Origin of the sequence: Shewanella sp. GD03713 (assembly GCF_029843705.1) — a bacterium.
Classification (GTDB): domain Bacteria; phylum Pseudomonadota; class Gammaproteobacteria; order Enterobacterales; family Shewanellaceae; genus Shewanella.
The window spans coordinates 4,207,344-4,265,014 of record NZ_JAOCIW010000001.1 but is presented as its reverse complement, the minus strand read 5'-3'; the positions used below and the strand labels follow the sequence as shown (position 1 = coordinate 4,265,014).

Sequence of the window (57,671 nt, the reverse complement as noted above, 5' to 3'; positions counted from 1 at the left end):
TACGGTATTAGTGGCCATGAGCGACCCGGCGGACTTGCAGGCGCTCGACCATTTAGAAATTTTAATCGCACCGAAAAAGCTCAGTGTTGCGGTCGCCCCCGAACAGCAATTACTGCAAGCCTTCGATAACCTGTATCGTCGCACTGACCAGATCGCGCAAATTGCCGGTAAGCTCGAAGAGGAATATGCCGCAGATCAAATGTTTGATCTGGCGAGCCTGACCTCAAGCGATAGCGATAATGAAACCACAGTCGTTAAGCTGCTGCAGTCGATTTTTGAAGATGCGGTGCAAATGCGCGCCTCGGATATTCATATTGAGCCTGGCGAAAAAGCCCTGCGGATCCGCCAACGTATCGATGGCCAGTTACACGAGACCATTCTAAACGAAGTCAATATCGCGGCGGCCTTAGTCTTGCGTCTTAAGCTTATGGCTGGGCTAGATATTTCTGAAAAACGTCTGCCGCAGGACGGGCGTTTCCATATGGAAATTAAGGGCCACAAGATTGACGTGCGTATGTCGACTATGCCGATTTACCACGGCGAATCTGTGGTAATGCGTCTACTCGACCAATCCGCAGGCCTGTTGACCTTAAATGAGACAGGGATGCCGCCGCATATTTTGGCGCGTATCCGTAAGCAGATTAAACGTCCCCACGGCATGTTGCTGGTGACTGGGCCTACGGGTAGCGGTAAAACCACTACCTTGTATGGCATCCTAAGTGAGCTCAATACTGCGGATCGCAAAATCATCACGGTAGAAGATCCGGTCGAATACCAATTGCCAAGGATCAACCAAGTTCAAGTTAACCATAAGATTGGACTCGATTTTTCGAACGTGCTGCGCACCACTTTGCGTCAAGACCCGGACATTATCATGGTCGGTGAGATGCGTGACCAAGAAACGGTGGAGATTGGTCTTCGGGGCGCACTTACGGGTCACTTTGTGTTGTCCACCTTGCACACTAACGATGCGGTGACCAGCGCGCTACGTTTGCTCGATATGGGCGCGGCCAGTTACTTAGTGGCGAGTGCGCTAAGGGTGATTATTGCCCAGCGCCTAGTGCGCCGCGTGTGCCATAACTGCGGGGTTGAATATCAGCCTACGGCGCAGGAAAAAGCCTGGCTAAATAGTGTGAGTCGTCAGGACTTTTCATCGGCTAAGTTCCGCATTGGCACTGGCTGCCAAAGCTGTAACGGCAGTGGTTATCGCGGCCGTATTGGTATTTTTGAGATCCTCGAATTGGATGAAAAGATGATCGATGCGATGCGTACCGGTAACCCACAGGATTTTGCCCGTGCAGCCCTGCAAAGCCCTAACTTTACCCCGCTTGCCGAGTCGGCACTGCAATATTTGAGCGAAGGCATGACGACTATTGAAGAGGTGGCTAAGCTTGTTGAGGATGTGAGTGAGTCGCAGGTGCCACTCTCGCGGGATATAATCAGTCAGCAAGGCGTTGAGGCGTAATTATGCCGGTTTATCAATACCGTGGACGCAGTGGACAAGGTCAGGCCGTAACGGGTCAGCTCGATGCTGCCTCCGAGGGCGCCGCGGCCGATATGCTGTTAGCCCGTGGCATTATCCCGTTAGAAGTCAAAGTCGCTAAAGAAGCTAAGTCCTTTACCTTGGCGCAGTTGTTTAAGCGCAAAGTCGGCTTGGATGAACTGCAAATTTTTACCCGGCAAATGTACTCGTTAACGCGCTCGGGGATCCCTATCCTGCGCGCCATTGCAGGTTTATCCGAAACCGCCCACTCCCAACGAATGAAAGATGCGCTGAATGATATTTCAGAGCAGTTAACCGCGGGGCGCCCATTGTCATCGGCCATGAATCAACATCCAGATGTGTTTGATTCTCTGTTTGTTTCTATGGTGCACGTGGGGGAAAACACCGGTAAGTTAGAGGACGCTTTTATTCAGCTCTCGGGTTATATCGAGCGTGAGCAGGAAACTCGCCGCCGAATTAAAGCCGCGATGCGTTATCCCATATTTGTATTGATTGCTATCGCGCTGGCTATGGTGATTTTAAATATCATGGTGATCCCGAAATTCGCCGAGATGTTTGCCCGTTTCGGTGCCGACTTGCCTTGGGCGACTAAGGTGTTAATCGGCACATCAAACCTGTTTGTAAACTACTGGCCCCTGATGCTGATAATACTGCTCGGGACCATTATTGGGATCCGTTACTGGCACCATACGGAAAAAGGCGAAAAACAATGGGACCAGTGGAAGTTACACATTCCCGCCGTGGGTTCGATTATTGAGCGCTCGACCCTCTCCCGTTATTGCCGCAGTTTTTCGATGATGTTGAGCGCGGGTGTGCCGATGACGCAGGCGCTCAGTCTGGTGGCCGATGCGGTGGATAATGCATATATGCACGACAAAATTGTCGGGATGCGCCGTGGTATTGAGTCTGGCGAATCTATGCTGAGGGTGTCGAACCAGAGTAAATTGTTCACGCCACTGGTGTTGCAAATGGTCGCGGTAGGCGAAGAAACCGGACAAATTGATCAACTGTTAAACGATGCTGCCGATTTTTACGAAGGTGAGGTCGATTACGATCTTAAAAATCTCACCGCTAAGTTAGAGCCGATTTTGATCGGGATCGTAGCTGTGATTGTATTGATTTTAGCGCTGGGTATTTACCTGCCGATGTGGGACATGCTCAACGTGGTTAAAGGCGGGAAGTAATGCCGAGTCGAGAATTTAACTCAATTAGGATCAAATAGATGCAGAGCCAGCAGAAGGCCGAAAGCGATCTATTACGTGTGTATGGGCGGCTCGTTAGCTTGACCTTGATCTTGATTATTCTCGCGGTGATTGGCTTTAAATATTTTGCGACTATGCCACAACTTGCCGCCCGCAGTGTGGAGCTCGAACATACGCGCTTCTTAAATGTGTTGGCTATGGTGCGTTCCCAATGGTTATCCCTTGGCAAACCGCAACAAATGAGACTAGATTGGGAAGTATTTAACGAGCAAAGCGCAAATAATGATCAAACTTCTGTGCTCATGAGTGTGCAGGGTTGGCCACAACCGAGTCATCTTGATGACCAAAGTTGTCAGCTATTATGGCAACAATTAATGGGTCAAGAGGCTGGGGATGAATCCCTTACCGGCTCGTATTTTACTAAGGATAATAGCTGCCGTTATCGCTCAAAAAATGGGGACAGTATCGGTTATCAACTAAACTCTGGCAGGGTCATTTTTTTGACGTCTTCCTAAAATATTGTTAAGTAACGGGCTTTTTTAAACTGATTTAGCTGTTAGAATGGACTTTCATCAAGATAGGGAGAGACGAATGAAGACTAAGCAAGATGGTTTTTCATTGATTGAACTGGTCATAGTGATCGTAATTTTAGGTCTGTTGGCCGCCACCGCGATCCCTCGTTTTTTAAATGTTACCGATGATGCTGAAGATGCCAGTGTGGACGGAGTCGCGGGTGGTTTATCCACCGCAGTGAGTTTTGTGCGTTCACAATGGGAAGTCGATGGTCGCCAAAATAGCAGTGTGATCTTAGATGGTACTTCAGTGTCCCTCGATCCACGTTTTGGTTATCCTACGGGCACCTCTGGTACCGATGCGACGGCGATGACCGATGCAAGCTGTCAGCAGGTATTTAATACTGTGTTGCAAAGTGCGCCGCGTAACGTGCTTTATTCGCAAGATGCGCGTAATCAACGTTATACAGTGCGCGTTATCGATGGTGCCGGTGGCAGTTCAAATTCGATTAGCGGAACAGCCGTAACGGGTCTCGATTTATGTGTTTATCACCAAGTGGCTTCACTGGTGCTAAACCAAACCACAGGTGTACCGACTCCAGCGCCAGATTTATCGACTACGGGTGCTAAAGGGGTGGTTTATAACCCTGGTACGGGCAAAGTATTAAGTTTCACTCAAACACCATTTACGCCTTAATTAAATGTTTTAATTGGTTTATCTTTTAGGTAGTTTATTTTTAACTGACTAAGTTACTTGGTTCTCAAATAAGGGTAGTTTTATATGAAAAGACAACAAGGTTTTACCTTAATCGAATTAGTGGTTGTTATTATTATTTTAGGGATTTTGGCTGTCACAGCAGCGCCTAAGTTTATTAATCTGCAAGGCGATGCTCGATTGTCTGCTTTAAATGGAATGAAGGCAGCAATTCAAGGCGCTAATACATTGGTTTACTCTAAAGCTGCTTTGGACGGTAAAGAGAAATCATCTTCTTCAACAGTTGCAATTGGTGGCACCTCGGCTTCTCCTATCAATGTTAATATAGCATTTGGTTATCTTAAAGCGACTGAATCAGATTTTGAACTGGCACTAGAAAGTGTATTTGATGCAGGTGCTAATGGTTCTCCAACAGCTACAAATGGTACTGCAGATTGGATTATAAAAGTTACTGCGGGTACCTCCGGTAGCCCAGGTTCTGCTGAAGTTTGGCAAAAAGGTGCTCCTGCGGCTTGTAAGTTCACCTATACCGAAGCAGCTAACGCAACAGCAGCTCCAACTTTCTCTCCATTGCCAGCAGCATCTGCTTGTTAATTTGAGTTATACGAAAAGGCCTGCCTAGCAGGCCTTTTTTTTAGGTCAGCAATCTATTGGATTGTGGGCTGTAATAAAATGAATTTGCTAATTATTTCTTTTGTTTAGGCGAAATATTTGCCTTACGAATCAAGTTGGCAGAAACTGAACCTAGAACCTAGAACCTAGAACCTAGAACCTAGAACCTAGAACCTAGCATCACGGCAAAGCGGACAATGCGTAGATTTTCCAGCGGCAGACAGTTTGGGTTTACCTTAGTCGAACTCGTTACCACGATTATCCTGATTGGGATTCTATCGGTGACGGTATTGCCGCGCTTATTTAGCCAGTCATCCTATAGCGCCTTTAGCCTGCGCAATGAATTTATGGCCGAGCTGCGCCAGGTTCAGCAAAAAGCCTTAAATAATACCGATAGATGTTACCGTGTTGTCGTGTCGGCGACGGGTTATCAGGTGAGTCAGTTTGCCAGTCGCGATAGCACAGGTTGTACGGGCTCGCCATTGTCTCCTAACCCTTTATCCAGCCAAGCTTTTCAAGGTGGCGCGCAGTTAGTGCTTATCAGCAACAATGCCAAGAGCTTTTACCTTGATTTTGATATCAATGGCCGAGCGTCGCTTGCGTGTAATGGGCCATGTATCAATGTGATCGCCAATGACACTGTGGCGATCAATATCTCCAGCGAGGGTTATATTTATGCGAATTAATCCTCCGCTGTTTTCAATCAGTACCTCAATAAAAGTATCTTCAAAAGCCAAGCCACAACAGGGATTTACCTTAATCGAATTAGTGGTTGGCATGTTAGTCATTGCTATCGCTATTGTGATGCTCAGTAGCATGTTATTTCCGCAGGCGGATCGGGCCGCCAAGACCTTGCATCGAGTCAAGAGTGCCGAACTTGCCCACTCGGTGATGAATGAGATTTGGGGCAAGCGTTATGATCAAAATACCAATGCCAATGGTGGTGTGCCTGCTTGCGGGAGTCCATTAGGCAGTAGTTGCTCGGCCGTATTAGGGCCAGAGGCGGGCGAGGGCCGTAACGACTTTAACGATGTGGATGACTATCACGGCTTAACTCAAAACGCCACTATGCTCAATTCCAGCCAAACTTATGCAGAGGCTTATCCCAACTATCAATTAAGTGTCTCTGTCGCCTATGGAACAGCGCCCAATACCAAGTTAGTGACCATTAATGTCACCACCCCAGATAACGAAGTGATCACTTACAATCTGGTGAGGAGCAATTACTAATGGGCGCTTTCTCCAGCACGCGTATGCCTCGTTCAGCACTGGGTTTTACCTTAGTCGAAATGGTCACAGTGATCCTTATCTTAGGCATTCTGGTGGTGGGCGTGAGTAGCTTTATTATTTTCGGCACGCGGATTTTTGTGGAGTCGAGTTCGGTTGATCAAGTGCTAAGCCAGAGTCGTTTTGCTGTGGAGCGTATGACCCGTGACCTGCGCAGCGCCGTGCCTAATAGTGTGCGGCTCAATGGTAATGGCTTAACCTATCAGTGCGTTGAATTTGTCCCGATTGAGACGAGTACCACCTATTTAGCAATGCCGATTGCGCCGAGCACAGCAACGCTAACGGGCACTGTGATTTTAGATAATCTGACCAGTAAGATTGCAGCGAACCAATATGTGTGGATTTATCCTTTAACCGATAGCGATGTATATAACAGCGCGAGACAAAAACGCGCACAGATTAACACCGTTAGCAGCGCCGCAAACCAAGTGACCTTAACCTTTACGGCCAATACGAGGTTTGCCGAAGCCTCTCCGCGGCAGCGGATCTATTTTGCTTCAGCACCTGTGAGTTATTGCTTTGAGAAAGCCTCATCGACCAATGAGTTAACCTTAACGCGTTATACTGGCTATGGGGTGAATGCCAGCCAGCCAACACCTTCGGATATGAGTTCGGGCGTGCTAATGGCACAGAGCGTGGCTAATGTGTTGAGTAATAACGCCGATTTACCGCTGATTTTAACGCCGTCGAGCCTCGTTAATAATGCGATGGTGCATTTACAACCGCGATTTAATGTCAACGGCGAGACATTTCAATATCGACATCAAGTGCAGGTGATTAATGTCCCCTAACTTATTTAGCCTCTCGCGCTCAACATATTGTCAGTGTGCGGCCCATCGCCAAGGTGGCAGCGCCTTAGTCATCGGTATTTTTGTCATTACAGTGATGTTTTTATTGGCCGCAGCCTTAATTAATATTGTTGAAGATGCAGATAGCGGATTAACCCAAGAAGTGTGGGGAACCCGGGCTTTAGCCGCGGCGAACAGCGGTGCCGATGCCGCATTAGCGCAATTATTCCCATTGAATGCGCCTGCCAACGCTACGTCGACTTGTACAAGTGTTTCAAGCAGTTGGACGCCACCCGATGTAGTGGGCTTTCATGCCTGTAGCGTCAGTTTAAGCTGCACATCCTATGCAGTTGGCGCTGTCACTCAATATCGGATCAATAGTAAAGCGGTGTGTGAGAGTGGTGATACCCGTGTAAGCCGTCAAGTAGAGGTAGAAGCCCGTGGTTAGATTGCTAGTGATGTTTATTAGTTTGCTGTTATGCAGTTATTCGACTCAAGCGTTTGAGAGTGTTGACTATAACAAGTATTTTCCTGCGGTGGTTCAGGGACACCATGGAACTGCCAATGGATGCGCTAGCCCTGCTTCAAACTTAACTATCTATCGCGGTTTTATTGATGGAACGGGCGGGCAAAATCTCGCTTATTGCAGCAGCAATAAGGCGGGTAATAGTATGCAGAATAATGTCTGTGATGATGGTGCCGGAGGGGTTCGATATTGTGATATTACGGGTTCTGATATTGCAGGCCTTAATTTGAATTCTCCCGCTAATCAGTTTCAAACGGGTAATGGTTCTGTTGGAATTGGTTATGGTCAATGCCAACCCAGTACCACCTTTGGGGCTGATAATACAACGGAATTTGGTTCAATTATTTTAGATAAAAATGGCTGTCAGCTAGCGTTTTCTGCTAATCACTCTACTTATAAAATTAAAAATCTGATTCTCGATAAATCGACTGTGCTTAATTTATCCGCGGGAGATTATTGGGTTGAGAATTTTACCGTTACTGGTGGTTCACCCAATATTAATATCGCGGGCGATGTACGATTTTTTGTTAAAAATGCCGTTAACATTTCAGGCGCCCTAAAGTTTAATGCATCTGGCGCCGGTGAATTACTGTTTTTGGGGTACAGTAATATCGCTCTAAATACATCTAATATTGATATAAATGCTTATATCTACAGTGATGCAGAAGTCACTATTAATGGCACTAATACCATTTTTGGTCGTATAACCTCTCGTAAATTAACGGTTAATGATGATTCAAAAATTATTGGTGGTTCAAACTTACAATTGAGTTTTGGTAAGGCGACATCTACTTCAGTGGTTTTTGATGAGGCCTTTCCTGCTGGAGTGACTCCCCTCGTATTCTTGATGCCTACCATTTCGAGTTCATCCATTAATGCTGATGGACCTGCTTCGGTTTTCTTGTCGAATGTGAGCAATACAGGTTTTACTTGGTACCAAGCAGAGCCTTCGAGCCAAAACAATCGTTACATTCCATCTTCGCCCATGCCAGAAGTGCATTGGATTGCGGTAACACCGGGTAGCTACACATTATCAAACGGTAAACGTTTTACCGCAGGCACAGTGACGACCAATAGTGCTTTAAACATGTCTTCGTCGGCCTGGGTTAATCAACCTCTTGCTAGTGGATTAACAGTAAGACTCAATCAGTTGCAAACACGCAATAATAATTGCTGGCTAACCAGTATTTCTCAGCCCTATAACGGCGGCATGCAATTAAATTTAGATACTTCTGAAGTGTATTCTGGTTCAGGTAGTAATCGGCGTTGTCAGCCTAGTGGTGTGAATTCACTTAACGATGAGACAATTGCTTATCTTGCCATCGAACCGGGTGTTGGCACTATGGCGCTCGGTGGAGAAAATGTTCGCTATCAATTCGCTAACACCATCACCCATCAATCAGGCACTTCATTAACACAGCAATGTGCTTACACCACGGCGTTAACAGGGTTTGACAATGCTCCAACCTTTGTGGCGGGTAAGTCATCTCGTAATGGTAGTGATGGTGGTTGGTTAAGGCGTTGTACACTGACATCGACACTGGTCAGTGTCGTCAATGACGAAGATACTTATCAAGATACTGACCGGACGCATGTTTCGGAAGATTATGGGTTTATCGCGCTCGAAAAAGTCGCCCCTGTTGAAGAATGTTTTACTGACGATTTTTCCCGTTCTAGCCTTGGAAATGACTGGGCAATAAAAGTATTAGGGAGTTCAACGCCACCAAGTATTGTGGGTAACAGGCTTAGAATTACCCCTGCATTGGGTAACCAAGCGACATCAAGTACCTTCCAGCGGCTATTTCCTGCTGAGGATAACCTAGTCACTGTTGAGTTTGACTATTTTGCTTGGTCTCCATCGTCAGGTACCGGGGGGGATGGTATTGCGGTTATTCTCTCTGATGCATCAGTGACTCCTCAACCGGGTAGTTTTGGTGGCGCCCTAGGGTATGCTCAGCGTAATGATGGTACATCGGGTTTTGCTGGTGGTTGGCTAGGTGTTGGTTTAGATGAATATGGTAACTTTTCGAGCGGTAACGAAGGTAAAGTGGGGGGGCCTGGATTTAGGGCACAATCCATTGCCCTACGTGGTTCCGCCGCATCAAATTACAGTTATTTAGCTGGAACAGCTGCAAATTTAAACCCTGCTATTGATGTGCGAAGTACCCAAACGGCGCAACCTAACCATAAGTATCGAATCAAAATTGATTCAACGATCAATGGGCAAGCGTGGGTCTCCGTTGAACGGGATGTTCGTGATGGAAGAGGCTATCAAGCACTTGTTTCGGCTTTTGATGCAAGGGCAAAAGCTGGCCAGGGTGCGGTACCAGAAGATTTTTATTTGTCATTCACGGGTTCTACTGGGGGAGCAAATAACAACCATGAAATCGATAACTTCAAAGTGTGCGCCATAAAATCACGGCCTGTTGGTCAACAAGTGCATCATTTTGAATTTGATTATTCGAACTCGCCGTTGACCTGTAAAGCTGAAACAATGGCAGTGCGTGCTTGTGCAAATGCTGATTGTAGTCAGTTATTTACCGATCCTGTTGTTGCGCAGTTGTCGTTAAATCCCAATACCAATGGCGCTTGGTATGTAGGTGGAGTAAATACTTCGAGTCTTAGTTTTGTTAATGGCATAGCAACCGCAAGCCTACGTTATAATGTGACAGCTCCGCCAGTGACGATTGGCGTCAGTAGTTCTATTCCATCTACCATTGCTGGAAGCGATACTCTTTGCCGTAAGGGGACTGGTCCTTTAAATACGGCTTCATGTACTTTAGCTTTTGCTGATAGTGGATTTATTTTCGACGTCCCTGATAAATTGGCAAACAAGCCTACTTCCATCAATATTTCTGCAGTAAGAAAGTCAAATTCGAGTTTGGAATGCGTACCAGTATTTGAAAATACGACTAAGAATATTGGTTTTTGGAGTAGCTATATTTCCCCCTCTTCCATCCCAAGCACTTGGCAGCAACCTCTTAGTATTAAAGGGAATGTATCTGGCTCGACAACGACTGCTATCGGCAAAACTGAGGTTTCACGTACCCAAATTCCGTTACAGTTTACTAATGGCGTTGCATCCCTCGAGATAAATTATCCCGATGCCGGACGAGTACAACTTGATGCTAGGTTTGATGGCACGGGTGAAGATGCGGGTCTTTTGATGACTGGCTCAGATCAGTTTGTCAGTGTGCCTGCGGGATTATGCGTCAAACCCGTGGACGCCAGCGCCAGTTGCCCGAGTGCGGATATGAGCTGCAATACTTACCGTAAAGCGGGGCAGAATTTCGGAATGACAGTACAAGCTATGGCTTGGGAAAAGGACGGTGATACGGACTTTTGTTCGGGCAACGTATCTACGCCTAACTTTAGTGACCAAGCCATAAAGCTTGCCAGCAAAGTCGTGGCGCCTAGTATTGCCAGCGGCGGTCATGATGGGGTTTTAGGTGTGACTACCTATAACCATAGCGCGCAAACTAATAATCTTAATACCATAACAAATCAAACGATTAGCGAAGTGGGGGTATTTCAAATCGCGGCGCAGGCGAGCCCTAACTATCTCGGGTCAGCCAGCAGCTTAAATATTCCGATTGGCTATTCAGTCAATATTGGCCGCTTTGTGCCCGATAGATTTTTAGTGGGCGATATTTCCGTCTTACCCGCCTGCGGCAGTTTTAGCTATATGGATCAACCCTTCCCAATGTCGATGAGTCTCAAAGCCTTAAATATCGGCGGCGCGGTGACGCAGAACTATTTCCCACCATTCTCCCTTGCGACCGCCAAATTGGTGGGAGAGAACAATAACAATGGTATCGACTTACAGAGTCGCTTAAGTGCCTTGCCCGTCAACGCGGCGAGTTGGGTTCAAGGTGTGGCGACGGTCGATGGCGCTTACCGCGCTAACTTGAGCCGTGTAACCCCGAATGTGGCGACGAATCAGTATCAAGACGGTCCCTTCGAGCTGCTCGATATTGGTGTACAGTTGATGGATAACGATCCTCGGCCAAATGGACTTTACAGTTATGTGGCCTCGCCCGATATGGATGCAGCAACCACGGGGAATTGCACTAACTGTAATGCCAAGAAAATCACCTCGCAGATCCTGCGCCATGGTCGAGTGGTGATGGACAATACCTATGGCCCTGAGACTGAAATCCTCAAGATGCCGACCCGAGCCGAATATTGGAATGGGGCTAATTGGGTATTAAATGGCGATGATAGTTGTACCATTACCACCTATGGCCTTGCGTCGCAGGTGGATAATGCAGCCTTAGGCTATAACTTTGACCCGGATTTGACCACAGGGCAGAGCATTAATCGCTCGGGCGCTTCATCGGCTTTTCAAGCGGGGCAATTTGATTTGCTGTGGCGAGCAGTGGCCTCCAGCGGCAACTTATATCGCGGCCAAGTAACCGCACCTTTAGATGTACCAACCTGGTTAGAATGGTATTGGAACTGGAATGGGGTCTCCCCAACCAGCTTATCCGATCCCCGTGCGAGTGCATTTTTTGGTCGTTACCGTGGCCATGACAGAATCATCTACTGGCGAGAGGTCAATTAAGGCAGTTTTCAGTTTGATTTTGCTGAATTGGGTTTCTGCTTTGGTGATTGATCATGGCGTGATGGTTTTAGGTCGACGTTGCAAAGTGTGATACAGGGTAAAAATGCAAGAAACAGGTTTTGCTAATGTTGCCAGCTTGTATTTGATATGGTTTTTAACTGTTGGATTTTTCACCAATAAAGCGCTTTTTTCGATTAAATAGTGTTTTTGATCGGCACATTTGAAAAAAAATCACTCCATTAGCGATTGTTAACCTCAACGGTCTTGTGGAATCAGGGTGGCATTGATAAAGTTAGCTGATTTTTCTTTTCTTCTGACTCCACAGAATACAGGCTAGTTACATGTTCAAGAAGCTGCGTGGCATTTTTTCTAATGATCTATCGATCGATTTGGGTACAGCTAACACCTTAATTTATGTTCGTGACGAAGGCATAGTCCTCAATGAGCCTTCTGTTGTTGCTATACGTGGTGAGCGTAGTAGTTCTGGTCAGAAATCTGTTGCCGCTGTCGGTACAGAAGCCAAACAAATGTTAGGCCGTACCCCAGGCAATATCCAAGCAATCCGTCCGATGAAAGACGGGGTGATTGCCGACTTTTATGTGACAGAGAAAATGTTGCAGCACTTTATCAAACAAGTGCATAACAACAGCTTTTTTCGTCCTAGCCCACGCGTTTTAGTCTGTGTACCGGTTGGCGCAACGCAAGTTGAACGTCGCGCAATTCGTGAGTCAGCCATGGGCGCAGGTGCCCGTGAAGTCTATTTGATTGAAGAGCCAATGGCCGCAGCAATTGGTGCGGGTTTACCTGTCTCTGAAGCTACCGGCTCTATGGTTGTGGATATCGGTGGTGGTACCACTGAAGTCGCGATTATCTCCTTGAACGGTGTGGTGTATTCCTCTTCTGTACGCATTGGTGGTGACAAGTTTGATGATGCCATCATCAACTATGTACGTCGTAACTACGGCAGCTTGATTGGTGAAGCAACGGCTGAGCGCATCAAGCACACTATCGGTACTGCTTACCCAGGTGATGAAGTATTAGAGATTGAAGTCCGTGGTCGTAACTTGGCCGAAGGTGTGCCTCGTAGCTTCACGCTGAACAGCAACGAAATTTTAGAAGCACTGCAAGAGCCATTGTCAGGCATTGTGAGTGCCGTTATGGTGGCATTAGAGCAATCGCCACCGGAATTAGCGTCTGATATCTCTGAGCGCGGTATGGTATTAACCGGTGGTGGTGCCTTACTGCGTGATTTAGACCGTTTATTGATGCAAGAAACTGGAATTCCAGTCATGGTGGCGGACGATCCTCTGACCTGCGTAGCGCGTGGTGGTGGTAAAGCCCTCGAAATGATTGATATGCACGGCGGCGATCTGTTCTCCGAAGAAACCTAATCTAACTTCGGTATGGGGCGGTTAATCACCGCCTTAGCTTTCCTATGAAGCCTATTTTTGTTCGTGGTATTTCGAACCAGTTCCGTTTAACACTGGCAATTATCCTGTCGGTGATTTTGCTTGCCGCAAATCACCGTCTCGAGCCTGCCCGTGAATCCCTTTCAACTGCCTTAAGCCCCATCCAATACCTTGCGAGTGTGCCCAGTGCGATCCTCGATTGGTCATCGGAGAGTTTTGCTACCCGCAATATGTTGGCGTTGCAAAATAAAGAGCTGTTAAGGCAACAATTATTAATGAGTGAGCGTCTGCAGCGCTTCGAGCATCTTCGTCAAGAAAACGAGCGTTTACGCGCTCTATTGGGATCGCCTGCCTATCAGGACTCCCGCAAGATGGTGGCCGAAGTGATGGAGGTGGCCAGCGATCCTTCCCATCATTATGTGGTACTCAATCACGGCTCGCGAAGTGGAGTGTTTGTCGGTCAACCCGTAGTTGATGCCCAGGGCGTCGTCGGCCAGGTTGTACAGGTCAGTGAGATGACCAGCCGCGTGCTCTTGCTCTCGGATGTTTCCCACGGTTTACCCGTGCGAATTACCCGTAACGATGTGCGTTTAGTGGCTAACGGTACTGGTGAACTCGATGAGATTGAACTGCGTCATGTGGCCAAGAGTACCGATATTCGCGTTGGAGACTTATTAGTCACATCAGGCCTTGGTAATCGCTTCCCCGAAGGTTATCCAGTGGCGCGGGTCATGGAAGTCTTAACCGAAGACGGTCAGAGTTATGCGCGTGTCACGGCTCAGCCATTAGCGGCGCTGGATAGGATTCGTTATCTGCTGTTGATTTGGCCATCCCCTGATTCTGGCGTGACTTTGCCGAATCAAATCCCTGTGCCAGCTGCGGATCATCCGGCAGAAGACGCTAAGCCCGATGCGGGCAATGGCAATGCGAATCCTCAAGGCGCTGCTGCTAATGCGACCGTGCCTAGTAACGCAGCACCTAATAGCACTGTACCTAATACGACAGCGCCGAACGCCGCTGCGGCGCCAAGCAATGCCAATGGTGCTTCGAACGCTGCCACCACTCAACCGCCAGCCGAGGTGCACTAATGAGTTTACAAGCTGCAAATGGACGCATCGCGGTTTGGTTAACCCTATTTGTCGGGCTGTTAAGTCAAATTATGCCGCTGCCAACTATTGTTGAGGCTTGGCGTCCCGATTGGTTATTGATGATTCTGATCTATTGGTCGATTGCGTTGCCCCACAGATATAACATTCTGACGGCGTGGTTGATGGGGTTGGCTTTAGATATTCTGCTCGGCGCTACCCTAGGTGTGCGCTCACTTTCGATGTCGCTAGTGATTTATATCGCGATTTTGCACTGCCAGCGGTTACGCAACTTCCCTAAGTGGCAACAGTCACTGGTGGTGATGTTACTGATTGCTATCTATCACCTGATTATCTATTGGGTCGAGTTTGTGATGGACGGTGCTAAATTCCATACGGATTTGTTCTTACCCGCGTTATCGGGCCTAGCATTTTGGCCGTGGATTTTTTGGATTTTACGTCGCGTTCGACGTCATTATAAGGTTCGTTAGTCGTGAATTTAGTCTTAGCCTCAACTTCGCCACGCCGTAAAGAGTTATTGACTCATATAGGTTTAGGCCGCGCCGATTTTAGTTTTACCCAAGTGGCGCCGGATATAGATGAAACCCCTAAGAAAGGTGAGTTACCACGCGACTATGTTCAGCGCCTCGCGGCCGAAAAAGCTCAAGCAGGGCTTGCATTATGCTCAGGTATGTCACAGCCTGCTGTATTAGGTTCTGATACTATCGTGGTGCTTGAAAACGAAATATTAGGTAAGCCTGTTGATGAAGCCGATGCCAAGCGGGTACTGCGGGCACTTTCAGGTAAGGCGCACACTGTGATGACAGCTGTGGCCTTAGCAAAAGCTGACCATACCTCTGTGCGTTTGGTAGAAACCTTAGTGCGTTTTTGCGAGCTGTCGGACGCGGATATCGATGCCTACGTTGCCTCAAAAGAGCCGATGGATAAGGCGGGTAGCTATGGGATCCAAGGTTTGGGCGGTTGTTTTGTCGAATCTATTGAGGGCAGTTACTCCTGCGTTGTAGGCCTACCTTTGGTGGAAACCCGTGAGCTGTTATCCGAGGCGGGAATACGCTAATCGGAGGATTGAGCGGCTCGCTAACGGAAGTCATCCTCGGCCTTAGTTGAGTATCCGCAAGACAAACATCTGTGATATTGGTTTTCAGGCTTATAACATACTGAGATTAATTTAATTTCCCTAATGGGGTGAGTCGTGAATACCGGTCGCTTAAATCCGAATAAAGTTCAGCGCAAGATGGGTTCAGAATTACTGATTAACGTAACCCCATCTGAGGCTCGTGTCGCTCTGGTTGAGCATGGGGTGCTGCAAGAAGTCCATATTGAGAGGCGCATGAAGCGCGGTCTAGTGGGCAATATTTACAAGGGCAAAATCAGCCGTGTGTTGCCCGGCATGCAAGCCGCCTTTGTGGATATTGGCTTAGATAAAGCCGCGTTTTTACATGCCTCCGACATAGTGCCGCACACCGAATGCGTAGCCGATGTGGAAAAAGGCCATTTTGTAGTCCGTGATATCGCCGAGTTGGTTCGCCAAGGGCAAGATATTATGGTACAGGTGGTAAAAGATCCGCTCGGCACTAAAGGTGCCCGCCTGACCACAGATATCACTCTGCCTTCCCGTTATCTGGTATTTATGCCCGGCTCAAGCCATGTTGGGGTCTCCCAGCGGATTGAGCAGGAAGAAGAGCGCAGTCGTCTTAAGAAAATCACTCTGCCTTTCGTCGATGAAGACGGCGGCTTTATTATCCGCACCGCCGCCGAAGGCGTAGGTGAGGATGAACTTGCTCAGGATGCGGCCTTCCTGCGTCGGGTATGGTCTAAGGTTTCCGAGCGGCGTCAGCGCCGTGGCGTGGCACTCTTGTATCAAGATCTCGCCCTGCCAGTGCGGATTGTGCGCGACTTTGTCGGAACCGAGCTCGATAGAATTCAAGTCGATTCGCGCCGCACCTTTGCCGAGCTGCAAGCCTTCGCCCAAGAGTTTATGCCGGAAATCGCCGACAAGATTGAGCACTATTCAGGGCCTGCACCAATTTTCGATCTCTACGATGTGGAGAATGAAATCCAGCGCGCACTGGGTCGCAAGGTCGAACTCAAATCGGGTGGCTACCTGATTATCGACCAGACCGAGGCCATGACCACGGTCGATATCAACACAGGTGCCTTTGTCGGCCACCGTAATCTTGAAGAAACCATCTTCAACACTAACCTCGAAGCGACCCAAGCGATTGCGCGGCAGCTGCGGCTACGTAACCTCGGCGGCATCATCATTATCGACTTTATCGATATGCTGAGTGACGAGCATAAAACGCGGGTACTCAATAGCTTAAATAGCGCGCTCGCTAAAGACAGAGTCAAGACGAATGTCAGTGGCTTCTCGGGTCTTGGGTTAGTCGAAATGACTCGTAAGCGCACCCGAGAAAGCTTGGAGCACGTGCTGTGCGGTGAATGCCCAGCCTGTCAGAGCACGGGTAGCATGAAGACGGTTGAAACGGTTTCCTACGAAATTTTCCGCGAAATCATCCGCTTGAATCGAGCCTATGATGCCGATGAGTTTTTGCTTTACTGCTCGCCCGCTGTATATAACAGCTTAAGTGGCGATGAAAGTCATCTGGTCGCCGAGCTTGAGGTCTACATAGGTAAACGCATTCGCCTGCAAAATGAGCCCATGTATTCCCAGCACAAATACGACGTGGTGATGATGTAGTGGCAACGCTTTTTACTGCGAAAAAACTAAGCCGTTTTTGCTGGCAATTATTGGCGCTGATCTTAGTCTTGTTTGCCCTGACGGTAAGCTTGATCCGCGGCTTATTGCCCCAAGTCGACGGTGTGCGTCAGCAGTTAGTTGAGTATGTAAAAAGCGAATATCAAATTGATGTGCAGGTCGGCGAGTTATCCGCCCAGTGGCAGGCCTTTGGCCCGGCCGTGACGGTCGATAATCTGGTGATCCCGCCGCAGGAAAAACTCCCCGTCACTGTGCTGGTTAAGAACGTCCAAATTAAATTGGATTTTTGGCAATCGCTGCTGACGACCAGCCCACGCATCGAAGATGTGAATTTTGATGGTGTGCATATTGCCCTCGATATCGACAAATTATCGGGTAATAAGGCGCAGGGCTCGGCCAATCAAACTTCGCAAACCGATTGGTTATATAAATTACTCTTAAAGCAGCTCGAACGTTTCTCGCTGACGGATGCCTCGGTGCAGCTGTTGAGCTTGCAGCATGAATATCGACCCATCCACATTCGCCACCTTAACTGGCGTAATAGTGGTGAGCGCCACCGCGGCGCGGGGGAAATTTACCTCGATAATAATGCCATGGTAAATGAGTCGCTGGGTTTGCAACTCGATCTTCAGGGTGACGCAACTGCGCCTGATACGTTGAAGGGGCAAATCTATCTTGCGGCCCAGTCCTTAGATTTGGGCGAATGGGCATCGCGTCAACCTAATCCCTATGATCCAAGCAAGAAGTTACCCTTAGAAGGGGTGGTCAATCTCAAGGCGTGGTTTGATTTTGCCCATCGTAGCATCAGCGCGGGCTTAGTGCAGTTTGAACCCAGTTGGCTGCAATGGTCGATGGAAGGTGAGCCGCAAAAGTTTGAAATCCAGTCCGGCAGCATTAGCTGGCTACCTAAGGAAACAGGCTGGGAGATCCGCAGTGCGGATTTGGATTTTGTGACCAATGGCGAGCATTGGCCTGACCTTAAGCTTGCGGCCAAGCAGCAAGATGATGCCTTTTATGCCTATGTGAGCCGCTTGGATTTACCGACCTTATTTCCACTCTTACCATTATTTCCGGGTGTCGATTTAGCCGTACTTGAGCAATGGTTCCATCTCGCGCCCGAAGGCAGTGTTGGGCCGATTCGCCTCTATCAAAGCGCCAAGCAACCCTTACTCGCCAGTACGCATATCAAGCAATTGCATTGGCAGAAAGTTGAAGGCATACCTAACACCAACCCATTAGACATTAAGTTGCAGTGGCAGAATGACAGCTTAGTGTTTTCGCTACCTGAACAGACCTATACCCTCGATTTTGGCGATCAATTTTCAGCCCCTCTAGTGCTGCATGGCGCTGAGTTAACCGGTGCCTTCGATACTCAAAGGGCGACCTTATCTGTGCCTGAGGTTCTGCTCGAAAACGACGATATTGGCGTGTCTGCCGCCCTAAAACTGGATTTTAGCACCGAAGCCAGTATGTCACTCGCCGCCAATGTGGCCGTTAAAAATGCCGCTAATGCGGATAGATACTTCCCTGTCAAAGCCATGGGCGAGGCGCTGGTGGAGTATTTGGATGGCGCTATCAAGGCGGGTCAGAGCCAAAATGCCCAGGTGTTATGGCAGGGCGCCCTAGCGCATTTTCCCTTTGAGGATAATAGCGGAGTATTCCAAGCGGCCTTTACCTTAGATAACGCCGAGTACCAATTTCAACCGGATTGGCCAGCAGTCACTGAGCTTTCCCTCGACGCCTTATTTGAAAATGCCCGCATGGATATCTGGGTTAACCAAGGCAAATTGATGAATGTGGTGGCCGATGGCGCCCATGTATTTATCCCCGAATTAGGCGAGCATTCGCTGTTAAAAATTCAGGCCGATCTTGCCACCAATGGTAGCGCCGCCACCCAAGTGCTGCAGGCATCGCCGCTCGCCGATACTGTGGGCAAGACCTTAGGCGTCGTGCAAGTGCAGGGCGCGGTGACGGGGAATTTAGATATCAGTATCCCCTTGTACGAGGGTGAGGCCGAGGATATCCGTGGTCAAATAGCCTTTGATAACACCCCCGTCTTTATTGCCCAACCTGGCTTACAGCTCAAGGCCGTGACGGGCACAGTGCAGTTTGCAAATGAGATTGTTGAAGGCAAAGGCATTAAATCCCGCCTATTTGAGCAGCCCTTCGAGTTTAGTTTTGCCACTAAACCCGAGGGCAAAGACTTTGCGCTAAATGTGGATATGAAGAGCCGTTGGGATCTCAGCCGTTTGCCACAAGAGTTGCAAAATCCCTTGAGTGATTTTTACCAAGGTAAATTCGCTTGGGGCGGTAACTTGAATATGGTGTTCGACGATAAAGGTTATCAAATTCAAGCCAATGTGGGCTCGGATCTGGTTGGTGCCACCTTGAAATTACCGGGCGCCTTTGCCAAACCCGAAGATGAACCAAGGCCCTTAATGGCGGAATTTTCTGGCGATCAACAAAGGGCAACGCTAAGGGTAAAACTGGATAAACAGGCCGAGTTTATTGGCGGCTTCGAGGCCGAAAAGGGCACTCAATTTAGCTATTTTGACTTGTTATTGGGCCGACTCTTCGATGCGGCCGAGGTACCTAATACCGAGCTTGGGCATATCAAGATTGATGTGACCAGTGGCAAGCTCGCCAATTGGTTACCTGTAATTAATGCCTTTGTCGGCACAGACAACAAGCCCACTCGCACTGGTATTTTAGTCGAAGAGGCGAGCCACTCGACTTTGTTCCCCTCGGTGGTTGGGATCGATGCCAATATCGGCAAGTTTGATTTATTAGGCCAAGGACTGACAGAGCTTAGATTGAGTGCTAAGCCGAACGAACATGGCTGGCGCTTCGATGCCAAGGCCAGCGAGTTTGAAGGCTGGGTCGATTTTTATCCCAACTGGATGACCCAAGGATTAAAAGTTAACGCCAGCAAGTTTTATTTCTCCCCCGAAGTGAAACCCGAAGGGGAAGCGGATTTCGCTGCGGATCAGGTGCTCACTAATTTACCGCCGGTTGCCGTGAATGTGGATGATTTTCGCTTTTTCGACAAAGCCTTCGGGAAGCTGGTCTTGCAGGCGAGCCCGCAACCTTTGGGCTATCGCATTCAGACCCTATCGTTAACGACGCCAGAGGTGTCCTTACAGGGCAACGGCATTTGGCAGCAGCAGAATGGTCAAAACCAAACTGAATTAACGGTGAGCTTAAACGCCAGTCAGTTTAATTATTTGAGTCAGCAATTGGGCATCGACCCAGGTGTGAATGAGGCGCCTTTGAAGGTGAATGCCGAGCTTAAGTGGCAAGGTGCGCCCTATGCTTTCTCCCTCAATACCTTAAACGGCAAGGTGAAGTTTGAGCTGGGTAAGGGGCATTTATCTCAGGTGAGCGATAAGGGCGCGCGGATATTCTCCTTGTTCAGCCTCGACTCCTTAGTACGTAAGTTATCCTTAGATTTCAGTGATGTGTTCGGTCAGGGCATGTACTTCAATTCCTTTAGCGGCAATCTGCAAATCGATAATGGCGTGGTTAAAACCACGGATACTGAAATGGATGCGATTGCGGGTAATATGAAGGTGCGCGGTTATACAGATCTCACCAGCGAAAGCTTAAATTACGATATTCGTTTTGTGCCGCAATTGGCGTCGAGTGTGCCGACCGTGGTGCTGCTGAGTACCAGTGCGTGGACGTTGGGGCTTGGTGCATTTGCACTGACCAAAGTGCTCGAACCTGTGATTGAGGTGATTTCGGAAATCCGCTTCCGAGTGACTGGCACTATGTCCGATCCTGTGGTGGAAGAACTCGAGCGTAAGAGCAAAGAGATTGAAATCCCCGAGTCGATTTTGCCTATGGTGGGTGGCGAATTGCCAGTGCCGACCGAGGGCGCTGAGCCTAAGGTTGATGCGGCGCCCATCAAGAATAGCGCCCCAATTAAGACAGACGCCACGCCACCCATCGAGCCTGAAAAAAACAATGAGCAGCCTGCGCCAGATACTGATAAACCTAAAGTGGAACCAGTAAAAGCGGTCGAGGAAGATACATCGCCGCAAGCGCCAACGCTCCCCAAGGTAGAGCCTGCTGAGCCGCCCCAAGTTGAACCAGAACAGCCTAAGCCTTTGAGCACCAAGGTGGTATTGTCGATAAACACAATTCAAGGAGATAGTCATGCGCATCAGCCTGTTGCAATGTCAGAGCAGTCGCGACGTCAGCGCGAATCTGTTGTTTATCGAATCGCAGCTTGAGGAATTAACCCGTCAGCGTCTGCAATGGGATAAAGATGCTCCTCATTTAGTGGTGCTGCCAGAATGCAGCCTGCTGTTTGGTGGCCATGAGAGTCAGCAACTCGCCTATGCCGGCGACAGTCATCTTAGCCCGTTAAAATCTGCCTTAAGTGCCTTAGCCGCCCGTTACTGCGTGTATATGGTGGCGGGAACCATCCCCGCGCTGGCGGAGGATGGGCGCGTCTACAGCCGTTGTTATCTGTTTGATGATAAAGGTGATACCTTAGGGCAATACGATAAACTGCATCTGTTTGATGTGGATGTTGCCGACGGCACTAAGCAATACCGCGAGAGTGAAACCTTCTGCCCCGGCAATCATATCAGCGTCATCGACACCCCGTTTGGCAAAATTGGCTTGACCATCTGTTATGATTTACGCTTTCCGGATTTATTCAGGGCGCTGCGCCTCGCGGGAGCCGAGATTATTACCGTGCCTTCGGCCTTTACTAAGGTCACGGGAGAAGCCCATTGGCAGGTGTTATTACAGGCCAGAGCCATTGAAACCCAATGCTTTATTTTAGCCGCAGCCCAATGGGGCGCCCATAACGAAGGCAGTCGCGAGACCTGGGGGCAGAGCACGGTAATAGGTCCTTGGGGCGAGGTGATTGCCGAGCAGAAAACCGGTACAGGTTGGGTGCATGCCGATATCAATGTGGCCGAGGTGCACAGCATCCGCAGTAAAATGCCCGTGGCGCAACATAATCGCTTTACTGCACCGAACCTTAAGCCTTGAACAGATTAAGCCTTCAACAGATTTAGATGAAATAGACTCACAGCGAATTTAAGTTATTTTAAAAATGAGTGAGTTGCCAATTTTAGCCAAGCTTTCAGAGAGAACCGCGATGCCTTTTTTAGCACAAGTAGAGCAAAGTTTATTAAAGGGTGGCTTAGCCCTCGATGGGTTACAGAGTTATTTAAACACCATACATCAACATAAAGTCGATTTTTCCGATCTCTATTTCCAAGGTAGTCGCCATGAATCTTGGGTGCTCGAAGATGGCATTATTAAAGATGGTAGCTTCCATATCGAACGTGGTGTCGGTGTGCGTGCCATCAGCGGCGAGAAAACCGGTTTTGCCTATGCCGATGATATTACGCCAGCGGCATTAAGCGCTGCGGCCGAGGCGGCGCGTGGTATTGCTGGGGCGGGTGAGCAGGCCAAGGTGCAGGCTTTCAAACGTCAACAAGCCTTAGCGCTGTACGATAGTCTCGACCCTATCGCCGCCATGGAAGAAGTGAAAAAAATCAACCTACTGAAAGAGGCCGATGCCTATATTCGTAGCCTCGACAGCCGCATTATCCAAGTGGTGATTAGCCTAGCGGGTGTGCACGAAGAAATTCTGGTTGCCGCCAGTGACGGTACCTTGGCCGCCGATATTCGCCCGTTAGTGCGCTTTAATTGCAGCGTCATTTTAGAAGAAAATGGCAAGCGTGAACGTGGCAGCGCCGGTGGCGGTGGTCGTCACGATTACAGCGTGTTTATGGTGACGGATGAAACCGGTTTACCTATGTGCTTTGCCTTCGCCCGTGAAGCGGTGCGTCAGGCGCAAGTCAACCTCAATGCTATCGATGCGCCAGCCGGAGAGATGCCTGTGGTACTGGGTAATGGTTGGCCGGGCGTGTTACTGCACGAGGCCGTGGGTCATGGCCTAGAAGGTGACTTTAACCGCAAGGGCAGCAGCGCCTTTAGTGGTATGGTCGGCGAGCAAGTGGCTTCGAAGCTCGTGACTGTGGTGGACGATGGTACGCTTGCGAATCGCCGTGGCTCACTGAGCATCGACGATGAAGGCGTACAAACCCAGAGAACCGTGTTAATCGAAGACGGTATTCTTAAAGGCTATATGCAGGATAAATTAAATGCGCGCCTGATGGGCGTGGCACCGACGGGTAATGGTCGCCGTGAATCCTATGCGCATCTGCCTATGCCCCGCATGACCAACACTTATATGACGGCGGGCGAGTCTGATCCGAGCGAGATCATCAAGTCGGTGAAGAAGGGCATTTATGCGCCTAACTTTGGCGGCGGTCAGGTGGATATCACCTCGGGCAAGTTCGTGTTCTCCGCTTCTGAAGCCTATCTGATTGAAAATGGTGAAGTGACTCAAGCGATTAAGGGCGCTACCCTGATTGGTAATGGCCCAGAAGCCATGAGCCAGATTTCCATGGTGGGTAACGACATGGCGCTAGATAAGGGCGTTGGTGTGTGTGGTAAGGATGGTCAAAGCGTGCCTGTAGGCGTCGGTCAACCGACCCTCAAACTTGACCGTTTAACCGTTGGAGGCACGGCATAACCCGCTTGTTTACTGTCTAGGCAGCACTTAAGGCGGTGGGTTCTAGCCGCCTTCCATGATGGATGTTATCATTTGCAAAGGAAATTAGAGTAACTACTCTAGAGGTGTTAATGAAACTATCACGTTTGGCATGGCTGTGTTTATTGCCTTTGCCCTCGCTATTGCCGTTAGCGGCCAATGCCCAGCCCAGTAGCTTTACTGAGGCTTGGCAGCAAGTGCTTAAGGTGAGCGATAAACTCCAGGCCCAATCCCAAGAGGTGAATCGTGCCAAGGGCGAGCAAGAGGCGGGCGAGAGTTTAAATCTGCCATCCCTCAGCCTGAATGGCAGTTATACCCACCTCGAAAAACCAATCGAATTAGATTTAAGGGATCTTAATCCCTTAGCCTCGCTTGATCCTGCGACCTTGCCTCCCGCACTCGGCGGCGCCTTGGCGAGTATTCCGGGTTCATTATTTGTCACGCCCTTTACCGAGCAAGATATTTTCCGCGCCAGCTTACAGGCGATGTGGCCGATTTATACTGGCGGCCAGATCACCGCGGCTCAAGGCATTCATGCCGCCATGGTGGCCGAGAAGCAACAGGAATTACAGTTAGCGACCCGCGACTTATTCACTCAGTTGGTTGATCGTTATTATGCCGTCGATGTGACTCAATCCCTCGTCAGCACCCAAACCGAGCTGGTAGCATCCTTAACTAAGCATGTTGATCACGCGCTAGCGCTGGAGCGCGAAGGGCAAATCGCTAAGGTCGAGCGCCTGAATGCTCAAGTGGCCTTAGATAACGCTAAGGTCAATTTAGGCAGCGCCCGTCGTCAACATGAAATGGCCGTGATCGCCCTATCGCGCATGTTGCAGCAGAGCGATGTCAGCACTAACTCACCCCTATTTGTGTTGCCGCAGGCACCTTCATTGGGGGATTTGACCCAAGTGACCCTGAGCCAACATCCCGCACTTAAACTGCTCGAGGCTAAAGAAGCGCAGGCGAATGGCTTGGTTTCCTTAGAAAAAGGCAAATATCACCCGACTGTGTTCCTCTTTGGTAATTACACCTTATATGAAGATGACAGTTTGTTTTCTAAGGTGGAGCCGGACTGGATGGTGGGTGTCGGCGTAAAAGTGCCCTTGCTGAGCCGCGATGGCCGCAGCGGTAAAGTGGAAGCGGCTAAGAGTGCCTTGCTGCAAGCCCGTTACACTAAGGCGCAGACCCGCCAAGACTTAAGTTTGCTGCTCGACCAAAGTTATCGCCAGTTATTGCAGGCCGAGGAAGAGGTCAAGGCACTGAATACCTCACTCGAACTGGCGAGTGAAAACCTGCGTTTAAGGGAAATTGCCTTTAACCAAGGGCTGTCCACTTCTATCGACAGGGTCGATGCCGAATTAAAACTGAGCGCCGTTAAAACTCAGCAGCTTGGCGCCAGTTATCGCTATGTGCAAGCCTATGCCAGATTAATGGCCATCAGTGGTCAATTAGATGAATTTATCGGTCGCAGTGCCACAGGCGCTCAATCGCAGGAGACTATCAATGCGCGCTAACAGAATCCTTGCCCTAACGGCGTTGGTCGCATTAGGCCTTATCTTAGCCTATGGGCTCAAACTGGCTTACAGCCCAGCGCCGAGTCTGTTACAGGGGCAAATCGAAGCCCGTGAGTATAACGTATCATCCAAAGTGCCAGGGCGGGTTGAACAGGTCCTTGTGCGCCGTGGCGATAGCGTCAGCGAAGGCGATTTGTTATTTGCCATCCATAGTCCAGAGCTCGATGCCAAGTTGATGCAGGCCGAAGGCGGCCGAGATGCGGCCAAAGCCCTGCAACAGGAGGCGAATAACGGCGCCCGCACCCAAGAGGTAATGGCGGCTAAAGAGCAATGGCTCAAGGCGCAAGCGGCGGCAACGCTGGCGAAAACCACCTATACCCGAGTGGAAAATCTCTTCAACGAAGGGGTTGCCGCAAGACAAAAACGCGATGAAGCCTTTACTCAGTGGCAAGCGGCCAAGTACACAGAGCAAGCTGCCTTAGCCATGTATCAAATGGCCGAAGAAGGTGCGCGGGTCGAAACCAAAGCCGCGGCGGCGGGTAATGCTCGTATGGCCGAGGGCGCGGTGAAAGAAGTCAGTGCCATCATGGCTGACAGTCAAATGCGTGCGCCTAAGTCTGGGGAAATCAGCGACGTATTGTTGCAAGCGGGAGAGTTGGCTCCGAGCGGCTTCCCTGTGGTCAGCCTTATCGACATGCAGGACGCTTGGGCAGTATTCCAAGTGCGTGAAGATCAACTCAAACGCTTTAAAAAGGGTGACAAACTGCCATTAACCATTCCGGCGCTGGATAAAACCGTGGAGTTTACCGTTGCCCATATTAGTGTGATGGGCGACTTTGCGACTTGGCGTTCAACCGAAAGTGGCCACGATTTCGATATGCGCACCTTCGAGGTGGAGCTGCGCCCAACTGCGCCGATCCCCGATCTGCGTGTCGGTATGTCTGTGCTGCTCAGTGCTGAGTAACCATTGTGGCCAAGTCACCGAGCGAGCAAACGCATGTGAGCGAGCCTAAGCCGTTGAATGGGGCTCAGAATGCGGCGCATCCTGTATCTTCAGGCATCATTGCATTAGTGCGGCGCGAGCTTAGAGCGCTATGGCGCGATCCTTGGCAACTGGCCCTTATCAGTTACATCCCACTGCTGGGCATCTTGTGTCTCTGGTGGCTATTTAGTGCTGGGCTACCACGGCAATTACCAGTGGCGATTGTCGACCAAGACCATAGCCAATTGAGCCGAATGTTGACCCGTCAACTCAAAGCCAACCCTGTGACTGAGCCACGCAGTTTTACCGATCTCCCTTCGGCCGTCGAAGCTATGCAGCAGGCGCAGGTCTATGCCGTGGTGGTGTTTCCCCATGATATGAAAAAGGATTTACTCACCGGCCATAAACCGACAATCGATGTGCGTTACAACAGCCAGTTTTTGCTGGTGGGTAAGCTGTTGTCGAGTCAAATTCAGTTGAGTCTAGGCGATGGACTGTTACAGGTCGCAGGCCTTAAGCAACTGATGACGGGCACGCCAAAATCCCAAGTGGCGGTGAATTTAAGCCCAGTAAAGAGTCAAACGACCGCGCTGTTTAACCGTAATAACAACTACATAGGTTTTTTAGTGCCGCCGGTATTGGTCGCACTCTGGCAGTTATTATCTATGTTGGTGATGGCTAACAGCTTAAATCGCGAGTTACACCTTAATGCCGCGCAGTCAGAGAAGGGGATCTCCAATCGATTGACCGAGCATTTTTGGCCTAAGGTGTTGGCTAAAATCCTGTTGTTTACCCCGATATTGATGCTCCAAGGCGGGTTTATCCTCACTTGGTTGTATCTGTATTTGGCTTTGCCTTTTGCTGGCAGTTTAGCGCTGCTGCTGTTTGCTCAGTTGATTATGTTGCTGGCGGTGTGGGGCCTTGTGTTGTTTATCTTTGTGCTGATGCGCGATAGCGCGCGGGTCATCAGTTTTTGTACTGCGCTGTTTGCGCCAGCCTTTGCCTTTATGGGGATCACTTTCCCCACCCATGAAATGCCGCAACTCGCTCAGTGGTGGCGACTCATCATGCCATCGAGCCATTATATTGAGTCCCATGTCAGCGTGGTGAGCTATGGCGCGGCGTGGCCGACCTTGGCGCAACAACTTAGTAGTTATTGGGGATTCATCGGTTTATTGCCGCTAATTTATTTCTTGGCGATTAAATTACTGCCGATGACGGTAAAAGCTCAGGCGGAAGCGGCGGCATACGATGCGGCGCCACTTGCTGCGAAGGGGCAATAGCATGAATTTATGGCAGTTAGTGCTAACAGAATTAAAGGCGATTGTGAGTGACAAGGCAATTGCCGTGACCCTATTCGGCGGTGTGCTGTTTTATTCTGTGCTCTATCCCTTGCCTTACTTGCACCAAGTCCCAACAGAACAACAGCTTATCGTGGTGGATTTAGATCATTCCTCCCTAAGCCGTCAACTTATTCGTCATGCGGATGCCAGCGCAAAAATTCAGGTGATAGGTCAAGTTGGCTCCATTACTGAGGCGAAGCGTTTTATCGAAACCGGCAAGGCCCATGGCTTACTGGTGATCCCCGAAGGATTTCGTCGCGACTTGCTGCTGGGCAAGGGCGTAACCTTAAGCTACGGCGGCGATGCCAGTTACTTCTTGATTTATTCGGCAGTGGCCGAGGGGCTTGTCAGCGCGGGGATGGATGCGGGCAAACAAGTGCAATTGATTGGGATGCTCGCGCAGGGGAAAAATCCTAAAGAAGCCGAGCAGAACCTGAACTCGCTGCATTTAAACAGCGTGCCCGCCTTTAACCCTAGCCTAGGTTATACCCCCTACGTGGTGCCTGGACTCTTCTTACTTATCCTGCATCAAACCCTGTTGATTGGGACTGGGATCTTAGGCGCTGGTCAGTGGCGCAGCCGCAGCTATTGGCAGCAGGTGTCGCCGCTGCAATTGGTCTGTGGCCGCATTCTTGCCTTTATGTTGATTTATATGGTGTTTACCAGCTTTTATGTGGGGTATTGCTACCACTGGTATAAGGTGAGTATTCAGGCGAGTCTTGGTCAAGTGGCGCTCTGGTTGCTGCCATTTTTACTTTCGACGGCCGCGGCTGGGGTTGCGATGAGCACTTTGTTTAGCCGCCGCGATTTACCGACTCAAGTATTGCTGCTGATTTCTATGCCGATTCTGTTCGTATCCGGCTTTGTCTGGCCGATTGCTTTAATCCCCGAGCCTTTGGTGCTGGGCTCGCAGATTATCCCTGCGGTGCCCGCCATTATGGGGATGCTGGAGCTGAACCAAATGGGCGCCAGCTGGGCGAGTGTGCTGCCAAAATGGTTACAGCTTTGGGGCCTGTTTGTGCTGTTTTTTGGCCTTGCGATTTTAGGGATTAAACGTCGTGTGCGGGCATTAGCTGAAATTGATGCGTCTTAGGCGACGCTGTTATTCGTACCGACAAAACACTGATTTTTGCGTTTGTATTAAATTTGTTATTGGATATTAGGCAGATATAGATATAATCGTCCGGCAAAAAATTAAACAGGGGCCGTTTAATTTCGAAGCAGTTGCTTCATTTTTTTATCGCATCAAAAGGAAGATGAAATGCGTAAAATTACTTTACTCTCTTTGGCCATGGGTACTTGTCTGTTGGCCGCCTGCGCCGCTAAACCTCCCATCGTTGCACAAGAAAAAACCGTTGAAATCGATGGTATCAACCTCGTTTTTGGCGGTAGCTACGATACTGAACGCAAAAATATTTCACTGTCTGTGAATGGCGATTCAGTGATGAAAGGGACTTTCCCTCCTTACACGCCAACCCAAAACCTTAGCGGTAAATACAAGGGTTACACCATCTCTAGCCAATGCTATTTCGGTTCAGTGTTAGGCAGCCAAGGTGGCGCATTTGGTGCGATTGCTGGGGTGATCCAAGCGACGAAATCCAGCTCAGGCGATAAATGCGACATGCTGGTTAACGGTAAAATCGTCGAAAGCCTTTACTTCTAAGCATACCTCACATTGCTATCTGGCCCCTGTATCTTGAATGTTTACCCTTGTGGATGCTTGTCTATAACTTAGTAGACGGTCTAAAAAAAGGGAGTACCCAAATCAGCGAGGTACTCCAAGAAAATAATGAGGGAGAAAATACTGTTAGAACTTGTAGTCTAAGGTGAGATAAACCTGCTGACTGTTGTTAATTTCATTGCCGTTTTCTTCATAGTCTTGGGCTAAATAACGATAGCCAAGATCCGATGAGAAATGCTCGCTCCATTTGTATTGCACGCCAACTTGACCACCATACACAAAATCGGTTGCCGATTTGCCTGAGACCTTGTTGTCGTTGGCGCCAATGCTGACACCGGCGAACAGGTTAACGTCTTTATGCACGGGTAACAGGTAGTCATAGGACACTAACCAGCTGTACTGTTCCTGTTTGAACTTATCGTTGGCAAAGTTGAACTTGTCTTCCATATAGCCAAACGTACCGGTAATGCGGTGGTTTTGCTCAATCAGCATACCAACGCGGGCTTGGTAGCTTAGATCTTCGGTATCTTTATTGATCACACCTTCAATTTCATCGGCTTGATAACCTAAACCCATACCTGCGAAGTAATCGATTTCGACGGCTTGAACGCTGCTACACAGTAAGGCTGCACCTGCTGCCATCATCATGGTTTTATTTAGTTTCATCATGGACTCCTAAGACTGCTAAGTCGTTTTATCAAAATAATATCGGGTTGATGGAACATACTTTACGGCAACCCCTTGGTGTGGATAAGCCCATAACAGCGTGTCTCTTTGTCTCAAAAATCGCGACAATCAGAGCTGTCTCACAGTGATAAGTACAATATTTGCGCGCTTTATTCGGGGCAGAACCGTTTCACTCCATGCCAGCCTTTATCTGCTCAGGCCAGCTTTACCGTACAGACGACACAGATAGGCAACTTAATGCCCTTATTGGGTTGTCTTCGACGCTGTTTTGGGGGAGAATGCGCGCCGCAAAAATAACCGGGGTATTCAGTATCCCGGTTATTTTCTTTTTGAGCGTATGGGTTTTAAACCAATTGAGGCCGGTAAACATCCGGAAATGATATGAGGTTCGTTTGAACCTACTTTACTGAGGACAATTCAATGGGGCTGTTGTTTACCGGATGTTCGGTAGTTGCCGTAAATCAAGCTGTTGCGTTTGCAATTCCACCTGCTGTTAAGGGAGGTTGGATATGAGCCAACAAAATCCAGGCTTAAAGCAAAGCCTGAGTCTGTGGCAAGTGGTGGTGATGGGATTAGCCTATCTCACGCCTATGGCCGTGTTTGACACCTTTGGCATTGTCTCCGAGATCACCTCAGGCCATGTGGCCACCTCTTACCTGCTCGCGTTAGCGGGGATCCTGTTTACCGCCTTTAGCTACGGTCACTTAGTGCGTAAATATCCCTATGCGGGCTCGGCCTATACCTATGCGCAAAAAACCTTTAGCCCGAATGTGGGCTTTATGGTGGGCTGGTCATCGTTGCTCGATTATATGTTTATGCCGATGATCAATATGCTGCTGGCAAAGATTTACCTGACGGCCATGTTCCCTAACGTCGAACCGTGGATTTTTATCTTTGGTTTAGTCGCAGTGATGACGGTATTAAACCTCAGGGGTATAGATTTAGTGGCGAATTTTAATGGCGTTATCGTATTCGCCCAGATAGCCATTATCTTAGTCTTTATCGGTTTAATGGCCCACAGTCTGTCCCTTGGCGAAGGTGAAGGTGTGATTGCGAGTGTGCGTCCATTTTATTCCGAAGAGATAAGCCTTGCGCCGCTGTTTACTGGCGCGACCATTCTGTGTTTCTCCTTCTTAGGCTTCGATGGCTTAAGTTCCTTGAGTGAAGAAACTAAGGACGCTAAGCGGGTGATCCCCCGCGCTATCGTGCTGACGGCGCTGATTGGCGGCGTGATTTTTGTCAGCGTGTCCTATTTCTTGCTGCTGTTTTTCCCGGATATTTCTCGCTTCCAGCAGTTAGATGCCGTGCTGCCTGAGATTGCCCTGTATGTGGGCGGCAATTTATTCCAGTCAGTGGTGCTGGTAGCAACCACAATAGCAGTATTGGCTTCGGGCATGGCTGCCCATGCGGGCGTGGCACGTATTCTCTACGTGATGGGTCGCGACAATATGCTGCCCAACAAAGGCTTTGGGTATATTCACCCCAAATGGCGCACGCCGGCATTTAACGTGATATTGGTAGGGTTACTGGCGCTTTCGGCGGTGTCCTTCGATCTCGAAATGGCACTGGCGCTCGTTAACTTCGGCGCACTGGTGGCCTTTACCTTTGTGAACCTGTCGGTGATAGTGCAGTTTTATATCAAAGAGAAACGCAACCAATCCTTGAAAGATCACTTGCAGTACTTCGCCTTACCCTTGTGCGGCGCGGCGACTATTGGCGTGCTGTGGATTAACCTTGAGCCTCAGTCCTTAGAGCTTGGCTTAATTTGGGCGGCAGTAGGGGTCTTGTACTTGGCGCTGCGAAGCCTGCGTTTACGCAAGGCGGTAGAGTTACAGAATTAACCAATAGATTGAGCTAGAAAGTAAAAGACCCGCCTTGGCGGGTCTTTTGGTTTTACAGTGTCGGCACGGTAAAGCTGAGGGAGGTCTTAACTTGCTTGGGCGTAGTGGTCACGACACTGATTTGACTCCCTGCAGAGGCGGTGAAACTGAGCGGTGTGCCTAAGCCATTCTTGCCAGTGAGAGTGTTGGCTACCTCAATGATATCTGGCGTACCGTTACAATCGACGCAGAGCTCGATTTGAGTCTTAGCAGGCATAATTTGTTTGGCACTGTCATGCACAAACACCACAAACTTAGACTTGCTACCTGCGGCAACGGGTTTAATATCATTAACGCTTGCGAGTAACACACCGTCTTGCTGCACACTGATATAAGCTTGCGAACCAGACATGCTTAACACCAAAGCCTTACGCACATAGGTTTTGTTGGCTTGACCAGTGCCGCAGAGGCTGCCTTCACATTGAGGGCCGTTAAACTTGCCATCGGCGACGGGATAGGTCTCGCGGGCGAGGTTATCGAAATAAGGTTCACCACTGTCGCGGCTAAAGTTTTCATTATCATCACGAAACGCCGTTGGTAAGTCGCTAAAACCGCTACTGTGGAAGGTTTCAACATCCATACCATTGCCGCTGCAGTTAGTTGCTACACCATTGAATAAACAAGCGTTTGCGATAGCGCCACCATCGGCACTATCAAACTGATTGTTGCCGTTAGTGTCGAAGAAAGTTTCGTGACCCAAGGCGTAGGCCAAGATGGTAATACGGTGATCTTGAGGGCGATAATCGCTTGAAGTCCAAGTCACGCTACAGGCGCCATTTTGCGTTAAGCAGCTTGGGGTGATTTGGCCGCCTTCGGTGGTGAAGTTCACCGTAGTATCGTCGGGCGCTGGGTTACCAAAACTATCGGATAGTCTGGCGGTAATAGTCGCGGTTTCACCGTCATAATCGCCCGCTTCGGGGTTAAATATCGTCGTCGAAAGACTAAAGCCAAGTTGCTGTGGCAGGCCAGTATTAACGGTTAATTGCTCAGATTGGCTAGTGATCACTTCCTTGGTATCGGCATCCACTGCGCTAGCGACCACGCGAACTGGAGTCGGCACAGTACCTGAGAGCACACGTACACTAGCAATGCCTTGGGAGTTGGTCAGGCTCTCGGCGCTGGCGTTGCCATTGGCAAAACTTAAACCGCCGACCACAGTATCTAAACTAAAACTAACCTTTTGCTGCGCTGCTGGCTGGCCATTGGCGCTGGTGACTTTAAAGCTCACCAGTGATGATTCGCTCGACCCTGTTCCGCCCGCGCCTTTAATGCGAATTTGGTTGGGCTCGGCCGCTTCAAAACTCAGACTGGCTAAGGTTTGGCGTTGTAGCGTAAAGGGGAAGTTCGCCGTCAGCGTTTGATTACCTACCACTGTGGTCGCGACGATTTGATCGTTACGTTCGCTATTCCCGCTGCAACTGGTGTCTTGGAAGGTCGAGCTGGCATTACCCGATAGGGTCGTGACAGGCGTGTCTAAGTTCGCATTATTGCTGGCGGTACAGTCAGAGCTGAAACTGATGGATGACGGGGTCTGTACGCGAGTGATAGTGCCATCGCTGGCCTCTAACACTAAGCTTGCGGTCACACCAAAGCTGCCGCCCGCGCTGATTTTATAACTGCCATCGGCTTGCGCCGTTAACGTACTTGCGAGTTTACCTTCGGTAAAACTGCTGCCATTAAAGGAGCCTAACTTTAAGGTACCGGCTTCGTTAACGGCATCTTTGCTGAGCACTTCATATAAACTGCTGCTTTGTAGCGATTGCCCTTGATAATCCACTGTTACCGTTAAGGCATTGGCGCCTAACTCGGTGGCACTCGGGGTATAACTGACTTGAGCAATACCTTGGCTATTGGTTAGCGCACTGGCCGGGGTTAAGGTAGCCGAACCCGCGCTAAAGGTGACCTTAGCATCGGCAATGCCGTTACTCTCGGCATCGAGGAAAATGGCTTGCAGTTGTACGGCTTCATCCACTTTAAAGCGAGTCACTACATTCGCGCCGCTTTGAATACTGGCGCTCAGTTTTGGGGCTATGGATGCGCCAGTACCGTCGATAATCCCTGTAAATTCAAAGTTGCGAGTCGCCGATAGCGCTGTGCTGGAATCATTCGGAGTGGTGGTCGCTGTAATAGTGCCAGCATTGATAAGCAAATCAGGATTACTCACAATCACAACGGCTTCACCATTGTTATCCGTGAGTTTGCTTTCCGGTGTTAACGTCCCAAGGTCGCTCGTAAAGTTAACTCTCTGATTGCTGACCTTAGCCGAACCTTTGTTTAACTTGGCGACAGCACAAAAACCTGCGTCTTTAGGGAAACTTTGAAGTGAGGTAAAACTGCCACATTGACTACCCGATAGGGTTTTAAAGTCGATAGACAGTTTGTAAATACCGTCGCTGGCATCTGTGCCACCGTTATCTTCGTCAGAAGGGCCGTTACAGCCCCAAAGTCCAAATAAGCCAATAGAAAGCAAAGTAAGATTGCAAAACGTGTTGCTAAATCGCATAAGCAAACATCCTTGTTGGGCTGAATGGTTAGTCTTGGATTTCGCTGCGTAGGTATTTAAACAGCTCTTTTGATGATTTGGACTCAGGGCCTTTTGCCAACTCTTTTGTGGCTTGGCGCACTAAGGTACGCAGCTTCTGTCTGTCCAACTGTGGATAATGTTCCACTAAGGTTTGAATTTCGCTGTCGCCTTGGCTCAGTAAACGCTCGCGCATTTTCTCGAACATTTGCAGCTTAGCGGTTTCGTTGTTGTTTTTGTTCAGTACGATAGCGAGCGCAGCTTTAATCGGCTCCACATCGACGTTACGCATCAACTTACCAATATATTGCATATGGCGGCGATAGGCTTCGGTCTTCGGTTTAATCTTATGAGCTTGCTGGATGCTGTCGTATAAGTGCTCGTCCAGCTCGATTTTATCTAGCTGGGTCTTGCTGAGCGACACCAATTCCATACCGACTTTTTGAGCAGCTTCGCAGTCACGCTTGTCCTCGGTTTTGCTGACATACTCTTCGTCACTGTCATAGGGTTGTTTAAAATGCTCTGAATCACCAACAATCTTCATATAGATAAAACCTCAGTTAAATAACGGCCTAATAATAACATCTCCCGCCAAAAATCGCCTAACGAAAGCGCGTGCGCCATGACTGAGATTGACGAAATAAGCGCGCAATAAATAATGAGAATGGCATGGGTGTTTGTTATGCTAACGCCATTGCCGACAACGAAAGAGTAGCTTTGTGTCTTTGAACAGAATCGATAGTGAATTGGCCGCGCTGAAAGATGCGGTTGCCGTGGCCCTCGAATATGCCAATAAATTAGGGACAAATGCCGCCGAAGTGGCGATCAGCAAACAACAGGGATTATCGGTTTCAACCCGCTTAAAAGAAGTGGAAACAGTTGAATTTAATAAAGATGGCGCCCTAGGGATTACGGTTTATCGCGATGGTTGCAAGGGTAGTTCATCGACTTCCGATCTCAGCCCTGAAGCCATTGCTCTGGCGGTGAAAGCGGCGGACGATATCGCCCGTTATACTTCTGCTGACCCCTTTAGTGGTTTAGCCGACAAAGCCCTAATGGCGACCGAGATCCGCGATCTTAAGCTCTATTATCCTGAAGATATTTCCCCCGACGAATTAGCCCAATTGGCGATTCGCGCAGAAACCGCGGCGCTCGATGCCGACTCGCGCATCAATAACTCCGATGGCGCCAGCGCAAACGCCCACACTTCGGTCAAGGTTTACGGTAATAGCCACGGCTTCTTAAATGGTTATTGCAGCTCGCGCTACAGCTTAAGTTGCAGCGTGATCGGTGAAGACAGCGACGGCAGCATGCAGCGGGATTATGACTACACTATCGCCCGTAAATTCAGTGAGATGCTATCTCCAGAGTCCGTGGGCTTGAAAACCGCACAAAAGACAGTGAGCCGTTTAGGCGCGCGTAAGATTGCGACTTCGCGTTTACCTATTCTGCTTTCGCCTGAAATCGCCACTGGGCTTATCGGCCATTTAGTCGGCGCGATCAGCGGTGGCAGCTTGTACCGTAAATCCAGCTTTCTGTTGGATGCAATTCACACCCAAATCTTCCCCGATTGGTTCAATATTGAAGAGCAACCGCATCTGCTGGGTGCGCTGGCCAGTGCCAACTACGATAGCGAAGGTGTGGCGACGCAAGATAGACGCATCATCGACCGGGGTATGTTAGAAAGCTATCTGCTGACCAGCTATTCGGCGCGCAAATTAGGCTTAACCAACACAGGCCATGCGGGCGGCATCTACAACTGGACGCTGGCGCACACTGGCCAAAGTTTCGATGAGCTAGTCAAAGGCATGGGCACTGGCCTGATTGTCACTGAGGTGATGGGCCAAGGCGTGAATATGGTGACGGGGGATTATTCCCGCGGCGCCGCCGGTTTTTACGTCGAAAATGGTGAAGTGCAGTTCCCCGTTGAAGAGATCACTATCGCGGGCAATTTGAAGGATATGTTCCGTGGGATTCAGGCGGTCAGTAAAGACTTTGATTTACGTTCGTCTATCCGCACTGGCGGGATCTTATTATCTGAGATGAAGGTTGCGGGTAACTGATTGAGTTAACCTAATTGAGTCATTCAGTCTAACGGTTCAGCGTTAACTGAATGAGCTTTAAACTAAAGGGCAAATGCTAATGCATTTGCCCTTTTTGATTTAATTGCACCGTGCTAAATAGCGCTGCCACATTTTAGCTGCAGTGCTCATTAGAATTTGTAGCTGGCACCTAATTCAAATGAGCGACCCGAGCCTGCGACTTGGCTAAAGCCACCCGTGCTATCGGCCTTAAACTCGGCAAGGTTGACACCACCCAGTGGTAGCTCGTAGTAAGTATCAAACAGGTTGTTGATCGCAAAGGTTAAACTCAGTTCTTGCCATTTGATACTGCTACTTAGATTTAACAGCGAATAGCTGTCGGTCTCATTTTCTAAGCGGCGATCATCGACCTTATCCTTAGTCGCTACCCATTGCCATGACAGGCGGTTTTCCCAATCACCCAGTTGATGACTAAGGGTTAACTCGGTTTGTAGCGGTTTGATTTGATAAAGCGGCTCGTTACCCTCATCGCGCTCGCCACGGGTGATATCGAGCTTACCTTGCATCTGCCATTTACCGCTGTCGGTATCGGCTAATAGGTAGTTCGCACTCAACTTAGCGCCATATAAATTGGCATCTTCGTTGGTGAATTTAAGGATATTGCGTTTACCGTTGGCTAGGCCAGTACGGTTAAAACTGCCAATCACCTCGGCATCAATATAGTCGGTCACTGCGCTATACCAAGCCGTGGTCGAGAATTGCCATGCATCGCCATTAAACTTATAGGCCGCACTCAGTGTATACGCCGTTTCGGGCTTAAGATCGGGGTTGCCCACATAGCCGTTACCGTCGCCATACCAGCCGATCATTGTGGTTGCCATCACGCCTCGGCCCCAGCTGTAACGCTCATACAGGTTTGGCGCGCGGTTTTTACGGGCTAAGCCAAATTCCAATTGTTGTTTGGCCGACAATTGATAACGCGCCAACAGAGTGGCATCGATTAGGTTATCGTCTCGGCTTCTATCCATAGCATTAAAGGCTTTGGCTGCCTCGGCATCCACATTCGGCATGCCCATCATGGGCATATTGCTGTAGGCCTGCACTTCGCCCGTATCTGTGGTGACATATTCATAACGCACCCCAGCAGACAACCACCAGAGTGGCGTGAGGTTTTGCTGCCATTCGCCATAAACTGCCGCGCGGCGGCGTTCACCGTCGTTGATATTGATATAGTCATTGGGTGCCATCATAGTGCCGGGCACGGCTGGCCAAGTATCATCGAGTTGATAGTTATAATATTCCTGCCCAACGAGTAACGTGCTGTTATCGCCCATAGGTAAGCGCCAATGCAGTTGATAGCTGTAATCGCTGCCTTCAGTGTTCATCGGCATCTTGCCGGTTTTTTCCGGGGTGAAGAAGCCCATTTCATGCTTCACACTGTGCCAGTTTAACTGGGCGCTAAACTCGCCCTCGTTGTCTAAATCCCGCAGATAACGGACTAGGGCACCGTAACTCTTGTTATCCGTCATATCCATGTATTGGTTAGGGAAACCTTGGAACGGGATCGCCTGATGCGTTAGCTTAATCGCCAGTTGTTGTGTGTCATCACGCCATGCCGCTGTTAACGCATGGTTTTGGGCGCGATAGAGGGTATCGAGCACTTTATCGCCGTGACCATCCTGGTAGCTGTTGGCATCTTCATAGGCGCCTTGATAGCTGAGACTTAAGTCCTTACTGGCAATCCCAGCTTTAGCACCGAGTAAGAAGGCGTCGCTGGTGCTGCGGTATCCCGATGAGATTTCGCCGCTTTCGAAGCTGAGGTTGTCGCTGTCGTTAAACTTAGGATTGAGGCTATTAACCTTAATCACCCCGGCGATATTGTCGCCGCCCGCACTGACGGGGGACACGCCCGCGACCACTTCTATCGAGCTGATTTGATTAGCGGAAACGTAGGAAAGTGGTGGGTTCATTTGGTTAGCACAGGAAGCGGTGATATCCGCGCCATCGACTAGCACTTTAATGCGATCGCCCATCATGCCATTGAGTACGGGCAAGGCGGAAACGCCGCCCGCTTCGGAGAAATCGACGCCTTGGTCTTTTAGCAAGGCATCGGCCGAGCCTAAGGCATTACGGCCAATACTCTGTTCGCCATGGACTTGAATACGTTCAATTTGAGTTTGATTTGTCTCGTCGGCCATGGCCTGTGAGGCAACTGAAGCGCCTAATGCTAAGGTCAGCGCGCTGGCGATTGCGGAGCATTTAAAGCCGTGGGGGATAGTTGAAGCGTTTGCAGCCATCTTATTGTCTTCCATTCACTTAGATAAATTGCGCTGCATTATAAAGATCATCACAGTGTGACAGGTGCGGCATATTGTCGCAGAGCTTATAAAGACAAAGCTGAATTAGCGGCCTGAAGGCTAGCTAGCACCAATGTGAAGATAAGCTAGCGCCAAGGTGAGGATAACTGTGGCGCGGTTTAACACGCCCTAGGATTAACCGAAGTGATTGAAGTAGATACGTTGGGTTTCCCCTTCGGCATCCATGGCGGCGAGTGCCTTGGCAAACTCATAGGCCTTTGAATCTTCGGCGAGTCTGTTGGGGCTGTTATCTGCGCTGACGGGGAGGTCTGCTCGGTAATTGGGGTTATGTTGCCCGCGAAAATGGCGGCTTTTTTTCGAAAAGCCCAGATACATGGCCTGAGGCTGCTGGCAGCAATTCGGGTGCAGCTTAAATTGGTTCATGTCCCGCTGCTTAAGGTAGTAGCTGATGGTGGCCTGATCGTAGATAAAAAAATCCCCTTGGCTGGCAAGCAAGTAATCTAAGGCCTTAGGCACATCGAGTTCTGGCGGTTTACGTACCGACATGGTCTCGGGGAGGCCGTTAAAGTCGTAGCTGCCGGGGGCGATTAACAGTGTCATCCCGCTCTGAGACAACTGCTCTAACGAACGTATATCGGCCGCCCCCGCACGGCTAATGCCGATGGCGCGCTCCGACAGGCCATTAGGAATAAAAAAGGCAAATTGAGCGCGCTCTTCACTAAAACTCAGGCCTGGATAAAAGTCGATATTACCGAGTTTTAAATCCCGCAAAATCCGCATCTTAGGCGCCCGCGTGATCCTGAGTTTGCAACCAATCCGCTCGGCGGCGGCTTGATAGATATCGTGGTAAAACCCTTGGTTATTAGGTTCGTGTTGGATAAAAGGAAGGCGTTCACTGGTGCGATACCCCATGGTAATGATGCACTCAGAGCTTGAAAAAGCCTGCGCTAAGCTGGGGAAGAGGCTGACTAATAGGAAAACGAGGCTAAGTAAGGGCCGATAAATAACTGCAAATTGCAAAATGATCTCCTTATCCCGTGATTACAAAGGGTAATCTTGCCGCCAATGGGCGAGCTAAAAGTACAACTAAGGCGAAGGCTTGTTAGCCTAATGTATTATTTTTATTGAATTAATCTATCATACTTTTTGATAATAAAAAGCGTGATTCTTTGCACTACTGCACAAACTCTGTACATCCTGTCATATTGCGCTATAGTGTCGCCGCAGGTCGAGTGAGGTGTATTTGGTCTGTAAATATTAACTGAGGAGTTCCTATGGCAAAGCTTAAAGAGACTAGCGTGCTCGAACATGAAAATGGTCGCGGCACTATTACCGACAACGCACTCAAGGCAGTGGTGACTAGCTCACTGTTTAGAATGCGAACCGAAAAGCCGAAAAAGGGCAAAGGGTCTTACAACCGTAAAGCAGCAAACCGAAAGGGGTATCAGCACAGGGGCGATACCCCTTTCGACTTTATGGGAGTTTGCCTTGCTGGAGCCTAGCGTTGAAGCCTTAACTTTGCTCGCGCTGATTTGTTTATCCCTTATCTCTGCTCGATTTCTCTTTGATTCTTATCCTGTAAACCTTTAACGCGCCATTCTCGAACTTATTCCTCGACTTATCTGCTCTGCCATTTGCTGCCGATATCCTTCAATGCCTATCACTAGGTCGGTAACGTTTGCCCATAAAAAAGCGAGCCCCTTGACTATTAATATCAAGGGCTCGCTATTGATGCTTTTAATCCGGCGAATCGAATGCGAAGGGCAAGCGCTTAGCGCGAATGCCTAAGCCTAGTGTTTAAGCCGAGTGCTTAAGCCTCGATATCATCCTCTGCATCGGCGTCGACTAACTCGGCCCACAGATCGTGCTCGTCGGAGTGAGTGATCACGGCGCGAACTAACATGCCGGGTTCGAGTTCGGTTTCACCGTTGATAAAGACCATGCCGTCGATTTCTGGAGCATCGGCGAAGCTGCGGCCAATGGCGCCTTCTTCGTCAACGTCATCGATCAGAATATCCATAGTACGGCCAACGAAACGGGCTAAACGCTCGGCGCTGATCTCGGCCTGGACTTCCATAAATCTGTGGTATCTGTCTTCCTTCACGTCTTCGCTGATAAGTTCAGCGATGGTGTTGGCTACAGCACCTTCCACTTCTGAGTACTTGAAGCAGCCTACGCGGTCGAGGCGCGCTTCACGCAGGAAGTCGAGTAGCATTTCGAAGTCTTCTTCGGTTTCGCCAGGGAAGCCCACGATAAAGGTTGAGCGGATCACCAAGTCTGGGCAGATTTCGCGCCAGCGTTGGATGGCTTCTAACTGACGATCAACACGGCCTGGACGCTTCATCATCTTCAGGATGCGTGGGCTGGCGTGCTGCATTGGAATATCTAGGTATGGCAGGATTAAACCTTCGGCCATCAAGGGGATCAGATCGTCAACCCATGGGTATGGGTAGATGTAGTGTAAACGTACCCAAGCGCCCATCTTGCCCAGTTGGCGAGCAAGGCTAGTGATGTCTTGCTTTACAGGCATACCGTTCCAGAAGTCGGTGCGGCCGCCCTTGTCTTTACCGTAGGCAGAGGTATCTTGGCTTACGACTAAAATTTCTTGCACGCCCGATTCAACCAAACGCTTGGCTTCATCTAATACGCTACCCGCTGGGCGGCTGTCTAAATCGCCACGCAGTGCAGGGATAATGCAGAAGGTACAACGGTTATCACAACCCTCTGAAATCTTTAAATAAGCATAATGCTTAGGCGTTAACTTAACCCCAGTTTGTGGGATTAACGAGGTAAATGGGTTGTGCTCTGGTTTTGGCACGTACTTGTGTACATGCTTTAACACGGCTTCGTAGCTGTGTGGACCCGTGATTTCGAGCACGTCTGGGTGCACTTCACGGATTTGGTTTTCCTTGGCGCCTAAACAGCCGGTCACGATCACTTTGCCGTTTTCTTCTAGGGCTTCGCGCACCGCATCTAAGGATTCTTCAACCGCCGCATCGATAAAGCCACAGGTGTTGACGATAACCAGATCGGCATTGTCGTAGCTGTTGGTGACTTCATAGCCGTCGATGCGTAATTGGGTCAGAATGCGCTCTGAGTCCACTAGGTTTTTTGGGCAACCCAAAGACACGAAACCGATGCGATTCCCTGTAGCAGTAGAATCAGCGCTCGCTGCTTCTAATGTCTTGGCTGGGGTCTCAAGCGTGGTTGTTTGCTTAGGATTAAAAGTTTCAACTGTCATGGTGTCTCGCTGATGCTGATAAAAGAGCGCCGTAAAAAGAGCGCGGATTATACCTGAAGTGATTAAAAGGTACAGTGTCTTTGGGTGAAAAGTGTACAGCCAAGAGAGCGTTTCTACCAGTTGCGGCGCGGCAGAGTCCGTAGCTTAGTTATCCCGCCGCATTTCATCTTGAGTGAATGGCTTTACGGTTTGAATGGCGCAGTGCACAGCCGCTCGGCGCCGATTTAAAAAATTTTCAAAAAAATTAACCCTTTTTATTTTTGCCTGCGTTTATAGGGGTAGTTTGCATGATGCGTGGCTATCGCAACGGACGATAATTGGTGCTGTTACATATTGGTACTTACGCCTTGGGATAGCGAGTCGTACTTTTAACCGATAGCCGCCGCGTCAGAACCACGGCAGTCTCGCCTTAAATGATTTAGTTGGAGTTAACAATGAAGCATTCTCTTTTAGCTGTATTAGTGGCTGGTGGTCTTTTTTCAGGTGTGTTTACCGCAAAGGCGATGGCCGCCGATGTAGATTTTCCCCATATTGAAACCATGGGCGTAAGCCAAATTCAGGTTGAGCCGGATATGGCAGAGCTTAATGTCGAAGTAGCCGTTACTGAGAAAGAGGCCAAGGCCGCTAAGGATAATTCGGATGCCGCAGTGGCGAAATTTATCGCCCGTTTAACCGCCGCGGGCATTACCAAGGAGCAAATCCAAAGCGCTAACTTAAATCTGCAGCCGCAATATGTGTATGCCCAGGATAAGGCGCCAGAGCTGAGTGGTTATACCGCGAGTCGCCAAATCACAGTCACCATTAGTGATTTAGCCCGCTTAAATACGATTTTGGACTCTGCCTTAGAGGAGGGGATTAACAGGGTCAATAATATCGCCCTTAAGTCGAGCAAAGAGGCCGAGTATGTGGCCAAGGCGCGCCAAGCGGCGATTGTCGATGCTAAACAAAAAGCCGAAAGCTTAGCCAAGGGATTTGGGGAGAACCTAGGTAAGGTGTGGCAAATTCGTTATTACGATCAACGCCCTGTGCAGCCCGTAATGTTACGTATGAATGCCAAGGCCGATGCCATGGGCGCCGCCGAAAGCTATCAATATGGCCAAGTGACTATCGAAGATAGAGTCGAAGTGGTTTATAAATTCAAATAAAACCGCGATGTGAGTATAACTATCTATCACTCTGGGCTGCTCAACTGAGCAGCCCATTTTTATATGCTTGGCTGTAAAAGCATATCCCACTCAGCGAGCCTGGTTGAAGAAAACGCTTGCCCCATCTTTTATCCTAGTTCACTGTTTTATTGAATAAAATGGATTCTCGCGTTTTGCTCTCGTCTCTAGGGCGGAATTGCGTGTATCGGTTCTTAGCCAACTGATATATCATGCGCCACCCTTAATTGCCTATGGCTCCTGTTTGCCGCTATGTCTTCTAATGCGCTTTATACCGATCTCTCCGGTTATTACGATCTCATGTGCTCCGATATCAACTATCAACAACAGAGTGCGAGCATCCATCGATTGCATCAGTTCTTAGGCAATAATGGCAAGCAACACCTAGATCTAGCCTGTGGCACTGGCCCGCATGTAAGGCACTTTATCGACCTTGGCTATCAGTGTCGTGGTCTGGATATTAATCAGCCCATGCTCGATATGGCCATGCGTCGCTGCCCAGAAGCGCAGTTTAATCTACAGGATATGACTGCCTTTTATCTGGAGCAGCCAGTGGATTTAATTACCTGTTTTTTATATTCCATTCATTACAGTGCGGGCATCGAGCGCCTTAAGAGTTGTATTGCCAGCGTGCACCGCGCCCTGAATGACGGCGGGATATTTTGTTTTAACTCGGTTGATAAGCACCGCATCGATAACCGCTTATCGATTAAGCATTTTGCCGAGTTTGAGGGACACCATTTTGCCTTTGAATCTGGCTGGCATTACAGTGGTCAAGGCGAAAACCAGTCATTAAACCTGAGTATTGCAAAGAGTCACCAGCCTTTTACTCAACTCACTGATTTCGAAGGCGATACCGATACATTTGCGCATCAGACTGAGTTATGGCAAGACCAACACACTATGGTCGCGACCAGTTTCGCGGAGCTGCAAGCGTTACTCGCGCCATATTTTGAAGTACATATCTTTGAACACGATTATGAAAAAATCGTCCCATGGGATTTAAGCTCAGGTAATGCGCTGTTTGTCTGTGTGAAGATTTAACCTTGGGTTGAAGGTGTGGCAACTGGGCGGTTAGCTTTGGCTGCTCTGATTTACACCCATATCCCATCTTTGCCTGTCACAATTTTCCTGTGAGTAACTGTTTACCATTGCGGCCTAACGGCCGAGGTGAATCAAAGTCGTGGGGCTTCACCCCACACCCGACCAAAAGGGGAAAAACGCCTGTTCCCCTTTTGGAAATCCCCCGGCGTCCCTAGCGAAGTTACATGCATTGATTAGTGGCTTCGTGCTTATTCGAAAATCGCTAACGCTTCCGATGGTACATCCTGTACCCCGAAAGCTAACTCGGCATCCATGCCTCGCTCACGCGATTTTCTTCAACGCCCTTCAGCAACTTCGCAGGGGAAGGTGAACTTCTGTGACCTCGGTGTTTGTTGTTAATCCCTAAAGAGTTACGCCTGTCCAATCTTTCGCCATGCTAGCGGCTTCATTCAGACCAATCCTCGCGGATAAGCCCTTGTCATTCGCTAGTAGTTAACGTTTAATAACAGGATGTTATTGAACGGTGACCTCCCTACAGAGGACTTTCATCTCATTAGTTCATGCCCATGCTGGGCGAACACAAGCGCAAGCAGTCGGAAAAATTACTCGCTGCGCTCCCAATTTTCCGCTGTTGCGGGCGTTAAGCTTCTAGGAGACTTATGGATTATCCCGGAGAAAAATTACTCCTAAAAATGTGGGAGACACTTGCTGAAAAAGGAATTGGTTCATTGCTCGCGCCATGGCAAGAGAAACGCATGGCAGATGCTAGAGCAGAGATCCGCCGGAAAGAAATGCTTGTATTGGCTCAGGCAGAAATTGAAGTTGAATCAATAAAATCGGGCAAATCAAGCTTTCAACTGAAACCACAGGTTAAACTATTAAATGCGCCATCTGAAAATATAGATGCACAAGGTCGCATTGAGCCCACCATAGATCTCACAGGCTTAGCTACAGCCGTTAGCAATAACGACTTTTCTGAATCTGTTCGCAAGGAAACTAACGTTGCCAAATCAATACTGATCGCTGAAGACATATTAGGCCAAGATCAGCAAGAGCCTTCAGACACCCCTATTGATGATGATTGGATTTACTCATGGAGAGACTACGCAGGAAGAGTTTCCTCTGAAGAGCTACAAGATCTTTGGGGGCGAATCTTAGCTGGTGAAGTAAAACAGCCAGGGACTTACTCCATGCGCACTTTGGAGTTCTTAAAAGGCTTATCAAAATCCGAAGCTGACCTAATTAGCAAAGCTGCTCGTTTTGTCATTGATGGCAGAATCTACCGAGAAAAAGAAGAATTCCTAGAACCAGAAGGAGTTAATTTTTCAAGCCTTTTGTTTTTGCAAGATATTGGAATACTTTCAGGAGTAGAGGCTCTCGGACTTACCACAACGTATAAAACACAAGATCAGAACAAATATTTTAAAGGCTTAGTCGCAAGTAATAAGGTTATTCTCATAGAACATGAAGATAAAAACAAAACCGTAGCGGCGGAAGTATATTTATTAACGCGAGTTGGCGCTGAAGTTTTGAGACTAGCTAGCTTCGGAGTCCATACAGAGTATCTAAATTCTGTCGCAAAGGACTACGCAAAAAAAGGATTTAATGTAAAAACAGCTGATTTTATCCAGCAAACAGCAAGTTCGGGGCGCTACTTTAATCCGAAAGAAGTAAAAATCGAAGAAAATGCTTAACAAGTCAATGAATTTAACGAGCCACCCATTGTTAAATTTACTAAAGGAGATGGTAGTTTTCACTCTGGTTGTTTTGCATGGCGAGCAGACAACGCCAAAGTGACAGGAGTTCACCTTACCCTGCGAAGTTGCCGCGGGGCGTTGGAATAAATTGCGTGAGTCCGGTCATGGATGACCGGCTAGCTTTCGGGGTACAGGATGTACCATCGGAAGCGATAGCTATTTATCCATAAGACCAAGGCTAGTACCTAATGCATGTAACTTCGCTAGGGGCGGCAAGGGAGATCCAAGAGGGAATTGCTGTTGATCCCCTCTTGGTCGGGTGTGGGGTGAAGCCCCACGACTTTGACTTTGGCTTTGATTTTTCTCAGATTAACATTTCAGAATTGAGTTAAATTGGCTTATACAAATAAATCCAAACCCAGTTTGAAAAACAAAAAAGGCGCCTAAGCGCCTTTTCTACATTTAGAGGTTAAGGAAAAACTCCCTACCTCATCGAAATCTGATTAAACAATCAGATCATACTCTTCACGTAGGATCTTAATAATATCTGCCTTTGGATTGGCTGGCAGCGGAATTGCCGCGCCAGTCACCTTCTCGGCGATGCCGGTGTAAGTGCGTGACACATCCATCATGGCCTCTAATGGCAGAGCATTATCACGGGCGAGGGCTTCGCGCTCTGGCATTCTGTCCTTGTTGAGCAGAATATCTGGATCGGGGAAGTGGTTCAGCAGGAACTGACGGAAGCCTTCCTTAGAGTTTTCAAGGATTTTACCATCGCGGTAGGCGGCGCCGTCCCAAATGCGGGATGAATCGGGTGTGCCTACTTCATCCATATAGATCAGTTTTGAGTTACCGTTTTTATCGGTCACATAACCAAATTCGAACTTGGTATCCACAAACACTTGGTCAAGGTCGGCCAGAGCTTTAGCGATCACCTTAAAGCCATCTTTTAACAGCTTCTCGTACAGGTCGATATCTTCTACCTTTTCAAAACCAAAGGCTTGGTAGTTGGCTTCGATATCGCTGCGGCTGATGTTCACATCGTCCTGCGCGGGTACACCGGGAATCCCAGTTAAAATACCTTTGGTCGAAGGAGTGATCAGCAAATCTGGCAGCTTTTGATCTTTCTCTAAGCCTTCTGGCAGTGTGATACCGCAGAATACGCGCTCGCCCTTAGAGTAGGCGCGCCACATTGAGCCAGTAATATATTGGCGGCAAATGGCTTCGACTTTAATCGGACGGGCTTTTTGGACTATCCAAACGAAGGGATGCGGAATATCTAAAATGTGGCTGTCGGCTAAACCGTTTTCGGCAAATAACTTAAACCAATGATTAGAAATGGCATTTAATGCCGCGCCTTTACCTGGAATGCCTTTTAATCCGCCTTCACCGTGGAAGATGCAGTCGAAGGCTGAGATACGGTCGCTAATCACCATGATGGCAAGCGGCGTATCTTCGGGCACATTGTAGCCCTTGGTTTGAATTAAACGGCGGCTGTCGGCGTCGGTTAGCCAGTAAACGCTACGTACCTTGCCGCTATGGACTGGGCTGTCGGTGCGGATGGGTAAATCGTTGTTTACGGCTAATACGGAATCAGCAAGACTCATGACGAGTATTCCTTTGGATAGAGAGTGTAGGGACGAGTTTTTTATTCGTTGCGGTGTGCTTAAGCCGTATATGCCTAGCCACCTTTTTATTATTGACCAACAGCTTATCGCTAAGTGCGCACAAGAGATTGGTGAGGTTAAAACGTAAAGCGAATAGGATATTTTCGGGCGATAGGCAGGAGAGAGAAGGTCGGGATAAGGGGTAAAAATAGCACGCAGAGCAAGGTTGGCGCCAGAGAGAATCTGGTCTGTTCAAGCGGGGGAACCCCGTGCCATTTTGCTCGAAAAGGCTAACCATTAATCCGAGAGAACCTTGTTAGACAGCCGCGAAAAGTGGCGCCATTTTACCTTTATTCGCAAAATTTTCCACGGCTATTTATGCACATCTGTGCGGCGTGTCGGGGTAAATTGGGGAGGGGAGCAATGCGGCGGCTGAAAATACTTTCCATAAAACCCGAGCAGAGGAATCGCGAAGCTTGAGTTTATAGTGTGACTCGCTAAGCCTTAGAATGGTATTAATCCCAATATAGGCATGCAGTTAGCTCAGTAAATCGGGTTAGCATAGGTGGTCTGAATAATGGTCGTGGCTAAGCACGATATACAGCGTGGCCTTTTGCGTTAGCGCCCATTTTTTGTGAATTGAAAAACACAGTTTGCCCATCAGCCCTTAGCCTAAGGCAGAGGGCACAGTAGAGGTAGTCTATGACAGATGTAAAAACGCCGATGATGGCGCGCGCCGCATCCGAGGGGCGGTATTTTTTCTCGCAGCAATTTATCGCCTTGGCCGAAAGCCAAACCCAGTGGCAGGAGTTGGAGTTTGAAGAGTGCGAGTTCCACGATTGCCAGTTTAGCGATAGCACATTCCGTAACTGTAAGTTTATCGATTGCCGTTTTGTGGGCTGTAATTTGAGCCTGCTCAAGGTGCCCTTAAGCCAATTTAACGGTGTGCGTTTTGAAGAATGTAAGTTGGTTGGCATAGATTGGACCCGCGCCGCTTGGCCGAGATTATCCTTTGCGGCGCCTTTTAGCTTTAGAACTTGCATCTTAAACGATTGCTCTTTTATGGGGCTTCAGCTCGATGAAATGGTGCTCGAGGGTTGTAAGGCGCAGGATGTGGATTTCCGTGAGGGCAAGTTTAATCGCGCCAACTTTAGTTACAGCGATTTTCGCCACAGCTTATTCGGCCGTACCGAGTTGATGGAGGCGGATTTCTCCGAGGCGACCGATTACGATATCGATATTTTTAACAATAAAATCAAGGGCGCTAAGTTTAGTCGCGACGAAGCGATTCGTTTATTAAATGGCTTAGAGATCACCTTGGTTGACTAACTCCCTTAGGCATTGGCCTTGCTTATGCCTGACTCCCTTTCAACGATTCCCCTGTGACGACTGGGCGAAACACTTACCCATACACTGGGCGCACGCGGCCATTCTAAATATGGGAGTGGCTTTTGAGGGTTTTTGAGAACTTTTTAACTTATCAAAGCCGCGAGTCTGTGCGCTGGCTTAGTACTGGTTTAGGCCAAACAGGCTTATTGATCTTATTCACGATTTTTTAGAACAATTTTAACTTTTAGTTGCCGCAGATCACACTCAACTTGGCCATGTGGTTTACCACAATATCCGCCTCTCCCTTTCGGGATAACAATCCCCCTGAAACAGCAAAATGCCGACACGACGTAACACTAGGTCTGTTGGCACTAATAACTAAAAACCTGCGAGCAAATTTAGTCTTTAAACCGCAGTGGTAAGCCAAAGCCTAAGTTTGCGTGTGCCAAGTGGTGCATTAGGGTGGATGAGTGTGATGGAGGTAACCATGATTGAGCTTAATAGGCGAACCTTTTTAAAGGGCGCAGGGGCCAGCGGTGCAACATGTGCATTGGCTAGCCTGTTGCCGGGCAGCTTAGCGGCATTAGAGAGCAAGCAGCTAAAAGGAATGGGCAAAGACATTGCCAGTATCTGTGAGATGTGTTCGACCCGTTGCCCGATTTCGGCGCGGGTGATTGAGGGCAAGAACGTCTTTATCAGTGGTAATAAGGCGGCCAAATCCTTTGGTGGTAAAGTTTGTGCTCGGGGTGGCGCTGGCCATAGTTTACTTTACGATCCACAGCGTATCGTGAAGCCACTCAAACGGGTGGGTGAGCGCGGCGAGGGCAAGTGGGCCGAGATCTCTTGGGATGAAGCCTATCAACTGATTGCCGATAATCTTAATAAAATCAAGCAAGCTTATGGCCCTGAAGCCGTGGCGTTTTCCTCTAAGTCCGGTTCGCAAGAAAAACACTTATTCCATCTCGCCACCGCCTTTGGTAGCCCGAATACCTTTACCCATGCCTCAACTTGCCCCGGTGGTTACGAAATTGCCGCTAAGGCCATGTTTGGCACTAAGGTCAAGCGCGATTTAAGCAACTCCAAATATATCATTAACTTCGGCCATAACCTGTACGAAGGCATCAACATGTCCGAAACCCGCGGCATGATGGCGGCGCAAATGGATAAAGGCGCCAAGCTGGTGGTGTTCGAGCCAAGATTCTCCATCGTCGCCGACAAAGCCGATGAATGGTATGCGATCCGCCCCGGTACCGATGTGGCGGTGGCTTTAGCCTTATGCCATGTATTGATAGAAGATAATCTCTACGACAAGGCCTTTATCGAGCGTTATGTGGAAGGGTTTGATGCCTTCGCCGCCGAAGTCAAAGCCTATACCCCTGAGTGGGCCGAAACCATTTCCGATGTGCCCGCCAAAGATATTCGTCGTATCGCCCACGAATATGCGGCCAAGGCACCCCATGCTGTGGTGGATTTTGGTCACCGAGCCACCTTTACCACCGAAGAGTTTGAAATGCGCCGGGCCTTGTACGCTGCCAATATTTTGATTGGTAATATCGAGCGCAAGGGCGGTATCTACCTAGGTCAAAAGCCTGGCGACTATAACAAACTGGCGGGAGAAAGCGTGGCGCCCGTATTAGGTAAGCCCGGCGTAAAAGATATGCCTAAGCCTGCGGCGAAACGTATCGACCAAGTGGAAGAGCAGTACGCCATGATGTGGTCATCGGGCGGGATTTATCAAACGATTCTCGATGCGACCTTAACAGCCGTACCCTATCAATTACACGGCTGGGTGATGTCCCGCACCAACCCAATGCAAACCATGACCGACAGGGCGCGTGTGGTTGAAGCCTTGAAAAAGCTCGATTTTATTGCGGTTTGCGATGTGTATATCAGTGAAACCGCCGCCTATGCCGACGTCATTTTACCCGAGTCGACTTACCTTGAGCGCGATGAAGAAATCGCCGACAAGTCGGGTAAAAATCCAGCTTACTATGTGCGTCAACGCGTGGTGGAAACCCTAGGCGACACTAAGCCTTCATGGCAAATCTTTAAGGATATTGGCCATAAGCTTGGGCTAAGTGAATTTTACCCTTGGGACAACATGGAAACCCTGCAAATGCTGCAGGTGAATCGCGATACCGCACTGCTGCGCCGCATTAAGGATGAAGGTTTTGTTAGCTTTGGTAAGCCCATCATGCTGCGCGAACCTAAGATGGTGGCCGAGTTTACTAAGGCCTACGCCAATGCCAAACCCGTGGATGAAGACGGAACATACGGTAGTTTGCTCAGCTTTAAAACCCCAAGCGGCAAGATTGAGTTGACCTCCGCCAAGGTCGAAGCCATGGCGCCAGGACGCGGGGTGATTAAGTTCCGCGAAGTGCATTTGAAGAAAGCCGACGAGCTGTACTTTATCCAAGGCAAGGTCGCCGTGCATACCAATGGCGCGACTCACAATATCTCCATGTTAACTAACCTGATGTCGGATAACGCCATTTGGGTGCATCCCGTCACGGCGGGCAAGTTAGGGATCAGCAATGGCGACCCGATTCGGTTAACCAGCAGCGTGGGTAGCGAAGAAGGCCACGCCTTAGTCACCCCGGGCATTCGCCCCGATACCGTGTTTGCCTATATGGGCTTTGGCTCTAAAAACAAAGAGTTGGTTAGAGCGACTGGTAAAGGTATCCACTGCGGAAACTTACTGCCCCATCAAACAGCCCCTGTGTGTGGCATGAATATTCATACGACAGGCGTCACGCTGGCAAAACGCTAATTGGAGGCTCAAATGACGAAAAGATATGTGATGGTGCACGATGAGAACAAGTGCATCGGCTGCCAAGCCTGTAACGTGGCCTGCCGCAGTGAAAATGGCGTCCCCGAGGGCGTAGCCCGTTTGCAGGTGAGAGTCGAAGGTCCCTATGGCGAGATGCCACACCTGCACTTTAAGTACCACAGGGTATCGTGCCAGCAGTGTGAAGATGCGCCTTGTGTGAAGGTGTGTCCAACGGGCGCGGCCTATGTGGGTGAGGATGGGATTGTCTCCATCCATGGTGATAAGTGTGTGGGTTGTATGTACTGCGTGGCGGCGTGTCCCTACAAGGTACGTTTTATGAACCCAGAAACCAAAGTGGCTGATAAGTGTAACTTCTGTAAGGACACGCGCTTAGCCCGGGGTGAAGAACCCGCCTGTGTGACTGTGTGTCCGACCGATGCCTTAGTGTTTGGCGACGCCAACGATCCACAGAGTGAGGTCGCTATGCTACTCAACACTAAGATCACTTACCAAGATAAGACCCATTTAGGCACTCAGCCTAGGGTATATCGCGTTCCTACCAAAAGAGGGGGGATTTGATTATGAACAATACTTGGGGCGATATGGCGCAATATGATCCCGTCACTTGGCATTGGATCATCGCCGTGTATCTGTTTATGGCGGGCTTATCCGCCGGAAGTTTGCTGATTGGCATTGGCCTGCGTTGGTTTAATAAGGAGCAAGCGCAGGGTGAGACGAGTATTCTCAAGGCCGCTGCGATTATTGGCCCAGTGGCCATTTGCCTAGGCTTGGCATGTTTAGTGTTTGATTTAACGAAGCCTTTCCATTTTTGGCTGATTTTAATCAACTATAACTTCCAGTCTGTAATGGCGATTGGTGTCTTAGCACTACTGGCTTATTCACCCTTAGCATTTGCCTACGCGATTCTTGTGCTGCGCGATGAGCTGCCAAAGTGGGGCTTAGGTTTCCTCGTGCCTATCGCTAAGCTGCTGATGCCCTTTAGAAAACCGATTGAAGTGCTGCTGTTTATCCTTGCGATTGGCGTAGGTGCTTATACTGGCTTCTTAATTTCGGCCATGAATGCCTATCCGATGTTGAACACTGCGGTATTGCCAGCGCTGTTTTTAGTCTCTGGTTTATCGGCGGGCGCGGCGGCTAATGCGGTGCTGGCGCTGGTGATGTTCAAGACCGATAGCCACGACAAGGCCTTAGCCAAAATGCATGGCTTAGAGCTGCCAGTGATGGCAATCGAAATCATGTTCCTGTTTATGTTGTTCTGCGCCTTGTACTTTAAGGGCGGAGCGGCAGCTGCGGCGCTAGCATCACTCACCTCTGGCGTGTGGGCGAGCGTATTCTGGATTGGCGTGGTCGGGATTGGTTTTGGTATTCCGCTGTTGTTTATGCTGTTGCCGACCGCGACGCGCCATAGCAAGGGGGCAATGATCATGGTGGCCTGCGCCAGCTTAACCGGCGTGTTAGCACTGAGACACTTTATTGTGTATGCGGGACAAAGCTATCTAAGTTAGTGCCATTGGTTAATGGCAATATCTATGGGTAAATCACATATCCCAGCAAGCAAAAAGCACCGATTAACGGTGCTTTTTTTATGGGGCGATTAGCAGGATTTCATTGCGGTAATTATTGCGGTAATTATTGCGGCAATAGCTCAATCACTGATTTCACCGTGAGCACTAAAGCACTGATAGCGCAGAGGGCTAAGGTTGCCATCTTGGTCTTGTGTTTATCCACATTCCCCACCAGTTTGCCCGCCACTAAATAGCCTAAAAACACTGAGGGCAGTAGCATCAGTGATAACCACAAATGCTTGATTTCGAGTAGGCCCGTCACCCCAAGAATGACTAGGGCTATGGTCGAGCTGAAGATAAAGAAGGCCGACAGTGCGGCGCGAAATTTGGAGGCATCCTTACCCGCCAACAGAATCGCCATCGGTGGGCCACCAATGGCGGCAATATTGCCAAAGATCCCCGATACTACGCCCGCGCCAAACAGGGTTGCTTTGTTCACGGGAAGAGTCAATTTATACAGGCTCAGCACCACGGCGACTGCCACAATGCCAGCAATCGCCAGACCAAGAATCGGCTGCGGCGCAAACAGCAACAGGCTGGCACCGATAAAACCTCCGGGTACTCGACCGATAAGCGCATATTGCAAACCATTGAATTCTAAATGGCCGCGTTCACGCAGTAGGGTGAGTAGGGCGATGGAAAAACCCATCACAATCACGGGGGCGGGCACTAATTCGGGGTCGACAATATACAGCAACGGGCTCGCCACCACGGCAAGACCAAAGCCAATCAGACTCTGGGTGAGGGCACCTAAAAACACAATCACAGACGCAATGGCGAGCGTTTGTGGATCTATCAAGGAGAACATAGGATTCCATCAAAACAAAATAGGGATCGTTACTCTAACCCATCAGGCAAGATGAGTATTAACGATCCCTAATGATAAGTAGGATATTGGACGCTTAAGCGTTACTCCATATCTTCCCACTCGATCCCCATCTCGTCCATCAACCGTTTCGCTTCGGCGGGAATGCTGTCTGGGCTATCTTTCGACAGATCGGCATCATCAGGCAGAGGCTGGCCGGTGTAGGCATGCAAAAATGCTTCACACAAGAGTTCGCTATTGGTGGCGTGGCGCAGGTTGTTCACCTGACGACGGGTACGTTCATCCGTGAGGACTTTTAGCACTTTGAGCGGAATAGACACAGTAATTTTCTTTACTTGTTCATTCTTCTTGCCATGTTCAGCATAGGGGCTGATGTATTCCCCATTCCATTCAGTCATTGACTCACCTGTTATAACGCTAAATTCGGGGCAGATTTTAAACCCTTACAGATAACAGTCAAATTATTGCTACTATTTCTTAGTGATTGCAAACAGATTTCTTTATGTTTAGACGTCTAAACGTCTTAACGCCTATTGACGATACCACTGGGCTTAGGTACATTTAGACGTCCAGACATCTCTTTGCGAACTTAGGAGTTCCCGATGACCGCAGGCAAATTAGTGACCGAACGTCAATTAGCCACATTAGCAGTGCGTCAGGGTATCGAAAGCGATACTCAGTATGGCGCGGTGGTGCCGCCAATTTACCTGTCGACTAATTACGCCTTCGATGGTCATAAAAATCCTCGCGAATTTGATTACAGCCGTTCCGGCAATCCCACCCGCAGCATCTTAGGTGATACCTTAGCTAAGCTGGAAAAGGGCGCAACCGGTGTGGTGACTTGCACTGGCATGGCTGCCATTACTTTAGTGACTACCTTGCTCGGCCCCGATGACTTGCTGGTGGTTCCCCACGATTGTTACGGCGGTTCGTACCGTTTATTCACTAACTTGGCTAAAAAGGGCCAATTTAAACTGCTGGTGGTCGATCAAACCGACGCCCAAGCGCTCGAGCAAGCCATCGCCCAGCAACCTAAGATGGTGTGGATTGAAACTCCATCAAACCCTCTGCTGCGAGTCGTCGATATCGAAGCTATCGCGAAGGCGAGCCACGCAGTGGGTGCTTTAGTGGTGGTGGACAATACTTTCCTCTCGCCCATTTTGCAGCAACCGCTGTTACTCGGTGCCGATATCGTTATCCACTCCACCACTAAGTACATTAATGGTCACAGCGATGTGGTGGGCGGTGCGGTGATCGCCAAAGATCCTCAACTCGGTGAGACCTTACATTGGTGGTCGAACACCTTAGGTTTAACTGGGTCTGCCTTTGACAGTTATCAAACCCTGCGCGGTCTGCGTACCTTGGCCGTACGCATTCGCGAGCACCAAAGCAATGCCCAGCGAATTCTGGACGTGCTGGCGAGCAGCCCTGTGGTGAGCAAAGTGTATTACCCAGGCCTTGCGGATCACCCCGGCCATGCCATTGCCGCCAAGCAGCAAAAAGGCTTTGGCGCTATGCTGAGTTTTGAGCTTAAGGGCGGCGAGGCCGAAGTGGTCGCCTTTTTAGATGCCTTAAGTTTATTCAGCGTGGCCGAGAGCTTAGGTGGCGTTGAGAGTCTCGTGGCCGTGCCCGCGACTATGACCCACAGGGCGATGGAGCCCCAAGCGCGTTATGAAGCTGGCATTAAAGACACCCTATTACGTTTGTCGGTTGGTATTGAAGATGCCGACGACTTAGTTGCAGATATTCAAGCAGGATTGGCCGCCGTTGCGGCTTGTCAGTAGAGGAATTCGAGATGGCACGTTGTCACTTACATAAATTTGGTGGTTCCAGCTTAGCCGATGCCGATTGTTATCGCCGAGTCGCCCATATTCTGTTAACCCATGGTCATAGTGATGATCTGGTGGTGGTGTCTGCTGCGGGTAAAACCACTAACTTTTTATATAAATTATTGTCCCTGCGCGATAGCAACCAATTATGGCAAGAAGAGTTACAAGTCCTTATCAGCTATCAGCAAGGTTTGATTGAGCAGCTGTTATCTAATGAGCAAGCGCGGGATCTACGTGAGCGTTTAACCACGGATAAAGCTCAGTTAATCAGTCTATTATCTTTAGATTCCCGTAACGATTACCAAATTAGCCATGTGGTGAGCTTTGGTGAGCGTTGGTCGGCGCGCTTAATGGCTGCGCTACTGCGTGAATCGGGTGTGGCCGCAAACCATGTGGATGCCTGCTCGATTCTTGTGGCCGACGAGGCCGCCGTACCGCAAATTCGCGTGCAAGAATCCCGCGCCAAAGTGCAAGCCTTACTGGCGGCGCATCCTAACGAGCGTTTAGTGATCACAGGTTTTATCTGTGCCAACGAGCGTGGCGATACCTTGCTATTGGGTCGCAATGGCTCTGACTTTAGCGCCAGCTTAATTGCCAGCCTCGCCGACATTGAGCGCGTAACCATTTGGACCGACGTTGAAGGGGTATTTAACGCCGATCCGAACAAGATCAACGATGCGAAATTACTTAAGAGCATGTCCCTCGCCGAAGCCGATCGCTTGGCGCGTTTAGGCTCACCTGTTTTGCATTCGCGTACTTTGCAGCCGCTGTTTAACACTGAGGTGAGCCTCGCCGTACGTTCAAGCTACGCCTCCCATACCGACTTTACCCTGATTGCTCCCCACAGCTCCTCGGCGAGTGCGCCTGTGGTGACTAACCTCAATGCCGTGGTGTTATTTGGCTTTAAGATCGCGGGCGATGTGGCCAGTCTGCTCGAGCAATTAGTCGAAGCAGGATTAACGCCACTGGCCCATTGGGTATCGGCGCATCAACGGCTTGAGCTTGCTTATACCGCTGAAAACCAAAAACAAGTACAAAAGTTATTGGATGCGCAGGCCGAAGCCCTCGGCATTAAAGATCTGCAAATTAATACCGAACTCGGTTTAGTGGCGCTTGTGAGTGCCGATGCCGAGCATTATCGCCGCAGCTTTGCCCGTTTACTGAGCCGTGACGCTAAGCCCTTGTTCAGTGGTGATTTAAGTCTGGTGACCTTAGTGCCACAGTCGCAGGTTAATCTGCTGACGCAAAAAGTGCATCGCCGCTGCGCCGGTCCACGTAAACGCATTGGCGTATTGCTGCTGGGTGTTGGCAATATTGGCGAGGCGTGGGTGAAGCTGTTTAAGTCAGTTTCTCCCTCGTTAAATCAAGAGCTTGAAGCGCGTGTCGAACTCGTCGGCTTGGTGAGTTCCAGCAAAGCCCTGATCAAGTCTACGGCTGTGGATTTGGAAAACTGGCAGCAGGAATTCGATACCGAGGCAACACCTTGGCAATATGAGCACTTATTCGAACAATTAGAACAACTTAACTGCGACGAACTGATTGCATTAGACATCAGTGCCAGCGCCAGTTTGACCCTACAATACCCAGAGTTTTTCGAGCGTGGTATCCATATGGTCAGCGCGAACAAGCTAGCGGGTTCTGGCCCGCTGCCGTTCTACCGCGAGCTGAAGGAACAACTCGGTTATCGCCGTCTATTCTGGCGTTATAACGCCAGCTGCGGTGCGGGCTTACCTATTCAGCACGCCTTAAACGATTTGCGTAACAGTGGCGATAGCGTTGAAGCCGTCGGCGGGATTTTCTCTGGTACCCTGTGTTGGTTATTCGAGAAATACGATACCAGCAAACCCTTCTCGGAATTAGTGGTTGAAGCACGTGGCCTCGGCATTACTGAACCCGATCCCCGCGACGATCTTTCTGGCCGCGACATGCAGCGCAAGCTGCTGATTTTGGCCCGTGAAATCGGTCTGGAAATCGAGCTTGAGGATATTGAGCTGCGCTCCCTAGTGCCGACCCATTTAGCGGATATTCCATTGGAGCAATTCCTTGCCCGTATCGGTGAGCTGGATGATGAATTGCAGCAACAA

Annotated in this window: 44 protein-coding genes (2 of these 44 cut by a window edge); 35 read left to right on the top strand and 9 right to left on the bottom strand. The window is 49.3% G+C overall.

What is annotated here, in order from left to right:
• From N5E87_RS18640 to N5E87_RS18530, 23 genes are all read left to right on the top strand, one after another.
• Positions 1–1,465 carry the 3' portion of a GspE/PulE family protein gene (locus N5E87_RS18640; RefSeq protein WP_279775677.1) on the top strand. It extends 296 nt beyond the left edge of the window, so only the last 1,465 of its 1,761 coding nucleotides appear in the window; its start codon lies beyond the left edge, outside the window; it ends in the stop codon at positions 1,463–1,465.
• A 2-nt stretch (positions 1,466–1,467) separates the two neighbouring features.
• Complete coding sequence (locus tag N5E87_RS18635; RefSeq protein WP_220053986.1) at positions 1,468–2,688, top strand: type II secretion system F family protein; 1,221 nt, start codon at positions 1,468–1,470, stop codon at positions 2,686–2,688.
• A gap of 38 nt (positions 2,689–2,726) precedes the next feature.
• Positions 2,727–3,221 carry an MSHA biogenesis protein MshF gene (locus N5E87_RS18630; protein ID WP_279775676.1) on the top strand — a complete coding sequence of 165 codons (495 nt, stop codon included), beginning with the start codon at positions 2,727–2,729 and terminating at the stop codon, positions 3,219–3,221.
• Between the two features lie 76 nt (positions 3,222–3,297).
• Complete coding sequence (locus N5E87_RS18625) at positions 3,298–3,915, top strand: prepilin-type N-terminal cleavage/methylation domain-containing protein (RefSeq protein WP_126512030.1); 618 nt, start codon at positions 3,298–3,300, stop codon at positions 3,913–3,915.
• A gap of 84 nt (positions 3,916–3,999) precedes the next feature.
• On the top strand, positions 4,000–4,527 hold the full coding sequence (locus N5E87_RS18620; RefSeq protein ID WP_089066854.1) for a type II secretion system protein: 528 nt from the start codon (positions 4,000–4,002) through the stop codon (positions 4,525–4,527).
• A 215-nt stretch (positions 4,528–4,742) separates the two neighbouring features.
• Positions 4,743–5,231 carry a prepilin-type N-terminal cleavage/methylation domain-containing protein gene (locus N5E87_RS18615; RefSeq protein WP_088210042.1) on the top strand — a complete coding sequence of 163 codons (489 nt, stop codon included), beginning with the start codon at positions 4,743–4,745 and terminating at the stop codon, positions 5,229–5,231.
• Complete coding sequence (locus N5E87_RS18610; RefSeq protein WP_279775675.1) at positions 5,221–5,775, top strand: type II secretion system protein; 555 nt, start codon at positions 5,221–5,223, stop codon at positions 5,773–5,775. The genes N5E87_RS18615 and N5E87_RS18610 overlap by 11 nt, the downstream gene beginning before the upstream one ends.
• Positions 5,775–6,623, top strand: coding sequence for a type II secretion system protein (locus tag N5E87_RS18605; RefSeq protein ID WP_279775673.1), 849 nt, complete (start codon positions 5,775–5,777; stop codon positions 6,621–6,623). The genes N5E87_RS18610 and N5E87_RS18605 overlap by 1 nt, the downstream gene beginning before the upstream one ends.
• Positions 6,613–7,068, top strand: coding sequence for an MSHA biogenesis protein MshP (locus N5E87_RS18600; protein WP_279775672.1), 456 nt, complete (start codon positions 6,613–6,615; stop codon positions 7,066–7,068). The genes N5E87_RS18605 and N5E87_RS18600 overlap by 11 nt, the downstream gene beginning before the upstream one ends.
• 10 nt (positions 7,069–7,078) lie before the next feature.
• Positions 7,079–11,710: a DUF6701 domain-containing protein gene (locus N5E87_RS18595; protein ID WP_279775869.1), complete on the top strand. Its 4,632-nt coding sequence runs from the start codon at positions 7,079–7,081 to the stop codon at positions 11,708–11,710.
• A 341-nt stretch (positions 11,711–12,051) separates the two neighbouring features.
• On the top strand, positions 12,052–13,101 hold the full coding sequence (locus N5E87_RS18590; RefSeq protein WP_011624203.1) for a rod shape-determining protein: 1,050 nt from the start codon (positions 12,052–12,054) through the stop codon (positions 13,099–13,101).
• Positions 13,102–13,145: 44 nt separating this feature from the next.
• Positions 13,146–14,207 carry a rod shape-determining protein MreC gene (gene mreC, locus N5E87_RS18585; RefSeq protein ID WP_279775671.1) on the top strand — a complete coding sequence of 354 codons (1,062 nt, stop codon included), beginning with the start codon at positions 13,146–13,148 and terminating at the stop codon, positions 14,205–14,207.
• Positions 14,207–14,695, top strand: a complete 489-nt coding sequence (gene mreD / locus N5E87_RS18580; RefSeq protein WP_133178321.1) for a rod shape-determining protein MreD — start codon at positions 14,207–14,209, stop codon at positions 14,693–14,695. Before mreC ends, mreD begins: the two co-directional genes overlap by 1 nt.
• Before the next feature lie 2 nt (positions 14,696–14,697).
• A complete protein-coding gene (locus N5E87_RS18575; RefSeq protein WP_279775670.1) occupies positions 14,698–15,282 on the top strand; it encodes a Maf family protein in 585 nt (194 codons plus the stop codon).
• Positions 15,283–15,459: 177 nt separating this feature from the next.
• The gene (gene rng / locus N5E87_RS18570) at positions 15,460–16,926 is read left to right on the top strand and encodes a ribonuclease G (protein ID WP_049764552.1); all 1,467 of its coding nucleotides are present in this window, start codon (positions 15,460–15,462) and stop codon (positions 16,924–16,926) included.
• Entirely contained in the window at positions 16,926–21,179 is a 4,254-nt protein-coding gene (locus tag N5E87_RS18565) for a YhdP family protein (RefSeq protein WP_279775669.1), read from the top strand. The genes rng and N5E87_RS18565 overlap by 1 nt, the downstream gene beginning before the upstream one ends.
• Positions 21,103–21,951: a carbon-nitrogen hydrolase family protein gene (locus tag N5E87_RS18560; protein ID WP_126512021.1), complete on the top strand. Its 849-nt coding sequence runs from the start codon at positions 21,103–21,105 to the stop codon at positions 21,949–21,951. The genes N5E87_RS18565 and N5E87_RS18560 overlap by 77 nt, the downstream gene beginning before the upstream one ends.
• A gap of 109 nt (positions 21,952–22,060) precedes the next feature.
• The gene (gene tldD, locus N5E87_RS18555) at positions 22,061–23,509 is read left to right on the top strand and encodes a metalloprotease TldD (RefSeq protein WP_041408898.1); all 1,449 of its coding nucleotides are present in this window, start codon (positions 22,061–22,063) and stop codon (positions 23,507–23,509) included.
• Positions 23,510–23,619: 110 nt separating this feature from the next.
• Positions 23,620–25,041 (top strand): TolC family protein, encoded by a 1,422-nt coding sequence (locus tag N5E87_RS18550; RefSeq protein WP_041416706.1) that lies wholly within the window; start codon positions 23,620–23,622, stop codon positions 25,039–25,041.
• Positions 25,031–26,005: an efflux RND transporter periplasmic adaptor subunit gene (locus N5E87_RS18545; protein WP_126512020.1), complete on the top strand. Its 975-nt coding sequence runs from the start codon at positions 25,031–25,033 to the stop codon at positions 26,003–26,005. The genes N5E87_RS18550 and N5E87_RS18545 overlap by 11 nt, the downstream gene beginning before the upstream one ends.
• Positions 26,006–26,058: 53 nt before the next feature.
• Complete coding sequence (locus N5E87_RS18540; RefSeq protein WP_279775868.1) at positions 26,059–27,306, top strand: ABC transporter permease; 1,248 nt, start codon at positions 26,059–26,061, stop codon at positions 27,304–27,306.
• Position 27,307: 1 nt separating this feature from the next.
• Complete coding sequence (locus tag N5E87_RS18535; RefSeq protein ID WP_279775668.1) at positions 27,308–28,459, top strand: ABC transporter permease; 1,152 nt, start codon at positions 27,308–27,310, stop codon at positions 28,457–28,459.
• Between the two features lie 168 nt (positions 28,460–28,627).
• Positions 28,628–29,029: a hypothetical protein gene (locus N5E87_RS18530; protein ID WP_088210053.1), complete on the top strand. Its 402-nt coding sequence runs from the start codon at positions 28,628–28,630 to the stop codon at positions 29,027–29,029.
• Between the two features lie 144 nt (positions 29,030–29,173).
• Here N5E87_RS18530 and N5E87_RS18525 read toward each other — a convergent pair whose 3' ends face one another.
• Positions 29,174–29,716, bottom strand: coding sequence for a porin family protein (locus N5E87_RS18525; RefSeq protein WP_279775667.1), 543 nt, complete (start codon positions 29,714–29,716; stop codon positions 29,174–29,176).
• Between the two features lie 527 nt (positions 29,717–30,243).
• On the opposite strand from N5E87_RS18525, the gene N5E87_RS18520 reads away from it, so the two are divergent.
• Positions 30,244–31,575, top strand: a complete 1,332-nt coding sequence (locus N5E87_RS18520; protein WP_279775666.1) for an APC family permease — start codon at positions 30,244–30,246, stop codon at positions 31,573–31,575.
• Between the two features lie 52 nt (positions 31,576–31,627).
• On the opposite strand, the gene N5E87_RS18515 is transcribed toward N5E87_RS18520, so the two are convergent.
• Both N5E87_RS18515 and yjgA read right to left on the bottom strand, forming a co-directional pair.
• Positions 31,628–34,117 carry an Ig-like domain-containing protein gene (locus N5E87_RS18515; RefSeq protein WP_279775665.1) on the bottom strand — a complete coding sequence of 830 codons (2,490 nt, stop codon included), beginning with the start codon at positions 34,115–34,117 and terminating at the stop codon, positions 31,628–31,630.
• 28 nt (positions 34,118–34,145) lie between these two features.
• Positions 34,146–34,679: a ribosome biogenesis factor YjgA gene (gene yjgA / locus N5E87_RS18510; protein WP_011625015.1), complete on the bottom strand. Its 534-nt coding sequence runs from the start codon at positions 34,677–34,679 to the stop codon at positions 34,146–34,148.
• A gap of 175 nt (positions 34,680–34,854) precedes the next feature.
• On the opposite strand from yjgA, the gene pmbA reads away from it, so the two are divergent.
• Positions 34,855–36,198: a metalloprotease PmbA gene (gene pmbA / locus N5E87_RS18505; RefSeq protein ID WP_279775664.1), complete on the top strand. Its 1,344-nt coding sequence runs from the start codon at positions 34,855–34,857 to the stop codon at positions 36,196–36,198.
• A gap of 149 nt (positions 36,199–36,347) precedes the next feature.
• Here pmbA and N5E87_RS18500 read toward each other — a convergent pair whose 3' ends face one another.
• Positions 36,348–38,474, bottom strand: a complete 2,127-nt coding sequence (locus N5E87_RS18500; protein WP_279775663.1) for a TonB-dependent receptor — start codon at positions 38,472–38,474, stop codon at positions 36,348–36,350.
• Positions 38,475–38,669: 195 nt separating this feature from the next.
• Entirely contained in the window at positions 38,670–39,515 is an 846-nt protein-coding gene (locus N5E87_RS18495; protein WP_086902222.1) for a transporter substrate-binding domain-containing protein, read from the bottom strand.
• Positions 39,516–39,769: 254 nt separating this feature from the next.
• Here N5E87_RS18495 and N5E87_RS18490 point away from each other — a divergent pair, with 254 nt between their 5' ends.
• Positions 39,770–39,997, top strand: coding sequence for a ribosome alternative rescue factor ArfA (locus N5E87_RS18490; RefSeq protein ID WP_086902221.1), 228 nt, complete (start codon positions 39,770–39,772; stop codon positions 39,995–39,997).
• Positions 39,998–40,305: 308 nt separating this feature from the next.
• Here the strand turns inward: N5E87_RS18490 and rimO are convergent, their stop codons facing one another.
• Entirely contained in the window at positions 40,306–41,736 is a 1,431-nt protein-coding gene (gene rimO, locus N5E87_RS18485; protein WP_011624182.1) for a 30S ribosomal protein S12 methylthiotransferase RimO, read from the bottom strand.
• Positions 41,737–42,170: 434 nt separating this feature from the next.
• On the opposite strand from rimO, the gene N5E87_RS18480 reads away from it, so the two are divergent.
• The 3 genes from N5E87_RS18480 to N5E87_RS18470 all read left to right on the top strand — a co-directional run bounded on the left by N5E87_RS18480 (position 42,171) and on the right by N5E87_RS18470 (position 45,637).
• Positions 42,171–42,881 (top strand): oxidative stress defense protein, encoded by a 711-nt coding sequence (locus tag N5E87_RS18480; protein WP_086902220.1) that lies wholly within the window; start codon positions 42,171–42,173, stop codon positions 42,879–42,881.
• Positions 42,882–43,151: 270 nt separating this feature from the next.
• Entirely contained in the window at positions 43,152–43,943 is a 792-nt protein-coding gene (locus N5E87_RS18475) for a class I SAM-dependent methyltransferase (RefSeq protein WP_279775662.1), read from the top strand.
• Positions 43,944–44,602: 659 nt separating this feature from the next.
• Positions 44,603–45,637, top strand: a complete 1,035-nt coding sequence (locus N5E87_RS18470; RefSeq protein WP_279775661.1) for a DUF2806 domain-containing protein — start codon at positions 44,603–44,605, stop codon at positions 45,635–45,637.
• Positions 45,638–46,143: 506 nt separating this feature from the next.
• Here N5E87_RS18470 and N5E87_RS18465 read toward each other — a convergent pair.
• The gene (locus N5E87_RS18465) at positions 46,144–47,247 is read right to left on the bottom strand and encodes a phosphoribosylaminoimidazolesuccinocarboxamide synthase (RefSeq protein ID WP_011625022.1); all 1,104 of its coding nucleotides are present in this window, start codon (positions 47,245–47,247) and stop codon (positions 46,144–46,146) included.
• Positions 47,248–47,949: 702 nt separating this feature from the next.
• Between N5E87_RS18465 and N5E87_RS18460 the strand changes: the two genes are divergently transcribed.
• The 4 genes from N5E87_RS18460 (at position 47,950) to nrfD (ending at position 52,872) form a co-directional block, all read left to right on the top strand.
• A complete protein-coding gene (locus N5E87_RS18460) occupies positions 47,950–48,576 on the top strand; it encodes a pentapeptide repeat-containing protein (protein ID WP_279775660.1) in 627 nt (208 codons plus the stop codon).
• 487 nt (positions 48,577–49,063) lie between these two features.
• Entirely contained in the window at positions 49,064–51,346 is a 2,283-nt protein-coding gene (gene phsA, locus N5E87_RS18455; RefSeq protein ID WP_279775659.1) for a thiosulfate reductase PhsA, read from the top strand.
• 12 nt (positions 51,347–51,358) lie between these two features.
• On the top strand, positions 51,359–51,925 hold the full coding sequence (locus tag N5E87_RS18450) for a 4Fe-4S dicluster domain-containing protein (protein ID WP_279775658.1): 567 nt from the start codon (positions 51,359–51,361) through the stop codon (positions 51,923–51,925).
• Between the two features lie 2 nt (positions 51,926–51,927).
• Positions 51,928–52,872, top strand: a complete 945-nt coding sequence (gene nrfD / locus N5E87_RS18445) for an NrfD/PsrC family molybdoenzyme membrane anchor subunit (RefSeq protein WP_279775657.1) — start codon at positions 51,928–51,930, stop codon at positions 52,870–52,872.
• Between the two features lie 124 nt (positions 52,873–52,996).
• Here nrfD and N5E87_RS18440 read toward each other — a convergent pair whose 3' ends face one another.
• The gene (locus N5E87_RS18440) at positions 52,997–53,740 is read right to left on the bottom strand and encodes a sulfite exporter TauE/SafE family protein (protein WP_011624172.1); all 744 of its coding nucleotides are present in this window, start codon (positions 53,738–53,740) and stop codon (positions 52,997–52,999) included.
• A gap of 101 nt (positions 53,741–53,841) precedes the next feature.
• Positions 53,842–54,156, bottom strand: coding sequence for a met regulon transcriptional regulator MetJ (gene metJ, locus N5E87_RS18435; RefSeq protein WP_086902215.1), 315 nt, complete (start codon positions 54,154–54,156; stop codon positions 53,842–53,844).
• A gap of 222 nt (positions 54,157–54,378) precedes the next feature.
• On the opposite strand from metJ, the gene metB reads away from it, so the two are divergent.
• Together metB and N5E87_RS18425 are read left to right on the top strand one after the other, a co-directional pair.
• Positions 54,379–55,542, top strand: a complete 1,164-nt coding sequence (metB, locus tag N5E87_RS18430; protein ID WP_176370279.1) for a cystathionine gamma-synthase — start codon at positions 54,379–54,381, stop codon at positions 55,540–55,542.
• 11 nt (positions 55,543–55,553) lie between these two features.
• A protein-coding gene (locus N5E87_RS18425) for a bifunctional aspartate kinase/homoserine dehydrogenase II (RefSeq protein ID WP_279775656.1) crosses the window boundary here: on the top strand, positions 55,554–57,671 show its 5' portion. Its footprint extends 276 nt past the window's final position; only the first 2,118 of its 2,394 coding nucleotides appear in the window; the start codon lies at positions 55,554–55,556; its stop codon lies off the right edge, out of view.

Bases quoted from the DNA above. Each gene is read 5' to 3' on its own strand.
- N5E87_RS18635 (WP_220053986.1), top strand. From the start codon at position 1,468: ATGCCGGTTTATCAATACCGTGGACGCAGTGGACAAGGTCAGGCCGTA.
- N5E87_RS18630 (WP_279775676.1), top strand. From the start codon at position 2,727: ATGCAGAGCCAGCAGAAGGCCGAAAGCGATCTATTACGTGTGTATGGG.
- N5E87_RS18625 (WP_126512030.1), top strand. From the start codon at position 3,298: ATGAAGACTAAGCAAGATGGTTTTTCATTGATTGAACTGGTCATAGTG.
- N5E87_RS18620 (WP_089066854.1), top strand. From the start codon at position 4,000: ATGAAAAGACAACAAGGTTTTACCTTAATCGAATTAGTGGTTGTTATT.
- N5E87_RS18615 (WP_088210042.1), top strand. From the start codon at position 4,743: ATGCGTAGATTTTCCAGCGGCAGACAGTTTGGGTTTACCTTAGTCGAA.
- N5E87_RS18610 (WP_279775675.1), top strand. From the start codon at position 5,221: ATGCGAATTAATCCTCCGCTGTTTTCAATCAGTACCTCAATAAAAGTA.
- N5E87_RS18605 (WP_279775673.1), top strand. From the start codon at position 5,775: ATGGGCGCTTTCTCCAGCACGCGTATGCCTCGTTCAGCACTGGGTTTT.
- N5E87_RS18600 (WP_279775672.1), top strand. From the start codon at position 6,613: ATGTCCCCTAACTTATTTAGCCTCTCGCGCTCAACATATTGTCAGTGT.
- N5E87_RS18595 (WP_279775869.1), top strand. From the start codon at position 7,079: ATGTTTATTAGTTTGCTGTTATGCAGTTATTCGACTCAAGCGTTTGAG.
- N5E87_RS18590 (WP_011624203.1), top strand. From the start codon at position 12,052: ATGTTCAAGAAGCTGCGTGGCATTTTTTCTAATGATCTATCGATCGAT.
- mreC (WP_279775671.1), top strand. From the start codon at position 13,146: ATGAAGCCTATTTTTGTTCGTGGTATTTCGAACCAGTTCCGTTTAACA.
- mreD (WP_133178321.1), top strand. From the start codon at position 14,207: ATGAGTTTACAAGCTGCAAATGGACGCATCGCGGTTTGGTTAACCCTA.
- rng (WP_049764552.1), top strand. From the start codon at position 15,460: ATGGGTTCAGAATTACTGATTAACGTAACCCCATCTGAGGCTCGTGTC.
- N5E87_RS18560 (WP_126512021.1), top strand. From the start codon at position 21,103: ATGCGCATCAGCCTGTTGCAATGTCAGAGCAGTCGCGACGTCAGCGCG.
- tldD (WP_041408898.1), top strand. From the start codon at position 22,061: ATGCCTTTTTTAGCACAAGTAGAGCAAAGTTTATTAAAGGGTGGCTTA.
- N5E87_RS18550 (WP_041416706.1), top strand. From the start codon at position 23,620: ATGAAACTATCACGTTTGGCATGGCTGTGTTTATTGCCTTTGCCCTCG.
- N5E87_RS18545 (WP_126512020.1), top strand. From the start codon at position 25,031: ATGCGCGCTAACAGAATCCTTGCCCTAACGGCGTTGGTCGCATTAGGC.
- N5E87_RS18535 (WP_279775668.1), top strand. From the start codon at position 27,308: ATGAATTTATGGCAGTTAGTGCTAACAGAATTAAAGGCGATTGTGAGT.
- N5E87_RS18530 (WP_088210053.1), top strand. From the start codon at position 28,628: ATGCGTAAAATTACTTTACTCTCTTTGGCCATGGGTACTTGTCTGTTG.
- N5E87_RS18525 (WP_279775667.1), bottom strand. From the start codon at position 29,716: ATGATGAAACTAAATAAAACCATGATGATGGCAGCAGGTGCAGCCTTA.
- N5E87_RS18520 (WP_279775666.1), top strand. From the start codon at position 30,244: ATGAGCCAACAAAATCCAGGCTTAAAGCAAAGCCTGAGTCTGTGGCAA.
- N5E87_RS18515 (WP_279775665.1), bottom strand. From the start codon at position 34,117: ATGCGATTTAGCAACACGTTTTGCAATCTTACTTTGCTTTCTATTGGC.
- yjgA (WP_011625015.1), bottom strand. From the start codon at position 34,679: ATGAAGATTGTTGGTGATTCAGAGCATTTTAAACAACCCTATGACAGT.
- N5E87_RS18500 (WP_279775663.1), bottom strand. From the start codon at position 38,474: ATGGCTGCAAACGCTTCAACTATCCCCCACGGCTTTAAATGCTCCGCA.
- N5E87_RS18490 (WP_086902221.1), top strand. From the start codon at position 39,770: ATGGCAAAGCTTAAAGAGACTAGCGTGCTCGAACATGAAAATGGTCGC.
- rimO (WP_011624182.1), bottom strand. From the start codon at position 41,736: ATGACAGTTGAAACTTTTAATCCTAAGCAAACAACCACGCTTGAGACC.
- N5E87_RS18480 (WP_086902220.1), top strand. From the start codon at position 42,171: ATGAAGCATTCTCTTTTAGCTGTATTAGTGGCTGGTGGTCTTTTTTCA.
- N5E87_RS18475 (WP_279775662.1), top strand. From the start codon at position 43,152: ATGTCTTCTAATGCGCTTTATACCGATCTCTCCGGTTATTACGATCTC.
- N5E87_RS18470 (WP_279775661.1), top strand. From the start codon at position 44,603: ATGGATTATCCCGGAGAAAAATTACTCCTAAAAATGTGGGAGACACTT.
- N5E87_RS18465 (WP_011625022.1), bottom strand. From the start codon at position 47,247: ATGAGTCTTGCTGATTCCGTATTAGCCGTAAACAACGATTTACCCATC.
- N5E87_RS18460 (WP_279775660.1), top strand. From the start codon at position 47,950: ATGACAGATGTAAAAACGCCGATGATGGCGCGCGCCGCATCCGAGGGG.
- phsA (WP_279775659.1), top strand. From the start codon at position 49,064: ATGATTGAGCTTAATAGGCGAACCTTTTTAAAGGGCGCAGGGGCCAGC.
- N5E87_RS18450 (WP_279775658.1), top strand. From the start codon at position 51,359: ATGACGAAAAGATATGTGATGGTGCACGATGAGAACAAGTGCATCGGC.
- nrfD (WP_279775657.1), top strand. From the start codon at position 51,928: ATGAACAATACTTGGGGCGATATGGCGCAATATGATCCCGTCACTTGG.
- N5E87_RS18440 (WP_011624172.1), bottom strand. From the start codon at position 53,740: ATGTTCTCCTTGATAGATCCACAAACGCTCGCCATTGCGTCTGTGATT.
- metJ (WP_086902215.1), bottom strand. From the start codon at position 54,156: ATGACTGAATGGAATGGGGAATACATCAGCCCCTATGCTGAACATGGC.